General features: G+C 72.9%; 53 protein-coding genes and 6 pseudogenes (2 of these 59 cut by a window edge). 27 read left to right on the top strand and 32 right to left on the bottom strand.

Translation table 11 applies throughout. From position 1 onward, the window contains the following. Together ABZ565_RS05220 and ABZ565_RS05215 are read left to right on the top strand one after the other, a co-directional pair. Nucleotides 1-386, top strand: the 3' portion of a protein-coding gene (locus ABZ565_RS05220; RefSeq protein ID WP_361020601.1) for a response regulator transcription factor. The gene continues 331 nt to the left of window position 1, outside the view; only the last 386 of its 717 coding nucleotides appear in the window; its start codon lies off the left edge, out of view; its stop codon occupies nt 384-386. Between the two features lie 185 nt (nt 387-571). Then, nucleotides 572-1,795 carry a cytochrome P450 gene (locus ABZ565_RS05215; protein ID WP_361020599.1) on the top strand — a complete coding sequence of 408 codons (1,224 nt, stop codon included), beginning with the start codon at nt 572-574 and terminating at the stop codon, nt 1,793-1,795. Nucleotides 1,796-1,861: 66 nt separating this feature from the next. Here the strand turns inward: ABZ565_RS05215 and ABZ565_RS05210 are convergent, their stop codons facing one another. The 13 genes from ABZ565_RS05210 to ABZ565_RS05150 all read right to left on the bottom strand — a co-directional run bounded on the left by ABZ565_RS05210 (nt 1,862) and on the right by ABZ565_RS05150 (nt 14,081). Further along, on the bottom strand, nt 1,862-2,701 hold the full coding sequence (locus ABZ565_RS05210; protein ID WP_361020597.1) for an NAD(P)H-binding protein: 840 nt from the start codon (nt 2,699-2,701) through the stop codon (nt 1,862-1,864). After that, the gene (locus tag ABZ565_RS05205; protein WP_361020595.1) at nt 2,698-3,366 is read right to left on the bottom strand and encodes an antibiotic biosynthesis monooxygenase; all 669 of its coding nucleotides are present in this window, start codon (nt 3,364-3,366) and stop codon (nt 2,698-2,700) included. The genes ABZ565_RS05210 and ABZ565_RS05205 overlap by 4 nt, the downstream gene beginning before the upstream one ends. Nucleotides 3,367-3,417: 51 nt before the next feature. After that, nucleotides 3,418-4,656, bottom strand: coding sequence for an MFS transporter (locus ABZ565_RS05200; RefSeq protein WP_361020593.1), 1,239 nt, complete (start codon nt 4,654-4,656; stop codon nt 3,418-3,420). After that, nucleotides 4,653-5,618 (bottom strand): LLM class flavin-dependent oxidoreductase, encoded by a 966-nt coding sequence (locus tag ABZ565_RS05195; RefSeq protein ID WP_361020591.1) that lies wholly within the window; start codon nt 5,616-5,618, stop codon nt 4,653-4,655. The genes ABZ565_RS05200 and ABZ565_RS05195 overlap by 4 nt, the downstream gene beginning before the upstream one ends. A gap of 37 nt (nt 5,619-5,655) precedes the next feature. Continuing rightward, nucleotides 5,656-6,426, bottom strand: coding sequence for an SDR family oxidoreductase (locus ABZ565_RS05190; protein ID WP_361020589.1), 771 nt, complete (start codon nt 6,424-6,426; stop codon nt 5,656-5,658). A gap of 4 nt (nt 6,427-6,430) precedes the next feature. Next, nucleotides 6,431-7,615, bottom strand: a complete 1,185-nt coding sequence (locus ABZ565_RS05185) for an FAD-dependent monooxygenase (protein ID WP_361020587.1) — start codon at nt 7,613-7,615, stop codon at nt 6,431-6,433. Then, nucleotides 7,612-8,550 carry an aromatase/cyclase gene (locus tag ABZ565_RS05180; protein WP_361020585.1) on the bottom strand — a complete coding sequence of 313 codons (939 nt, stop codon included), beginning with the start codon at nt 8,548-8,550 and terminating at the stop codon, nt 7,612-7,614. Before ABZ565_RS05180 ends, ABZ565_RS05185 begins: the two co-directional genes overlap by 4 nt. 37 nt (nt 8,551-8,587) lie before the next feature. Further along, nucleotides 8,588-9,373 (bottom strand): 3-oxoacyl-ACP reductase FabG, encoded by a 786-nt coding sequence (fabG, locus tag ABZ565_RS05175; protein ID WP_361020583.1) that lies wholly within the window; start codon nt 9,371-9,373, stop codon nt 8,588-8,590. Nucleotides 9,374-9,382: 9 nt separating this feature from the next. After that, nucleotides 9,383-9,664 (bottom strand): acyl carrier protein, encoded by a 282-nt coding sequence (locus ABZ565_RS05170; RefSeq protein WP_361020581.1) that lies wholly within the window; start codon nt 9,662-9,664, stop codon nt 9,383-9,385. Between the two features lie 91 nt (nt 9,665-9,755). Further along, complete coding sequence (locus ABZ565_RS05165; protein WP_361020579.1) at nt 9,756-10,982, bottom strand: ketosynthase chain-length factor; 1,227 nt, start codon at nt 10,980-10,982, stop codon at nt 9,756-9,758. Continuing rightward, a complete protein-coding gene (locus ABZ565_RS05160) occupies nt 10,979-12,268 on the bottom strand; it encodes a beta-ketoacyl-[acyl-carrier-protein] synthase family protein (protein ID WP_361020577.1) in 1,290 nt (429 codons plus the stop codon). Before ABZ565_RS05160 ends, ABZ565_RS05165 begins: the two co-directional genes overlap by 4 nt. Continuing rightward, nucleotides 12,265-12,591 carry a TcmI family type II polyketide cyclase gene (locus ABZ565_RS05155; protein WP_361020576.1) on the bottom strand — a complete coding sequence of 109 codons (327 nt, stop codon included), beginning with the start codon at nt 12,589-12,591 and terminating at the stop codon, nt 12,265-12,267. The genes ABZ565_RS05160 and ABZ565_RS05155 overlap by 4 nt, the downstream gene beginning before the upstream one ends. 26 nt (nt 12,592-12,617) lie before the next feature. Next, nucleotides 12,618-14,081: an FAD-dependent monooxygenase gene (locus ABZ565_RS05150; RefSeq protein WP_361020574.1), complete on the bottom strand. Its 1,464-nt coding sequence runs from the start codon at nt 14,079-14,081 to the stop codon at nt 12,618-12,620. A 359-nt stretch (nt 14,082-14,440) separates the two neighbouring features. Between ABZ565_RS05150 and ABZ565_RS05145 the strand changes: the two genes are divergently transcribed. The 6 genes from ABZ565_RS05145 to ABZ565_RS05120 all read left to right on the top strand — a co-directional run bounded on the left by ABZ565_RS05145 (nt 14,441) and on the right by ABZ565_RS05120 (nt 20,580). Next, entirely contained in the window at nt 14,441-15,124 is a 684-nt protein-coding gene (locus tag ABZ565_RS05145) for a response regulator transcription factor (RefSeq protein WP_361020572.1), read from the top strand. Then, complete coding sequence (locus ABZ565_RS05140; RefSeq protein ID WP_361020570.1) at nt 15,096-15,197, top strand: putative leader peptide; 102 nt, start codon at nt 15,096-15,098, stop codon at nt 15,195-15,197. Before ABZ565_RS05145 ends, ABZ565_RS05140 begins: the two co-directional genes overlap by 29 nt. 205 nt (nt 15,198-15,402) lie before the next feature. Further along, nucleotides 15,403-17,034, top strand: coding sequence for an ABC transporter substrate-binding protein (locus ABZ565_RS05135; protein WP_361020568.1), 1,632 nt, complete (start codon nt 15,403-15,405; stop codon nt 17,032-17,034). Between the two features lie 2 nt (nt 17,035-17,036). Further along, a complete protein-coding gene (locus ABZ565_RS05130; protein ID WP_361020645.1) occupies nt 17,037-17,993 on the top strand; it encodes an ABC transporter permease in 957 nt (318 codons plus the stop codon). After that, nucleotides 17,990-18,910 (top strand): ABC transporter permease, encoded by a 921-nt coding sequence (locus ABZ565_RS05125; protein ID WP_361020566.1) that lies wholly within the window; start codon nt 17,990-17,992, stop codon nt 18,908-18,910. Before ABZ565_RS05130 ends, ABZ565_RS05125 begins: the two co-directional genes overlap by 4 nt. Next, nucleotides 18,907-20,580, top strand: coding sequence for an ABC transporter ATP-binding protein (locus ABZ565_RS05120; protein WP_361020564.1), 1,674 nt, complete (start codon nt 18,907-18,909; stop codon nt 20,578-20,580). The genes ABZ565_RS05125 and ABZ565_RS05120 overlap by 4 nt, the downstream gene beginning before the upstream one ends. Here the strand turns inward: ABZ565_RS05120 and ABZ565_RS05115 are convergent. The 4 genes from ABZ565_RS05115 to ABZ565_RS05100 all read right to left on the bottom strand — a co-directional run bounded on the left by ABZ565_RS05115 (nt 20,548) and on the right by ABZ565_RS05100 (nt 22,731). Further along, complete coding sequence (locus ABZ565_RS05115) at nt 20,548-21,243, bottom strand: 4'-phosphopantetheinyl transferase superfamily protein (RefSeq protein WP_361020562.1); 696 nt, start codon at nt 21,241-21,243, stop codon at nt 20,548-20,550. The two genes, ABZ565_RS05120 and ABZ565_RS05115, sit on opposite strands and share 33 nt — an antisense overlap. A 29-nt stretch (nt 21,244-21,272) precedes the next feature. Continuing rightward, nucleotides 21,273-22,193 carry an alpha/beta fold hydrolase gene (locus tag ABZ565_RS05110; RefSeq protein ID WP_361020643.1) on the bottom strand — a complete coding sequence of 307 codons (921 nt, stop codon included), beginning with the start codon at nt 22,191-22,193 and terminating at the stop codon, nt 21,273-21,275. A 124-nt stretch (nt 22,194-22,317) separates the two neighbouring features. Next, entirely contained in the window at nt 22,318-22,449 is a 132-nt protein-coding gene (locus ABZ565_RS05105) for a hypothetical protein (RefSeq protein ID WP_361020560.1), read from the bottom strand. Between the two features lie 72 nt (nt 22,450-22,521). Next, entirely contained in the window at nt 22,522-22,731 is a 210-nt protein-coding gene (locus ABZ565_RS05100) for a hypothetical protein (RefSeq protein ID WP_361020558.1), read from the bottom strand. Between the two features lie 198 nt (nt 22,732-22,929). Here ABZ565_RS05100 and ABZ565_RS05095 point away from each other — a divergent pair, with 198 nt between their 5' ends. The 5 genes from ABZ565_RS05095 to ABZ565_RS05075 all read left to right on the top strand — a co-directional run bounded on the left by ABZ565_RS05095 (nt 22,930) and on the right by ABZ565_RS05075 (nt 29,918). Beyond that, nucleotides 22,930-25,044, top strand: coding sequence for a cellulose binding domain-containing protein (locus ABZ565_RS05095; RefSeq protein WP_361020556.1), 2,115 nt, complete (start codon nt 22,930-22,932; stop codon nt 25,042-25,044). 146 nt (nt 25,045-25,190) lie between these two features. Continuing rightward, on the top strand, nt 25,191-26,441 hold the full coding sequence (locus tag ABZ565_RS05090) for an NAD(P)/FAD-dependent oxidoreductase (protein ID WP_361020554.1): 1,251 nt from the start codon (nt 25,191-25,193) through the stop codon (nt 26,439-26,441). Continuing rightward, nucleotides 26,438-27,637, top strand: coding sequence for a lycopene cyclase family protein (locus ABZ565_RS05085; RefSeq protein WP_361020552.1), 1,200 nt, complete (start codon nt 26,438-26,440; stop codon nt 27,635-27,637). Before ABZ565_RS05090 ends, ABZ565_RS05085 begins: the two co-directional genes overlap by 4 nt. Beyond that, nucleotides 27,634-28,368 carry a methyltransferase domain-containing protein gene (locus ABZ565_RS05080; protein WP_361020550.1) on the top strand — a complete coding sequence of 245 codons (735 nt, stop codon included), beginning with the start codon at nt 27,634-27,636 and terminating at the stop codon, nt 28,366-28,368. Before ABZ565_RS05085 ends, ABZ565_RS05080 begins: the two co-directional genes overlap by 4 nt. After that, entirely contained in the window at nt 28,365-29,918 is a 1,554-nt protein-coding gene (locus ABZ565_RS05075) for an FAD-dependent oxidoreductase (RefSeq protein ID WP_361020548.1), read from the top strand. The genes ABZ565_RS05080 and ABZ565_RS05075 overlap by 4 nt, the downstream gene beginning before the upstream one ends. Before the next feature lie 6 nt (nt 29,919-29,924). Here the strand turns inward: ABZ565_RS05075 and ABZ565_RS05070 are convergent, their stop codons facing one another. The 4 genes from ABZ565_RS05070 to ABZ565_RS05055 all read right to left on the bottom strand — a co-directional run bounded on the left by ABZ565_RS05070 (nt 29,925) and on the right by ABZ565_RS05055 (nt 34,105). After that, on the bottom strand, nt 29,925-30,929 hold the full coding sequence (locus tag ABZ565_RS05070) for a DUF5914 domain-containing protein (protein ID WP_361020546.1): 1,005 nt from the start codon (nt 30,927-30,929) through the stop codon (nt 29,925-29,927). Then, on the bottom strand, nt 30,926-31,918 hold the full coding sequence (locus ABZ565_RS05065) for a phytoene/squalene synthase family protein (protein ID WP_361020544.1): 993 nt from the start codon (nt 31,916-31,918) through the stop codon (nt 30,926-30,928). Before ABZ565_RS05065 ends, ABZ565_RS05070 begins: the two co-directional genes overlap by 4 nt. Then, complete coding sequence (gene crtI, locus ABZ565_RS05060; protein WP_361020542.1) at nt 31,905-33,458, bottom strand: phytoene desaturase family protein; 1,554 nt, start codon at nt 33,456-33,458, stop codon at nt 31,905-31,907. The genes ABZ565_RS05065 and crtI overlap by 14 nt, the downstream gene beginning before the upstream one ends. 194 nt (nt 33,459-33,652) lie before the next feature. After that, entirely contained in the window at nt 33,653-34,105 is a 453-nt protein-coding gene (locus ABZ565_RS05055; RefSeq protein ID WP_361020540.1) for a MarR family transcriptional regulator, read from the bottom strand. A gap of 49 nt (nt 34,106-34,154) precedes the next feature. On the opposite strand from ABZ565_RS05055, the gene ABZ565_RS05050 reads away from it, so the two are divergent. The 4 genes and pseudogenes from ABZ565_RS05050 to ABZ565_RS05035 all read left to right on the top strand — a co-directional run bounded on the left by ABZ565_RS05050 (nt 34,155) and on the right by ABZ565_RS05035 (nt 37,004). Further along, nucleotides 34,155-34,700 carry an isochorismatase family protein gene (locus ABZ565_RS05050; RefSeq protein ID WP_361020538.1) on the top strand — a complete coding sequence of 182 codons (546 nt, stop codon included), beginning with the start codon at nt 34,155-34,157 and terminating at the stop codon, nt 34,698-34,700. A gap of 77 nt (nt 34,701-34,777) precedes the next feature. After that, a pseudogene (locus ABZ565_RS05045) lies at nt 34,778-35,053 on the top strand (iron chelate uptake ABC transporter family permease subunit); the annotation flags it as partial. Then, nucleotides 35,050-36,112: pseudogene (locus ABZ565_RS05040) on the top strand (iron ABC transporter permease). The pseudogenes ABZ565_RS05045 and ABZ565_RS05040, both read left to right, overlap by 4 nt. After that, nucleotides 36,109-37,004: pseudogene (locus ABZ565_RS05035) on the top strand (ABC transporter ATP-binding protein). Before ABZ565_RS05040 ends, ABZ565_RS05035 begins: the two co-directional pseudogenes overlap by 4 nt. Here ABZ565_RS05035 and ABZ565_RS05030 read toward each other — a convergent pair. The 3 genes from ABZ565_RS05030 to ABZ565_RS05020 form a co-directional block, all read right to left on the bottom strand. Further along, nucleotides 36,911-37,927 (bottom strand): right-handed parallel beta-helix repeat-containing protein, encoded by a 1,017-nt coding sequence (locus ABZ565_RS05030; protein ID WP_361020536.1) that lies wholly within the window; start codon nt 37,925-37,927, stop codon nt 36,911-36,913. The pseudogene ABZ565_RS05035 and the gene ABZ565_RS05030 sit on opposite strands and share 94 nt — an antisense overlap. A 103-nt stretch (nt 37,928-38,030) precedes the next feature. Beyond that, nucleotides 38,031-39,143, bottom strand: coding sequence for a PP2C family protein-serine/threonine phosphatase (locus ABZ565_RS05025; RefSeq protein ID WP_361020535.1), 1,113 nt, complete (start codon nt 39,141-39,143; stop codon nt 38,031-38,033). 124 nt (nt 39,144-39,267) lie between these two features. Next, entirely contained in the window at nt 39,268-39,621 is a 354-nt protein-coding gene (locus ABZ565_RS05020) for a hypothetical protein (RefSeq protein WP_361020533.1), read from the bottom strand. A 190-nt stretch (nt 39,622-39,811) separates the two neighbouring features. On the opposite strand from ABZ565_RS05020, the gene ABZ565_RS05015 reads away from it, so the two are divergent. Continuing rightward, nucleotides 39,812-40,927 (top strand): SMI1/KNR4 family protein, encoded by a 1,116-nt coding sequence (locus ABZ565_RS05015; RefSeq protein WP_361020531.1) that lies wholly within the window; start codon nt 39,812-39,814, stop codon nt 40,925-40,927. Here the strand turns inward: ABZ565_RS05015 and ABZ565_RS05010 are convergent. Beyond that, nucleotides 40,922-41,410, bottom strand: a pseudogene (locus ABZ565_RS05010) (IclR family transcriptional regulator C-terminal domain-containing protein); the annotation flags it as partial. The gene ABZ565_RS05015 and the pseudogene ABZ565_RS05010 overlap by 6 nt on opposite strands. A gap of 2 nt (nt 41,411-41,412) precedes the next feature. Here ABZ565_RS05010 and ABZ565_RS05005 point away from each other — a divergent pair. After that, nucleotides 41,413-41,592, top strand: a pseudogene (locus ABZ565_RS05005) (2-keto-4-pentenoate hydratase); the annotation flags it as partial. Nucleotides 41,593-42,603: 1,011 nt separating this feature from the next. Next, nucleotides 42,604-43,878 (top strand): hypothetical protein, encoded by a 1,275-nt coding sequence (locus ABZ565_RS05000; RefSeq protein WP_361020529.1) that lies wholly within the window; start codon nt 42,604-42,606, stop codon nt 43,876-43,878. 75 nt (nt 43,879-43,953) lie between these two features. On the opposite strand, the gene ABZ565_RS04995 is transcribed toward ABZ565_RS05000, so the two are convergent. From ABZ565_RS04995 to ABZ565_RS04985, 3 genes are all read right to left on the bottom strand, one after another. Continuing rightward, a complete protein-coding gene (locus ABZ565_RS04995) occupies nt 43,954-44,622 on the bottom strand; it encodes a hypothetical protein (RefSeq protein ID WP_361020527.1) in 669 nt (222 codons plus the stop codon). 53 nt (nt 44,623-44,675) lie between these two features. Further along, entirely contained in the window at nt 44,676-44,987 is a 312-nt protein-coding gene (locus ABZ565_RS04990) for a DUF6234 family protein (RefSeq protein ID WP_361020525.1), read from the bottom strand. Between the two features lie 105 nt (nt 44,988-45,092). Further along, a complete protein-coding gene (locus ABZ565_RS04985) occupies nt 45,093-46,283 on the bottom strand; it encodes an aromatic ring-hydroxylating dioxygenase subunit alpha (protein WP_361020523.1) in 1,191 nt (396 codons plus the stop codon). A 117-nt stretch (nt 46,284-46,400) separates the two neighbouring features. On the opposite strand from ABZ565_RS04985, the gene ABZ565_RS04980 reads away from it, so the two are divergent. Then, nucleotides 46,401-46,550 carry a hypothetical protein gene (locus ABZ565_RS04980; RefSeq protein WP_361020521.1) on the top strand — a complete coding sequence of 50 codons (150 nt, stop codon included), beginning with the start codon at nt 46,401-46,403 and terminating at the stop codon, nt 46,548-46,550. A gap of 70 nt (nt 46,551-46,620) precedes the next feature. Here the strand turns inward: ABZ565_RS04980 and ABZ565_RS04975 are convergent, their stop codons facing one another. Then, a complete protein-coding gene (locus ABZ565_RS04975; protein WP_361020519.1) occupies nt 46,621-48,213 on the bottom strand; it encodes an MFS transporter in 1,593 nt (530 codons plus the stop codon). A 146-nt stretch (nt 48,214-48,359) separates the two neighbouring features. Further along, nucleotides 48,360-48,830 (bottom strand): MarR family winged helix-turn-helix transcriptional regulator, encoded by a 471-nt coding sequence (locus tag ABZ565_RS04970; protein ID WP_361020517.1) that lies wholly within the window; start codon nt 48,828-48,830, stop codon nt 48,360-48,362. Between the two features lie 164 nt (nt 48,831-48,994). On the opposite strand from ABZ565_RS04970, the gene ABZ565_RS04965 reads away from it, so the two are divergent. After that, a complete protein-coding gene (locus ABZ565_RS04965) occupies nt 48,995-50,125 on the top strand; it encodes an NADAR family protein (protein WP_361020515.1) in 1,131 nt (376 codons plus the stop codon). A 23-nt stretch (nt 50,126-50,148) separates the two neighbouring features. Here the strand turns inward: ABZ565_RS04965 and ABZ565_RS04960 are convergent. After that, nucleotides 50,149-50,482: pseudogene (locus ABZ565_RS04960) on the bottom strand (VOC family protein); the annotation flags it as partial. 56 nt (nt 50,483-50,538) lie between these two features. Here ABZ565_RS04960 and ABZ565_RS04955 point away from each other — a divergent pair. The 5 genes from ABZ565_RS04955 to ABZ565_RS04935 all read left to right on the top strand — a co-directional run bounded on the left by ABZ565_RS04955 (nt 50,539) and on the right by ABZ565_RS04935 (nt 55,301). Continuing rightward, a complete protein-coding gene (locus ABZ565_RS04955; RefSeq protein WP_361020513.1) occupies nt 50,539-52,119 on the top strand; it encodes an amidase family protein in 1,581 nt (526 codons plus the stop codon). Between the two features lie 110 nt (nt 52,120-52,229). Beyond that, entirely contained in the window at nt 52,230-52,595 is a 366-nt protein-coding gene (locus tag ABZ565_RS04950; RefSeq protein ID WP_361020511.1) for a hypothetical protein, read from the top strand. A 152-nt stretch (nt 52,596-52,747) separates the two neighbouring features. Beyond that, complete coding sequence (locus ABZ565_RS04945) at nt 52,748-53,584, top strand: sugar nucleotide-binding protein (protein ID WP_361020509.1); 837 nt, start codon at nt 52,748-52,750, stop codon at nt 53,582-53,584. A 23-nt stretch (nt 53,585-53,607) separates the two neighbouring features. Then, entirely contained in the window at nt 53,608-54,576 is a 969-nt protein-coding gene (locus ABZ565_RS04940; RefSeq protein ID WP_361020641.1) for a hypothetical protein, read from the top strand. Nucleotides 54,577-54,746: 170 nt separating this feature from the next. Beyond that, nucleotides 54,747-55,301 carry a hypothetical protein gene (locus ABZ565_RS04935; RefSeq protein ID WP_361020507.1) on the top strand — a complete coding sequence of 185 codons (555 nt, stop codon included), beginning with the start codon at nt 54,747-54,749 and terminating at the stop codon, nt 55,299-55,301. A gap of 144 nt (nt 55,302-55,445) precedes the next feature. Here ABZ565_RS04935 and ABZ565_RS04930 read toward each other — a convergent pair whose 3' ends face one another. Further along, a protein-coding gene (locus ABZ565_RS04930) for a GFA family protein (RefSeq protein WP_361020505.1) crosses the window boundary here: on the bottom strand, nt 55,446-55,766 show its 3' portion. Its footprint extends 81 nt past the window's final position; 321 of the gene's 402 nt are visible here — the last part of the coding sequence; the start codon falls outside the window, past its right edge; it ends in the stop codon at nt 55,446-55,448.

Here is a 55,766-nt window from a genome sequence, read left to right as displayed (position 1 = left end):
ACGAATTCCGCGAACTGGTGGCGCGCATCGAGGCCGTGACCAGGCGCAGGCATGCCCGGCCGGGATTAAAGGAGTCCCTGACGGTCCTCTCGATCGGAACGCTGCGCATCAATGCCGCGTCCCGCGAGGTCCTGTTGCGCGGAAGTCCCGTCGATCTCACCCGCAAGGAATTCGACCTGCTCTACTATCTCGCCCGGCACTCCGAGAGCGTGGTCAGCCGGCAACGGCTGATGACCGAGATCTGGGAGGACCCGATGCCGCATGTGCTCGGGCCCAGGGCGACCCGCACCGTCGACACCCATGTCAGCTCCCTGCGCAGCAAGTTGGGCCGGAGCAGCTGGATAAGGACCGTACGCGGTGTGGGGTTCAGGGTCGGACACGAGTGAATCCCGCGGTGGGCCGGCGGATTCCTTGACCCGTCGGCCCGCCACCACCCCTGCGCCGCCGGTTTTCCTTTTCCTGACAACGAATTGTCGAGATGTGATGAACCGGCTGACCGGGACGGAAAGCGGCGGAATCTAGAGTCGGCAGGGTTCGCGCACCGGTTCACCTCACAGACGGAGACCATCCGATGACGACGACCGATTCCGGGAATTCCCTCTCCTCCTGCCCTTACCACTCCTCCGCCTTCACCTCCGAACGCCTCGAACTCGATCCGGCCTACGCCAGGTTGCGGAGCGAGGAGCCCGTCACCCGGGTCACGATGCCGCACGGCGGGGACGCCTGGCTGGTGACCCGGTACGCGGACGTGCGCGCCGCGCTCTCCGACACCCGGCTGAGCAGGGCCGCCGCCGTCGGCAAGGACGTCCCCCGGTCCAGCCCGCTGATCCAGCAGGCCGACTCCCTCCTCAGCATGGACCCGCCTGAGCACACGCGCCTGCGCCGGCTCGCCGCGAAGGCGTTCACCGCACGTCAGGTGGCCGCCGTCCGGCCGCGGGTGGAGGCGATCATCGACTCCCTCGTGGACGCCCTGGAGGAGTCGGGTCCCCCCGCCGACCTGGCCACCGGGCTGGCCTGGCCCATGGGCATCACGGTCATCTGCGAGACCTTCGGCATACCGGAGGAGGACCGCGGCCGGTTCCGCGAGTGGACCGACGCCATGATGGCGCTCACGGTCGCCGATCCCGCAACCATCCAGGCAGCGCGGGACAGCCTCGACGGCTACCTGCGGGAGCTGATCGCGCGCCGGATCGCCGCGCCCGGCGACGACCTGCTCAGCCGTCTGGTCACCTCCCGCGAGGGCGGCGACCGGCTGACCGAGGGCGAACTCGGTGTGTTCGCCGTGGATCTGCTCACCGCCGGACACGAGACGACGGCCAACCAGACCGGCAACTTCCTCTACACCCTGCTGTCCCGGCCCCCGCTGTGGGAGTCCCTGGTCAAGGACCCGGCCCTGGTTCCCGCGGCGGTCGAGGAACTGCTGCGGTACACCCCCCTCGCCACCAGCGTGGCGCCGTTCTCGCGGATCGCCGTGGAGGACTTCGAGCTCGCCGGACAACTGGTGCGCGCCGGTGACGCGGTGGTCGCGCAGACCGACTCCGCCAACCGGGACGGGACCGTGTTCGAGAACCCGGAGGAGCTGGACTTCAACCGGGAGACCAACCCGCACGTGGCGTTCGGGCACGGGGCGCACCACTGCCCCGCGGCCCCGCTCGCCCGGCTCGAACTGCAGACGGTCATCGCGACCCTGGCTCGGCGGCTGCCGGGGCTGCGGCTCGCGGTGCCGGCCGACGAGGTGGAGTGGAACACCAACCGGGTGATGCGAGGTGTCACGCGCCTGCCCGTCGAGTGGTAGACCCGGAACGGCCGTGAGCGGCGCCCCCCGCCGGGGGGCGCCGCTCACGCAGGGGAGGAGGCCGGTTCAGCGGAAGGTTTCGGCGTTCTCCTCGGCCCACTGTGCGAAGGGGAGCGCCGGGCGGCCCAGCACGGCAGGCACGTCGTCGTACGTCCTCTGCGGCCGGCCGTCCCGCGCCGCCTGGTACGCGACGAGTGTGGCGGCGACCGGTTCGGGCACGAACGCGGTGAGCTCCTTCCGGTACTCCTCGGGCGTGATGAGCCGCACCAGGACGTCCCGGCCCGCTGCCGCGGCGACGAGCTCCGCCTGCCGCCGCGCCGAGAGGGACTGGGGGCCGGTGATACGCAGAGTGGCACCCCGGTGGGCCTCGTCCAGGAGCGCGCGCACCGCGACGGCGGCGATGTCCGACTCGTGGATCGGCTCGCTGTGGGCCTCGGGATAGGCGAGCCGCAGCGGGCGCCCCTCCCGTATGTCCTGCGCCCACTGGAGGGCATTGGTGGCGAACCCGCCGGCCCGGACGAACGTCCAGCCGATCCCCGAGGCCCGCAGCACGTCCTCGACGAGCCGGTGCTGCTGCGCGATCGGACTTGTGTCCGCCCCGTGGCCGTCGATGGCCAGGGAGGAGAGCAGCACGATGTGCCCGACCCCGGCCGCCGCCGCGGCCTCGGTCAGACGGGCGGCGCCGGCCGGCTGGGCGTACAGGAAGATCTTCCGCACGCCGTGGAGGACCTCGTGCAGGCGCTGCGGTGAGGCCAGGTCGAGCCGCACCCGCTCCACCTCGTCGGGCAGTGCCGTCAGGGACGCCGGGTCGGCGCTCGCGGCCCGCACCTTCTCGCCGGCGGCGAGCAGTTCGCGTACGACGGCGGCGCCGACCCGGCCGCGTGCTCCGGTCACCAGGATGGTCATGTGTCGCTCCTGTCGGGGGTGATGCCGTGGTGGTAGTGGAAGCGGCGGAAGCCGATGGGGCGTACGCCGGGGGTGGCACCGGTGGCCCGGAGGGTGGCCGCGCGGGCCGCGCCCTCCAGGAAGGCCAGGTGCGCCTCGTCGCTGGTCCACTCCGCGTAGTTGAGGACCCGGCTGCCGTCCGTGCTCGCGTGGAAGTGGGCGCTGAGCATGCCTTCGCGCTGCTCCGCCGGCGCGTCGGTGACGGCCCGCGCCACGGACTCGATGATCCGGTCCTGTGCGTCGGCTCCGTCTACGTCGAAGGTGGCGACGACGACGGCTCCGGGGGGTGTCCCGGTACCGTCCAGGACGACGCTGCTGTGCAGCCGGTAGGAGACGGCCGCGGCCGCCGCAGGACCCCGAAGCGTCCGGACGAGGTCCTGGTGGGCGGTGGACCGTGCGGCCTGGACGTAGGTGAGGACCGTGTCGCCGGCCGTATCCAGATAGGCGTGGAACGAGAGCAGGCCGTCGGGCCACACGGCTGCGGCCCACCGGTCGGACACCTCGTCCAGCAGGGCGCGGGCGGCGTCACGTCCGGGGGCGTGCCAGTGGGTGATGTGGACCGAGGTGGCGTCCGGGCGCGTGATGTCGGGGCCGCGCCGGGCGGCGGCCCGGGGGTCAGCGCCCATGGGGCTGCTCGCGGACGGTGGCGGCGAGCGGGAGCGATGGCGCGGAGCAGGTCATGCGGGTTCCTTCCGTGAGGGCGGACCGGGACGTCCGTCGCGGAGTCCTGGGAGGGCGGCTGCCAGGCCCGCGGCCGACACGACGGCCAGCACGGCGAGGGCCGGGCGCCGGTCGTCGAAGGCGGTCAGGAGCCAGGCGGTGAGCGGGAGCAGCAGGACCGCGCCGAGTTGCACGGCCATCTGGTAGAGCGGGATCGCCGTGGCGCGACGCGATGGCGGCACGGACCCGGCGGCCCGCATGTTGAGCGCGGCGAAGGAGAGCACGAACCCCGCGCCGACGAGGAGCAGCACGGGCAGCGTGCGGGTGAGGTACGCGTCCGAAGGGGGCCGCCACACGGCGAGCAGGTATCCCAGCAGGGGCGCCGCGGCCCCCAGCGCGATGAGCCGACCCGTTCCGTGGCGACGGACCAGGGAGCCGGCGAACGGCACGGACACGGCGAGCGGCACGGAGGCGGGCAACAGCGCCAGCGCGCCCGTCCACGGCGACAGACCGAGCTGACCCTGCATCTGGAAGGTGAGCAGGAACAGCAGCCCGTGGTAGGTGCCGTTCAGAGTGGCCGCCCCCAGACCGGTGCGCAGCAGTACGCGGTCGCGCTCCGAGGGCCCCGGTGCGGGGGGCCCGCCGTGGTCGGCGGCCGAAGCCGGCGGCCGGGCGGTCACCTCGTGCGGGACGAGCCGCAGCCCCCACAGCAGGAGGACGAGGGCGACGGGAGCCGGCAGGAGGAAGATCCAGCGCCAGCCCGCCTCCAGGAGCGCTCCGGACACGAGGAGCCCGGCGGTGAACCCCACGGCCCCGAAGGCGGAATACACCGAGACGGCACGGCGCCGCTCCGGCCCCTCGGGGTAGGCCGTGCCGATGATGGCGAGGCCCATCGGCGCCGTGAGGGCGGCGCACGCACCCTTGACCACCCGGGTCGCGATGAGCAGGGCGGGCCCGTCCGCCAGCCCGCCCGCGACCGACGCGAGTGCGAAGCCGAGCATCGCGGCGAAGTAGACGCGCCTTCTGCCGAACCGGGCGGCGAGCCGCGGCCCGCTGGTCAGCAGGGCCGCGAACCCGAGGGCGAAGCCGCTCATGAGCCACTGCACGGTCAGCGGTGACAGACCCAGGTCGTTCCCGATGACCGGCAGGGCGACCAGGACGAGCGACACCTCCGTCGCGTCCAGGACCATGTTGCCGGAGAGGACGAGGAGCAGAGCCCACGCGTGCCCGGCGGAAGCACGTTCGGTCGTGGTCACGGCAGGAGGCGCGGCAGCTGTTCGGTGACCAGCTCCAGGTTCTCGGCCACCAGGTCGTCCGGCATGCCGGCGATGCTCGCCCAGAAGATGAGGTGCTTCACGGGCAGGCCCGCCGTCAGCTCCTTGATGCGGACGGCGGCGTCCTCGGGGGTGAGGATGTCGAGCAGTCCGCGCCGGTCCTCGGCGTCCGGGTCGCGCAGTTCCTCGAGGGTCAGTGGCGGCGGGCCTTCGAAAGCGGTTCCCTGGAGGGCCCCTTGGCGGTAGGAGTTCACCTGGTGGACCAGGTGGGGGCCGATGCGGTGCCAGGCGGCCTCCGGGTCCCGGGAGAGCAGGAGGGGGAGCAGATCGCTCACGCGAGCGGTCTCCGGGTCGTGACCGCCTTCGACCAGTCCCTCGCGGTACTGCCCGAAGCGTTCACGGGAGATGTGCAGCAGTCCGACGCCCAGCCGCCCGGCCAGCCGGGCGCCCCGCGGCCCGTAGAAGCCGCCCCACACCGGCGGCGGGTCCTGGATCGGCAGGGGAGTGATCTCCCGCTCGCGCCAGAGCCGGAGGATCTCCCTCATGCGTTCCTCGGTCCGTGCGAAGCGATGACCGAAGTCGGCGTCGAAGAGCGAGTACTCGGGGACGCGGTAGCCGGCCCCGAGGCCGAGTTCGAGCCGCCCGCCGCTGAGCAGGTCCACGATCGCGGCCTGTTCGGCGATGTCGACGGGGTGGTGCAGCGCCGGCAGGACGACAGAGGTGCCGATGCGCGCGCGGCGGGTGCGTGCGGCGACGGCCGCCGCGAAGGTGAGCGGCTGGGGCAGGTAGCCGTCCTCGAAGCGGTGGTGTTCGGTGAACCACAGACCGCCCGCGCCCCGGCGGTCCGCTTCCTCGCAGAACTCCAGGGTCCGCGCGTAGTGGTCTGCCCAGGGCCGGTGCCACTGGTCGGGGTTGCGCAGGTCGAAGAGGAGTCCGACGTCCATGAGAGATGCCTTTCGAAAGGGGGACGGCCGGTACGGCCTAGCCGAGGAGGGTGCCGCCGGTGGCGTCGACGAAGGAGCCGGTGATCCAGCGGGCCTCGTCGGTGGCGAGGAAGGTGACGACGTCGGCGACGTCCCCGGCCTCTCCCACGCGCTGGAAGGCGGACAGCTTGGCCATCTCCGCCACGGCCTCCGGGATGCCGAAGACGGGACTCCCGTTGTCGGTGATCCCGGGCGCCACGCTGTTGATGGTGATGCCGCGGGGGGCGAGCTGCCGCGCCAGGTGGAGGGTGAGCTGCTCGATGGCTCCCTTGGTCATGGCGTACGCCACCTGCTCGGGGTTGGCGACCCGGGTCAGGCCCGAGGAGATGTTGACGATCCTGCCCCCCTCGGGAATCGACGGCAGGGCCCGCTGCACCAGGAAGTACGGCGCCTTGGCGTTGACGGCGAAGAAGCGGTCGAACTGCTCCGGGGTGACGTCCTCGGGGGCGACGCCGTTCTGGGTGGTCTCACCCGCGTTGTTGACGAGGATGTCGAGGGCGGTCTCGCCGGTCCGCTCCTTCAGCCCGCGTTCCAGGCCGAGGAAGAGTTCGTGGACGTCGCCGGGGACGCCGAGTTCGGCGCGGACGGTGAAGCCGCGGCCGCCCTCTCCCTCGATGGCCGCCAGGGTCGCGTCGGCCGACTTCCGGTCGTGCGCGTAGTGGACGGCGACGAGGGCGCCCTCGCGGGCCAGCCGGATCGCGATGGCGCGTCCGATGCCCCGGCTCGACCCGGTGACGAGTGCGGTCTTTCCTTCGAGCCTGTCGCTCATGTGGTCAGCTCCCTGTGGATGCGGGCGGTCGGGGGGTGTCGAGCCCGGTGACGACCCGGGCGAGATGGCGGCGTACGGTGCCCAGGCGCAGGAGTCCGGCGACGACCTCACGCACGCCGTCCACCTCGGGGCCGCCGAGCAGCAGCCGCGCCTGGGCCCGGATTCCGGTGAGGGCGCGGGCGGTCACCGGGTGCCGTTCGCGGTGGTACGCGTCGAGCTCGTCGTCGTCGGCGCGGCCGGTGACGCGGGCAGCTAGGCGGGGCCCGAGGGCGGCGGCGTCCTGGAGGCCCAGGTTGAGCGCCTGGCCGCCCACCGGCATCTGGACGTGGGCGGCGTCACCGGCGAGCAGGACCCGGCCGCGCCGGTAGGCGGTGACCTGCCGGCTCGTGTTGTCGAACGCGTTCAGCCACAACGGTGTGCCGTGGCCGATGTCCTCGCCGGTCACCTCGGCCCAGGCGGTGGTGACCTCCGCGAAGGACGGCGGACCGGTGCGCCGGGCCGGTGGCGCGCCGAAGAGGTGGACCATCACCCGGGTGGAGCCGTCGGGCCAGCGGTGCGCCGTGGCCAGCCCCTGCGGGTGCCGTTCGAAGCGGCGGTCGGGTACGTCGATGCCGGCCACGTCGGCACGCAGCATCTCCAGCGTCCCGTCCTCGCCGGCGAGTTCGAAGCCGCCGAGCCGCCGTACCGTGCTGTGCTCGCCGTCGCAGCCGACGACGAACGCGGCCGTGGTGCGGTGTGTGGTGCCGTCGGTGCCGGTGTGGGCGACCTCCACGCGGTGGGGACGGACCGTGAGCCCCGTGACCCGGTGTCCGCGCCGCACGTGGGCCCCGAGGCCGGTGGCCCAGAGCTGCAGGACGGCCTCCAGCCGGGTCTGGGGGCACTTCCACTGTCCGGCGTGCGGGTGGCCGGGCTCCGCTTCGGCGAGATCGAGGCGGAGCCCGCCGAAATGGCCGGGCCCGCCGTCCGGCAGGGCGCCCAGGCGCCGGAGCACGCCGCGGTCCTCCAGGATCTCCAGGGTGCGGCTGTGCAGGGTGGACGCCCGGGACTCCGTGGCGGGTTCGACGAGCTGCTCCAGGACGGTCACCCGGGCACCGCCCAGGCGCAGTTCTCCGGCGAGGAGGAGTCCGACGGGCCCGGCGCCGACGACGACCACGTCGGACGCCGGGACCTCGGCCGCCGGCCCGGTCAACGCCGGGCTTCCGCGTACTGCTTGGCGTGGCCCAGCGTGGCGCGGCTGTTGCCGCCGAGGGCGTCGCGGATGTAGGCGCGGGCCTCCGGGACACCCGCGTCCTCGCCGAGGATCTCGGTGATCCTCTCCGCGTTCAGGACGACGGTGTGCTGGGAGGTGGCGGTGGTGACTCCGTCGGCGTCCTCGTCGAGCTGCCAGTAGCCGGTGTGCAGGGTGAGCAGTCCGGGCAGCGTCGTCTGTTTGTACGCGATCCGGCGGTACGGGAAGCAGACCCGGACGGACTCGGTGGTGTGGGTCGACCCGTCCTTGGTGCGGGTGTCGAGCCGCAGGATCTGGAGGCCGGGGGTCTCCTCCGTCAGCCGGACCCCGGCGACGTGCGGAAGCCGCTCGGACCAGAGCGTGGCCTCGTTGAGGAAGTCGTACACGTCCTTGGCGGAGCCCTCGACGCGCACGGAGTCCTCGAACGAGAGGGACAGTTCGGCGTCGGTGGTACCCAGTTCGAGGTTGGTCTTGAGCCCGGGCAGCTCGGCGCGGCTGTTGCGGTCGACGGCCTGGTCGATCCAGACCAGCTTCTCCGGGTCGTCGTCCACGGCCCGGTACTCGTGGAGGAGGCGGACGCGGGTCTCGCCCTCGGCGAGCGGCTCGATGATCCACGTCCCGGTCATCTCGGCGACGGGGTGGGCGGGGATCTCCTGCCAGAAGCGGATCCGCAGGCCCTCGGGGTCGAGGACCCGGATGGAGGTCCAGCTCTTGGCCTCGCCGTTGGCGGTGGCCCAGATCCGTATGCGCTCCTGGTCGCCGTCAACCTCCAGCTGCTCGACGTGGACGGAGGGCGGGAAGAGGCGTGGCCAGTTCTCGACCTCGGCGAGCAGCCGGTAGACCTCGGAGGCGGCGGCCCGGACAGTGATTTCGTGCTCGACCTCGCGGGTCGTCATGGTGAAGTCTCCTGTGCGTGAATGGTGTGATGGGGCGTCAGAAGTTGCCGAGGCCGCCGCAGACGTTGAGGGCCTGCGCGGTGATGGAGGCGGCTGTGTCGGACACCAGATAGCCGACGAGGCCGGCGACCTCCTCGGGGGTGGAGTAGCGTCCGAGCGGGATCTTGGCGTTGAACCTCTCCAGGACCGCGTCCTCGGTGGTGTCGTAGGCGGCGGCGTAGCCCTCGCGTACGCGCTGGGCCATCGGCGTCTCCACATACCCGGGGCAGACGGCGTTGACGGTGATCCCGGTCGGGGCCAGTTCGTTGCCGAGCGCCTTGGTGAAGCCGACCACCCCGTGCTTGGAGGCCGAGTAGGGGGCGCCGAGGACGACACCCTGCTTGCCGGCGGTGGAGGCGATGTTGATGATCCGGCCCCGGTCCTTCTGCCGCAGGCCACCTGTGTTCAGGACTTCCCGGGTGACGCGGAAGACGCTGGTGAGGTTGGTGTCGATGACGTCGTCCCAGAGGTCGTCGGCGATGTCCGCGGTCACCCCTCCGCCGCTGCGGCCGGCGTTGTTGACGAGGACGTCGACCGTGCCGTAGCGGCCCACGGCGGCGCCGACGAACGTGCGCACGTCGTCGGCGGACCGGACGTCAAGGGGGGTGCCGTCGACGTCCAGCCCCTCCGCCCGCAGTTCCTTGACCGTGGCGGCGACGTTGTCGCCGTTACGGGCTCCGATGAAGACCCGGTGGCCCTGGCCGGCGAGCAGCCGGGCGACGGCGAGGCCGATGCCGCTGGTGGCGCCGGTGACGAGGGCCACGGGGCCCGTGTGCTGGCTCATGAGGTCTCCTCAGACGGTCCGGGTCGCGGTCAGCTGCGCGTTGACCACGTCGATCAGCGCGCGGGGGGTGTCGGCGTCGGTCAGGGTGTCGTCGTCCAGCGCGATGCCGTACTCCCGCTCGATCCGGCCGCCCGTCTCCAGCAGGGCGAGCGACTCGTAACCGAGGGCGTCGAAGGTGGTGTCGAGGATGTCGGCGTCGAGATCGACCCCCTCCTCGGCGCCGGCGGCCTCCCGGAGGATGCGGCGCAGGTCGTCCAGGACGAAGACGGTGTGGGTGCCGGGCACGGACATGGCGAAGCCTTTCGTGGCGTGGAGGCGTTACGGACGGTGGCGCGGCGCGCGCCGGTGGTCGGGCGTGGGAGTCGCGGTGTACGGGCGCGCGTCACCCCGGTTCGCCGGCGCGGCGCACGACGAGCGCGGAGTTGAAGCCGCCCTGTCCACGGGCCAGGACCAGTGCGGTGCGCAGCGCGGCGGGGCGGGGGGCGGGCCCGACGAGATCGATCTCGTACCCCTCGGCGAGGGTGGAGCCGACGGTCGGCGGGATGACACCGTCCCGCAGGGAGAGCAGGGCGGTGGCGACGTCGAGCGGCGCCGCCCCGGAGTACAGGCGGCCGGTCATCGTCTTGGGGGCGGTGACCGGCACACCGCGCGGCCCGAAGACCTTGGTGAGTGCCTCGGCCTCCGCCCGGTCGAGTTCCGGCACCGCGGCGGCGTCGGCGAACACGACGTCGATGTCGGCCGGCTCGCTTCCGGCGTCGGCCAGGGCCAGTTCGATCGCACGCTGGAGTCCGGGGGCCCGTCCGCTGCCGGGCCGCGGGTCCATCGTGGCGGCGTGGCCGGTGATCTCTCCGTACACCCGGGGGGCGTCCCGGCGGCGGGCGTGCTCGGCGTCCTCCACGACGAGGATGGCGCCCCCCTCTCCGGGCACGTGTCCGGAGGCTTCGCTGTCGAAGGGGAGGTAGGCGCGCTCGGGGTCGTCGGAGGTGGTGAGCCGGCCGCCGGCGATCTGCGCGACCCATCCCCAGGAGCACAGGGAGGCGTCCACAGCGCCTGCGATGAGGACGGGGGTCCCCTTGCGGACCTGGCGCCGGGCCTGGGCGAGGGCGTCGAGGCCGCCGGCCTGGTCGCTGACGACGACGCTGCTCGGCCCCCGGGCACCGGTGCGGATGGAGATCTGCCCGCTGTTGACCGCGTAGAACCAGGCGAACGACTGGTAGGCGGAGACGTAGGTGCCGCCCTTGCTCCACAGGGCCTTGAGCTCGTTCTGGCCGAATTCGAAGCCGCCCGAGTGACCGGCGGTGATCACGCCGACGTCGTAGTCGGGCAGATCGCCGGGGGTGACGTCCGCGTCCGCCAGGGCCCAGTCGGCCCCGACGAGGGAGATCCGCGTCATCCGGTCGGTCTGCGGCAGGAGCCGTCCCGGCAGCAGTTCGGCCGCTTCGAAGCCGCTGATCTCACCAGCCAGCCGGGAGGGGTAGGGCGTGGGGTCGAACCTGGTCAGCGGGGCGATGGCCCGCCGCCCCGCGAGGGTGGCCCGCCAGTAGGTCTCCAGGCCCAGTCCGTTGGGGGCGGCGACGCCGATTCCGGTGATGACCGTCCGGGCGCTCATCGGGTCCTCCGATCGGGGCGGGCGAGGACGACCGCGCTCTGGAAGCCGCCGAAGCCGCTGCCGACGGACAGCACCGCGTCGGTCCGCCGGTCGCGGGCGGTCAGGGGCACGTAGTCGAGGTCGCATTCGGGGTCGGGGTTGTGGAGGTTGGCCGTGGGCGGGACGACGTGGTGCTCCATCGCGAGCACGGACGCGGCGACCTCGATCGATCCGATGGCACCGAGCGAGTGGCCGACCATGGACTTGATGGAGGAGACGGGGGTCCGGTAGGCGTGCTCGCCGAGGCTCCGCTTGAACGCCGCGGTCTCGTGGCGGTCGTTCTGCTTCGTACCGGAACCGTGGGCGTTGATGTAGTCGATGTCCTCGGCGGCCAGCCGTGCCTCGTCCAGGGCCACCCGGATCGCCTCGGCCATCTCCTTGCCGTCGGGCCGCAGCCCGGTCATGTGGAAGGCGTTGGACCGGGTGGCGTAACCGGCCACCTCGGCATAGATGTGGGCTCCTCGCCGCCGTGCGCCGGTGAGCTCCTCCAGGACGAAGACGGCGGCGCCCTCACCGAGGACGAAACCGTTGCGGCTGGAGTCGAAGGGACGGGAGGCGTGTCCGGGGTCGTCGTTGCGGGGGGTGGTGGCCTTGATGGCATCGAAGCAGGCCACCGTGATGGGGGAGATGGGCGCGTCGGTCGCCCCGGCCACCATCACGTCGGCGAGACCGTCCCTGATGACCCCGGCGGCGTGGCCGACGGCGTCCAGCCCGGAGGTGCATCCGGTGGAGACGACCGTGCCCGGGCCCTCGGCGCCGACGGCCCAGGCGACCTCCGTGGCGAACGAGCTCGGGACCAGGAAGTTGTAGAGGTGCGGCACGGCGTAGCGGTGGTCGACCAGGTCGAGCCTGCCGCCGTCGCTGACCGTGCGGTACTCCTGGTCGAGTCCGGTGGTGGCGCCGACGGCGCTGCCGATGGTGACCCCGGTGCGCACGGGGTCCAGAGCCGTGAAGTCGAGCCCGCTGTCGTGGACGGCTTCGCGGGCGGTGACGACGGCGAACTGGGCGGCCCGGTCCATCCGCCTGATCTCCTGCGGGCCGAGGCCGGCGAGCTCGGGGTCGAAGTCGACCTCCGCGGCGACCTGGGAGCGGAACGGCGAGGGGTCGAAGAGGGAGATCCGTCGCGTCGCGGTCCGGCCGTCGGAGATCAGCCGCCAGAAGTCCTTGGTGCCGAGGGCGCCGGGAGCGGTGACGCCCACCCCGGTGATGACGACACGGCGTTCCCGTCCGGGCGGGGTGGCGGTCACGAGGCGCTCCAATGGTAGAAGCGCTGGGCCAGCGCATCGGCCGGCGAGCGCCAGGTGGCGGGGTCGTAGGCCGCGATGTGGGGCTTGAGGTCGTCGCTGATGCCGATGAACCGGCTGTCCGACTTGGCGGCCTCGATGCGCTCGCCGCCGTCCTCGCCGTCGAAGTCCTGCAGGTGGAAGTAGAGCCCGCGGTACGCGAACAGCTGGCGGCGGCGGGTGCCCATCCGGTGGGGCATGTCTGTGGTGTCGAACTCGCCGAACAGACGGGCGACTTCGTCGGCGCTTCCGATCTCCATCCGGGCGACGATGAGGTTGCTGTGCATGGTGGCCTCTCTGAGAGCGGTCGGGGTCAGGCCGGGCCGAACCAGCGGTCCAGCGCGGTGGGCAGGTCGTGGTGGCTGCCGGGGGCGGCCCAGGCGACGTAGCCGTCCGGGCGGAGCAGGACCGCGGTGGTGCCGGCGAGGCCGGCGGGCACGGAGCCGTGCGGGGCGCCGGTGACCACGTCGATCCGGTCCCGCCAGCGGGCGGCCCTGCGGCGCGGCCAGGGGTTGTCCGTGAGGTCGAGCAACACCCCCCGGCCGGAGCGGAGCAGGGCGGTGGAGCTGGTCCGGCCGGCCCGGGTGGTCAGTTCCAGATGGGGCAGGCGGGCGCCGAGCAACGGGTGGGAGCCCGTGCCGACGTCGTACCGGATGTCGGTCCCGCTGACCTTGGCGGCGAGATGGCGGGCCACCTCGTCGTACGGAAGGAGCTCGGACAGAACGTCCCGCAGCGGCTGCACGTCGTCGCCGCCGAGGATGAGGAGGCTCTGTGCGCGGGTGTTGGCCAGGAGCTGCCGCCCCACCCGGTGACGTTCGGAGTGGTAGGTGTCGAGCAGGGTGGCGGGGGCCGTCCCGCGCAGGACGGCGGCGAGCTTCCAGCCGAGGTTGAACGAGTCCTGGATGGAGGTGTTCATGCCCTGTCCGCCGGCCGGCAGGTGGATGTGGGCGGCGTCCCCGGTCAGCAGGACGCGGCCCCGCCGGTACTCGGACGCCTGACGGGTGGCGTCGGTGAACGCGGACACCCACACGGCCTCGGCCCCCGAGATGTCGCCGCCCGTGAGCCGCTTCCACACGTCGGCGACCTCGTGGAAGGAGGGCGGCCCGGTGCGCCGCCCCGGCAGGGCGCCGTGTTCGCCGACGATGACGCGGTGCAGGCCGTCGCCGAGCGGGGCGGCCATGACCATCCCGCCGGCGAGGCTCTGCCCGGTCGCCCGGGGGTCCACGTCCACGCCCCTGATGTCGGCGAGGAGCAGTTCCGTGGTGGCCTCGGTGCCGGGGAAGTCGAAACCGGCTGCTTTGCGGACCGCGCTGCGTCCACCGTCCGCCGCGACGAGATAGCGGGCGGAGAGCGTGGTTTCCCGGTCGCCCGCCCTGACGCGTACGGAGACCGCTTCGCCGGTGTCCTGGAGCGACAGGAACTCATGGCCGCGCCTGATATCGGCGCCCAGTTCCCGCGCCCAGCCCTCCAACACCGTCTCGGTGACGGACTGGGGGATGCCGCGGGCGGCGGGATGCGCGCCGCCGAGGACGGCCAGGTCCAGCGGGATGCCGCCGAAGTGGCCCCGGGTGCTGGTGTCCAGTCCGCCGAACCGGGACAACAGGCCGCGTTGGTCGAGACTTTCCGTCGTACGGATGGTGAAACCCAGTCCCCGCGATTCCCCGGTACGCCGGGAAAGGCGTTCGACCACGATGACATCGATTCCGGCCAGACGTAATTCACCGGCGAGTACGAGTCCTGCCGGTCCCGCTCCGACAATGATGACCGAAGCATCCATGGAGTCTCCCGACTGAGGGTCCGTTCGATTCCTGCTGACGTGAAACATCCTCGGCCGCCGCACTTTTTGTTTTCAAGGCGGAAACGTCAAGGTCCTGCGCAAAGAGATGTCAAGCGATCGTCAAGTCGCCGGGGCGGATGTCTGACATTCCCGCGGCGGGAAAAGGCCCGGCGCCGGGTCGACTGCGCGGCCGGCGCCAAGGAAATGTCAGGGGAAGTACAAATCCCTGTTGAGGAAGGCGCAGGACGCCCCCTCGGACCGCTTCCTGTGACCCCGCTCACAGTCAGGTGCGTGGCCGGGTGTCTAGCCTGAGGCCCGCAACTTCGGTGCTGCGCCCGCACCATGGAACGGGGGAATTGATGCGCGTCCTGGTCGTTGATTCCGACAGGTCGAACGGAAACACGTTGAGCACCCAGCTGAAGCGTCACGGGTACGACGTGGAGATCTGCACGACGGGCACCGAAGCTCTGGAAGAGCACAAGAATTTCGACCTCTTTCTGATCGATCTCCTCCTGCCCGACATCGATGGCCTGGAGGTCTGCCGGGCCGTCCGGGCGAACAGTGATATTCCCGTCATCGCTTTCACGGATGCCGGGATGAAACTCGACCGGATCCTGTGCCTGCAGGCGGGCTGCGACGACTGCATGGCGAAGCCGTACGGGTTCCGTGAGCTCCTCGCCCGCATCGATGCCGTACTCCGGCGGTCCCGCCCGGTGACGGCACGGAGTACGCGGGCGGCGGCGATCGCGCACGGTTCGCTGTGCATCGATCCGGAGACGCGGGAGGTGCGGCTCAACGGCCGGCTGATCGGCCTCACCCTCAAGGAGTTCGACCTGCTCCACCGGCTCGCCTCGGAGCCGCACACCGTGCACTCCAGGGCCTCGCTGATGGCCGCGGTGTGGGGGTTCCCGGGACGTCATGTCCCCGGCGGCCGGGCCAGCCGCACGATCGACACCCACGTGAGCGCGGTCCGCTCCAAGCTCGGCTCACCCGACTGGATCATCACCGTCCGCGGTGTCGGCTTCAGGATGGGCCGTGTCTGAGCGGGTACCGCTGACGACCCGTCGGCACATCGATCTGCAACGCCTCGCCGGCTTCGTCTGTCCGGGGCACTGACCCCACCTCCCGCACGACGCACGGGCACGCGTGTCCCCACGCAGGCCCGCGACGCCCGTGCCCACAAGCCGGTTCAGCCGTACACGGACCGGCGCGCGGGGCCTTCGCGCCCGCATTCCCGACGCCCGGTCCGGCCTCCCGCCACCCGTACGGGGCCGGCCCGGTCTCCTCATTCCCGCTCTCGCTCACCCGGAGTCGTACCTTCATGTCCAGACGTCCCACGCCCTCGCGCCTCTTCGCGAGCTCCCCGACGGCCGCCCTGGCCGCCGCGCTCGTCCTCCCGCTCACCGCGACGGCCTGCTCCGGAGCATCCGGGGCCCCCGGCAAGGCGGCCTCCACGCCACGGTCCGGCGGCCACCTCAGGTTCGCGATGGCGGCCGACCCCGGCTGCGTCGACCCGCACCAGGCCACGACCACCGACGCCCTGTACGGGGCCCGCGCCTTCGTGGACTCGCTCACCGACCAGAACCCGAGGACCGGCCAGATCGTGCCGTGGATCGCACGCTCGTGGCAGGTCTCGTCCGACGCCTCGCGGTTCACCTTCAGCCTGCGCACGGACGCCACATTCGCCGACGGCACTCCGCTCGACGCCAAGGCGGTCAAAGCCAACCTGGACGCCGTTGCCGCCCTGGGCGCCAAGTCGATGCTGGGCGCCGGCTACCTCCAGGGCTACCGCAGCACCGAGGTCGTCGACCGGTACACGGCCAAGGTGACCTTCAAGGGGCCCAACGAGCAGTTCCTGCAAGCGACTTCGACAGCGACGCTGGGGCTCCTCGCCCCCGCGAGCCTGAAACTCCCCGCAGACCGGCGCTGCACCGCCGAACTGATCGGCTCCGGGCCGTTCACCCTCGACGGCTACACCCCGAACACCTCGGTGGAACTGACCAGGCGCGACGGCTACCAGTGGGGCTCGCCGCTCTGGAAGCACTCCGGAGCCGCCTATCTGGACAAGCTCTCCTTCAGAGTCGTCCCCGAGGCCGGAGTACGCAGCGGGAGCCTGAACTCCGGGCAGGTCGAGGCGATCGCCGGCGTCGCGCCGCAGGACCAGGAGACCCTCGCGGGGCGAGGGCTGAGCATCCTCGACCGGCCCAACCCCGGTGTCCCCGTCGCGCTCAGCGTCAACACCGCACGGCCGCTGACGAAGGACCCGGCCGTGCGGCGCGCCCTCCAGTCGGCCGTGGACCGGGACGAGGTCGTGAAGACCGTCCTCAGCCCCAGCTACCTCCCCGCGACCAGCGCGCTGTCCAGCAGCACGGGCGGGTACGCCGACAACAGCGCGCTGCTCGCCCACGATCCGGAGAGGACCAGACAGACGCTGAACGCGGCCGGCTGGGTACCCGGCCCTGACGGCATCCGCGTGAAGAACGGCAAGAAGCTCAACCTGAAGGTGATCCTGGGCGCGAACTTCGGGCCCAACCAGACCGTTCTGGAACTGATCCAGCAGCAGCTGCGCAAGACCGGGATCGGCCTCACCCTCACGCTGCTCTCCCTGCCCGACTACCAGCAGGCGCGCGGTGCGGGCGACTACGACCTCGCCTGGGGCAACGGCACCCGCAACGACCCCGACATCCTGCGCACCGCGTTCTCCGGCAAACTGCTCAACCTCGGCCGCATCGACGACCCCCGGCTGGAACGCTCACTGGACGCGCAGGCCGCCGCGAGCGACCCGGAGAAGCGGGCCGCCCTGGTCGCGACCGCGCAGCGCCGGGTGCTCGAACAGGGCTACCAGATCCCCGTGTTCGAGATGGCGAGCGTCTACGGAATCGGCGAGAAGGTGCACGGCCTGACCCTGGACTCGACGTCCTACCCGCAGTTCCACGACGCGTGGCTGTCGTGACCATGGCCAACTACGTCGTACGCCGGCTCGCCCAGGCCGTGTTCGTCCTCTGGGCCGCCTACACCCTGTCCTTCGGTGTGCTGTACCTGCTGCCCGGCGACCCCGTGACCGTCATGGCCGCCGGGGGCGGGGACAGCACCTCCGTAACCCCGGAACAACTCGCGTCGGTGCGCACCCGGTACGGTCTCGACCGGCCGGTGGCGGAGCAGTACGCGACGCGGCTCGGGCACGCCCTGCACGGGGACTTCGGCGCCTCCGTCCACACCGGCGAACCGGTCGGGCGGATGATCGCGGACGCGACTCCCGCGACGCTGGAGCTCACGGCGGCCACGCTGGCCCTCGCCCTGCCGCTGGGGTCCGGGGTCGCCCTGGCCGGCACGTACACCCGTCGACGGTGGGCGGCTCAGCTCCTGCTGTCGCTCCCGTCGGCGGGGGTGGCCGCCCCCACCTTCTGGGCCGGCTTGGTGCTCATCCAGTTCTTCTCCTTCCGCTGGGGGCTGTTACCGGCCTTCGGGGACGGGAGCGCCGCCTCGTTGCTGCTGCCGGCGGTGACGCTGGCGCTGCCGGCGGCCGCGCTGATCGCCCAGGTCTTCGCCAAGAGCCTGCGCACCGCACTCGCCGAGCCGTACATCGGCACGGCCGTCGCCAAGGGGGCGAGCCGGCTCCGCGTCCACTTCTCTCACGCGGCCCGCAACGCGGCGCTCGCACCGCTGACCGTCGCGGGGGTGCTGGTCGGCCATGTGCTGGCGGGCTCCGTGGTGGTGGAGACCGTCTTCTCCCGCAACGGGATCGGCCGGCTGACGGCGACCGCCGTGACCGCGCAGGACATTCCCGTCGTCCAGGGGCTCGTGGTGTCCGGGGCCTGCGCGTTCGTCCTGGCGAACCTGGCCGTGGACCTCCTGCACCCGGTGTTCGACCCGCGGCTCACGGCGACGGGCCCGACGGCGGTGGCCACGTGAGCGCACTCGGTACGTCCCCCGACGGCGGGGCCCCGGTCACCGCGCCCGGCACGTCCTTCGACGGCGCGCCGCGAGAGTCGCCCGCGCGGCTGCGCCGGACCGCCGGGTTCTGGCTCGCCCGGCCCGGGCTCGTCCTGTCCGTCGTGTTCATCGCCCTGGTCCTGCTCGCCGCGCTGCACCCCGCCCTGTTCACCGGCCGCGATCCGCTGGCCGGGGTGCCCGCCGACCGGCTCCGGCCGCCCGACGGGGAACACCTCCTCGGCACCGACCAGCTCGGCCGTGATCTGTTCACCCGGTTGGTGCACGGCAGCTCCCTCACCCTGCGGGCCACGGCGCTCGCCGTCTTCGTCGGCCTGGTGGCGGGGTCGCTGACCGGGCTGGTGGCCGGTGCGGCCGGCGGGTGGGCCGACAGTGTGCTGATGCGGCTCACCGACGTACTCCTCGCCGTGCCGGGACTGCTGCTCTCGCTCGCCCTGGTCACCGCCCTCGGCTTCGGAACCGTGCAGGTCGCCGTGGCCGTAGGGGTGACCAGCGTGGCCATGTTCGCCCGGATCATGCGGGCCGAGGTCCTGCGGGTAGCCCGGTCCACGTACGTGGAGGCCGCTCGGGCGAGCGGCACCCGGTGGTACGCGGTTCTGCTGCGGCACGTGCTGCCGAACGCGGCCGGGCCCGTCCTCGTCTACGCGGCGGTGGACTTCGGGGGCGTCGTGCTCCAGGTGTCGTCGTTGTCGTTCCTCGGTTACGGGGCGCGCCCGCCGGCCCCCGAATGGGGGTCGCTGGTCGCCGGCGGCCGTGACTACCTGGCCACCGCCTGGTGGCTGACCACCCTGCCCGGACTCGCCCTGGCGGCGACGGTCCTGGCCGCAAACCGCATCGCCCGTGCCCTCGACGGCGAGGCGAAGGAGAGCACCCCATGACGAAACCCCTGACAGCACCGGCCGGCCGGCCCGGGGAATCCGGCCCCCTGCTCGGCATAGAAGGGCTGAGGATCTCCTACCGCACGCGGGCGGGCCGGGTGGACGCGGTGCGCGGGGTGTCCCTCACCGTCGCACCGGGCGAAGTCGTGGCCCTGGTCGGTGCCTCCGGCTCGGGCAAGTCCACGACGGCCCACGCCGTCGTCGGCCTGCTGCCGCCCGGAGCGACGGTCACGGCGGGCCGCGTCCTCTTCGGCGCGACCGACCTCGCCGCGGCCGCCGAACCGGAGATGCGCCGCCACCGCGGCCGGGACATCGGCTTCGTCCCGCAGGACCCCATGGTGTCGCTGAACCCGGTGCGCCGCATCGGCCCGCAGATCGGCGAAGTGCTCCTGATCCACAAGCTGGCCTCCGGCCGGCGCGAGGCCGCGGAACGCGCCGTCGAACTGCTCGCCGAGGCGGGCCTGCCCCAGCCGCACCTGCGGGCCCGGCAGTACCCCCACGAACTGTCCGGCGGAATGCGACAGCGGGCGCTCATCGCGATCGCGCTCGCCGCCCGGCCGAAGCTGCTGATCGCCGACGAGCCCACCAGCGCGCTCGACGTCACCGTGCAGCGCGCTCTCCTCGACCACGTGGACGAACTCGTCGCCCGCACGGGCACGGCGGTGCTGCTCATCACCCACGATCTGGGTGTCGCCGCCGACCGCGCCCAGCGCGTGGGGGTGATGTCACAGGGCGAGATCATCGAATCGGGGACGGTCGGTGAGGTGCTGGGCGATCCCCGGCACCCGGTCACCCGGCAACTGCTGCGTTCCGCGCCGATTCTCGGCTCGGTACGGGAGCGGACCCCGCCGGTCCGGCCCGCGGGGGCCTCGCGGGACCTGGTGGTGGCCCGGGGGCTGGTGAAGGAGTTCAACCGGGGCCGCCGCGGCCGGGCGCCCGTCCGGGCCGTCGACTCGGTGGACCTGACCATCGGACGGGGGGAGACGCTCGCCCTGGTCGGGGAGTCGGGCTCGGGCAAGTCGACCACCGCCCGGCTGCTGGTCCGCCTCGCCGATCCGACGTCCGGCACGGTCCACTTCGACGGCGAGGACATCACCTCGCTGCGCGGAGAGGCGCTGCGCCGACTGCGGCGCCGCATGCAGATCGTCTATCAGAGCCCCTACGCCTCCCTCGACCCGCGCCTGACGGTGGGGGACATCATCGCCGAGCCGCTGCGGGCGTACCGGGTGGGCGACCGGGCCGGGCGCTCCCGGGAGGCGGCGGCCCTCCTGGACCGCGTGCGGCTCCCGGCCGGTACGCTCCGGCGGCGCCCGCAGGAGCTGTCGGGCGGGCAGCGGCAGCGAGTGGCCATCGCCCGCGCGCTGGCGCTGCGACCCGATCTGGTGGTGTGCGACGAACCGGTCTCCGCGCTCGACGTCGCGGTGCAGGCGCGCATCCTGGAACTGCTCACCGAACTCCAGGACGAGTCGGGGCTGAGCTGCCTGTTCATTTCGCACGACCTCGCCGTGGTCCGGGGCATCGCCCACCACGTCGGTGTGATGCGGGGCGGCCGGCTGGTCGAGTCGGGTTCGGTGGCACAGGTGTTCGCCGAGCCCTCCCACCCGTACACGAGGGAACTGCTCGCTTCGGTGGCCGGTTCACGCCGTGCCGGGGCGGTGGCCGGCGAGTAGCGGGCCGCCCTCGGGGTGGACGGGGTGCGGGACGGCGATCGCCGCCGCGTACCCGGACTGCGCGGCCAGGTCGCGGACGTGCCAGCCGGCCGGCTGCCTCCCGTCCAGGAGGCAGTCGGTGCCCAGACCGCGCGCGAGGCCCGTGCCGAGGCCCTTCAGGTATGCCTCCTTCCTCGTCCACAGCCGGGCGAAGGCGGCTGCTCGCGCGGCCCGGGGGACGCGTGACAGGCCCTCGCGCTCCGCCGGGTGCAGCCGGGGCAGCAGCGCGTCGACCGTGCCGGCCCGCGGCACGCGCTGCACGTCGACGCCCACGGGCACGGCGGCGACGGCGATCACGATCAGGTCGTGGCTGTGCGAGAGGGAGAAGTGCGGCCCCTCCGGGAAACCGAGCAGCACCGGCCGCCCTCCAGGACCGCTGCTCATTCCGCCGGGCCGGTCGCGCCCGAACCGCAGCCGTGCCGCATCCGTACCGGTGTACTCGGCGAGGACCTCGCGCAGCGCGACATGGGCGGTGACGTAACGAAGCCGGGCGCGCGGACCGGCGAAACCGGCGGCACGGGCCAGCTCTCCCGCGTCGAGGCAGTCAGGGATCTGGAACCGGGAAGCTTCGTCCGGGGCGGGCAGTGACAGCGTCCGCAGCCGGACCCGAGGCAGAGCGCTCACTCGGCAGGGACGGGCCGGGGCGGCGGCGGTCACCGTGCGGCGGCCCGGCCGCCGGCGTCGAGGCACTCGTCGAGAAACGCCAGGGCGCGCAGGTGGTACGCCCGGGCGGCGGAACCCAGGCTGACGTTGTGCCCGGCCGCGGGGAGCCGGTCGACCAGCACCCGTGGCGCCGCCGAGAACTGCGCGGCGAGGTCCGCCAGATCGGCGTCGTCGTGACGCCACCACGCCTCGTGCTCGGCGAAGGTGAGGCGCACCGGCACCCGCACCCGGGGCAGCAGACGGGGGGACAGCGTGCCCCACTCCACCGCCGATTCGACCTCCCGCCGGGGCACCGGGGCGACGACCGCCCCGCTCTCGCGGAAGGTCCCGGCCGGATAGAGCCGCAGCGGACCCCAGTTGAGCCGGCGCAGGCCGGCGGCCGTGGTGCGGCCGAGCAACCCGGCGAAGGCGGCCGGCCGGTGCCCGCACCCGGAGACGTCCAGGCCGACGAAGGCGCCGGGCGGGGCGTCGGCGGCGAGAGCGAGGGCGAGCTTGCCGCCGAAGGAGTGGGCGAGCAGGAACAGCGGCGCGGACACATGGCGGTCCCGCGCGTCGGCGAGCGCCGCACGGACCGTCGACGCCTGCTCCAGCAGCGACTGCCCGGCAGGCAGATACGGGGCCGACGCGCCGTATCCGGGCCGGTCGAGTGCGAGCACGGCGCAGCCGAGGCGGGCGCCGAGCGTCAGCAGCGAGACGTCCGGATGGGCCTGCCCGTCGAAGTACCCGGCGCTCATCCCGCCGCCGTGCAGGGCGACGACGGTCGCCCGCGCCGGACGTCCGTCCACGGGTTCGCTCAGCAGCGCGGACAAGGGGGTGCCGGCCGCGTCGAGGGTGATCCTTCGGACCCCCGGCGACAGACGGCCGGGGGCGCTGGTCTCCGGTGAAGGGCGTGCCGTGGTCGTCAGCATCATGCGTTCCCGTTCTGGTCGGTCCACCGCGGGCTCCCCTCCAGGATCGGGCGCGCCCGCCGGACGGGACAAGGCGCGCCGGTTCAGGACTCCCGCAGAACTCCGCCTTCGCCAGGTCAGGGAAACGTCAGGGTTTCGACGCCCCGGGCTGCCGGCTGTACCCGGGGACGACGAGGCGGCTGCCGGCGCAGCGGGCGCCGGACGAGGTGGTCACCGCGGAGGCGGTGCGGGAAGTCCTCGGGCTGTCGTCCGTCGTCATCCCGGATGCCCTCACGGGTCGGGCGCCCCGCGCTGCCATGATCCGCGTACGTGAGGGCCGGAGCGGCCCGGGTCAGGGCACCGGAATGCGGATGACCGGATGGAACGGGCGCTTGACGTACCCGCTGCGGACATTGCGGCACGTCGGTGCCTCGCACATGAAGAACTCGTCCACCTTCGCGCGCCCCGTCTCACCTCTCAGCCATGCCTTCTCGTCGTCCGTGAGAGGCCGGTGCATCTCATCGGAGTCGCACGTATAGCAGAACAAGCTCTGAGGCTTCATGTGATCTCCCAGAAGATCCGGATGAGTCGGTCATCGACAGTAGAGAAGACCGGGGCCGCTCCGGAAGCCCCCATTCGGCTCAGTTTCCTTGCGTGCCGCCGCCGTTGACAGGGCGTCAAATCCCTCCCCATGATGGGAGCGCTCCCACGCTCTTGTTCCACCCCATCCGTGCCGCCGAGATCCCAGGAAGGATCACCCATGGCGCCAACGCACAGACCCCCACACGGCTTCCGCCCCCTCGCACGCGCCGCCGCGGTCCTGGCCGCCTCGCTCGCCGTGCTGGCCTCGCTGACCGGTGCGGCCCCCGCCGCACCGCAGGCCGCCGGCGAAGCGGACGTCGACGTACAGGTGAACGCCCAGGCGGCGCTGGGCACGCTGACCGGCGCCGCCCGCGGGGTCAACACCGCCATCTGGGACTCCCACATGAACGACCCCGAGGTGGCGGACCTGATGTCGGCGGCCGATGTCGGGGTGATGCGCTACCCGGGAGGTTCGTACGCGGACATCTACCACTGGGAGACGCACACGGCACCCGGCGGCTACGTCGCCCCGGGCACCGGCTTCGACGCCTTCATGGGCACCGTCCGCGCCGCCGGGGCGCAGCCGATCCTCATCGCCAACTACGGCTCCGGCACCCCGGAGGAAGCGGCCGGCTGGGTCAGGTACGCGAACGTCACCAAGAAGTACGGCGCGAAGTACTGGGAGATCGGCAACGAGATCTACGGCAACGGCCACTACGGCAGCGGCTGGGAGAACGACGAGCACGAGGACAAGAGCCCGCAGGAGTACGCGCGCGAGGTGCGCGCCTACGCGGCGGCGATGAAGGCCGTCGACCCCACGGTCAAGATCGGCGCGGTCCTCACCAGCCCCGGGGAGTGGCCGGACGGCGTCGTCGGCACCGGCGACGCGGGCGACTGGAACCACACCGTGCTCCCGGCCGTTGCCGACGTCATCGACTTCGTCAGCGTCCATTGGTACGCGGGCGGCTCGGACACCACCGCCGACGCCGCCATGTCCCGGCTGGCCAAACTGCCCGGTGAACTCCGGGAGGTGCGCAACCAGATCGACCGGGTCGCCGGAGCGCACTCACCGGACATCAAGATCGCGCTGACCGAGATCAACACCAACACCGGTGGTGCCCGGCTCACCGCCCGCCCCAACGGACTGTTCGCCGCCGACGCGTTCATGACGGCGCTGGAGAACGGCGTGTTCAACGTCGACTGGTGGAACACCCACAACGGCGCGGGGGAGATCACCACCGTCGACGGGGAGACCGACTACGGCGACATGGGCATGCTGTCCAGCGGAGCCTGCACCGGTGACGTCTGCGAGCCGGCGCCGAACACGCCGTTCCATCCGTACTACGGGATGAAGATGACCGCCGAACTGGGCACCGCGGGCGACACCATGGTCGCCGCCGAGTCCTCCGCGCAGGACGTCTCGGCGCACGCCGTGCTCCGCGACGACGGGCGGCTGAGCGTCATGCTCGTCAACAAGGACCCGGACGCCGCACGGACCGTCGCCCTCGACTACGCGGGCTTCACCCCGTCCGCCACCGCGCCGGAGATCAGCCGCTACGCACCCGGCGACAGCGACATCACCGAGGTCACCGACGGCGACGCGTCCGCGTCCCGGGTCACCGTGCCCCCGTACGCGCTGCTCACCCTGACCCTCGAACCGAAGTCCGGCACCGGTCCGGCCGCTTCGGCCGCGAGCACCCCGGGCACTCCCCGCCTGGACGCGGTCACCGACACCACCGCGCGCCTCAGCTGGGACGGTGCGACGGGCGCGACCCGTTACCTGGTCCAGGAGCGCGACGGCGCCCACACCCACCTGGTCGGCGAGACCACCGGCACCTCGGTCACCCTGCGGAACCTGCCCCCGGGCAGCAGCCACACGGTCAACGTGCTGGCGGCGGACTCGGCGGGGCGGATCTCCGGCCCGTCCTCGCCGCTGACCTTCAGCACCGGAACCCCGGCGGACGCGGTCTGCTCGGTGACGTACCACCGTGACTCCAGCTGGGGCAACGGCTTCGTGACCACCGTGACCGTGCGGAACCTGGCGGGCACGCCGATCACGGGCTGGACGGTGGACTGGGACTGGCCGACCACGGGCCAGTCGGTCTCCTCCGGCTGGAACGCTACGTTCCACCAGACCGGTAGCCATGTGCGGGTCACCGCTCCGGACGGCGCGGGCGCGCTGGCTCCGGACGGCGGGTCGACCGCCTCCTTCGGGTTCGTCGGCGCCAACGACGGCCCCAACCCCGACCCGGCCGTCTTCCGCCTGAACGGCGCGGTCTGCTCGGGCGGCTGACGCGGCGTACGGGAGTACCGGCCCCGGTCCGCTCGCGGACCGGGGCCGGCTGCTGTCTGTCACCCGGTCCGCACATGCGTGGCTCCTCGCATCGGCCCGCGGAACGTGGTCGGCTGGACCGGATGACCGACGGCACGAGGAGCAGCATGACCGACGAGCACCGCCGGCCCACGGACGCCGTCGTCGTCGGAGCGGGCCTGGCCGGACTGGCCTGTGCGCTGGATCTCTGCCGCTCCGGCCTGAAGGTGGCCCTCCTTGAGGCGTCCGACTCGGTGGGCGGCCGGATGCGCACGGACCGCCGGGACGGATTTCTGCTCGACCGCGGCTTCCAGGTGTTCAACACCTCGTATCCGCAGGTGAAACGGCGCCTGGACCTGAGGAGCCTGCGCCTGCGGCCTTTCACCGCGGGCATCATCGCCCACACCCGGACGGGTCCCGTCCGTCTCGCCGACCCGACGCGTGAACAGGGCGCGGTGGGGGCCCTGCTGCCGGGCCGGGTCCTCTCCGCGCGCGACCTGGGCGCACTGGCGGCCCTCACGGCACGGGACGCGGTGCTCCCCGCCTCCTCCGTCAGGCGCCGCCGCGACGAGACCACCTCGGCGGCGCTGTTCCGGGCCGGTCTGTCGGACGACGTCATCACCGGCGTACTCCGGCCGTTCCTGGCAGGGGTGTTCCTGGAGGACGGTCTCGATACCTCCGCCCGGTTCTTCCACCTGGTCTGGCGGAGCATGGTGCGCGGGACGCTGTGCCTGCCCGCGCAGGGCATCGGCGCCGTACCCCACCAGCTCGCCCGGGGCCTGCCCGACGGTGTCCTCCGGCTCGGCGCCCCCGTAGCGGAGATCACCGGGACGGGGGTCGCCCTGGAGGACGGGAGCGAAGTCCCCGCGAGCGTCGTCGTGGTGGCGACGGAACCGGCGGCCGCCGCCCGACTGCTGCCGGACCTGACCGTGCCGGACACGCGCACCGTCACCACGTACTACCACGCCACCGACCGCACACCGCTCGCCGAGCCGACCCTGCTCGTGGACAGCACCGGACCGGTCCTGAACACCTGCGTACTCAGCGAGGTGGCCCCCACGTACGCGCCGCCCGGCACCGCGCTGATCTCCACCTCCGTGCTGGGCGCCGACCTCCCGGGCCGTGCCCAGGCGGTCCTGCGGCGCCTGGCCGACCTGTACGCCACCGATACGAGCGGCTGGACGCGGATCGCCGCCCGCACCGTGGAGGGCGCCCTGCCGGCCATGCGCCCGCCGTGGCAGCTGAGCCGCCCCACTCGCTTCCGCCCGGGCCGGTACGTGTGCGGGGACCACCGGGCCACCGGCTCCGTCCAGGGCGCGCTCGCCTCGGGCACCCGGGCCGCCCGGGAGGTGGCGGCGGACCTGGCGCGCCGGCCATGAGCCGCTGCGACGTGGCCGTCGTCGGGGGCGGCGCGGCCGGGCTGAGCCTCGCGCACCGTCTGACGGAGAGCCGCGCCGCCACCGTGACCGTGATCGAGCCGCCGGACGGGCCGCCGCGCCCGGCGGAGCGGACCTGGTGCTACTGGCACGCGGAGGCGGACGGCCTCGACGAAGCCGTCAGCGCGTCCTGGTCCGTGCTGCGCGTGCACGGCGCCGACGGCAGTCCGGTCACCGTCGAACCGGCCCCCTTCACCTACCGCATGGTGCGCTCCGCCGACTTCGAGCGCCTGGTCCACGGCCGCCTGGCCCGAGCGGACGGCGGACACCTCCTGCGGGCCACGGCGGACGCGGTGCGCGAGGTGCCCGGCGGCGCCGAGGTCCGCTGCACGCTGCCCGACGGGTCCACGGTCGACGTGCGCGCCCGCCGCGTGTTCGACTCCCGGCCCCTGCCCGCCCTGCCGCCCGCGCGCACCCGGCTGCTCCAGCACTTCCGGGGCTGGTTCGTCCGCACCGCCACCGCCCGGTTCGATCCCGGCATCGCCGATCTGATGGACTTCCGCGTCCCCCAGCCCGCCCACGGACTCGCTTTCGGCTATGTGCTGCCCCTGGCCCCGGACCGGGCGCTCGTCGAGTACACCGAGTTCTCCGGCCGTCCGCTGACCACCCAGGCGTACGAGTCGGCGCTCGGCCACTACTGCCGCGACGTCCTCCGGCTCGGCGCGCTCACGGTGGAGCGCACGGAGCAGGGGGCGATTCCGATGACCGACGCCCGCTTCCCGCACCGGGCCGGGCCCTCGGTGTTCCGGATCGGCACCGCGGGCGGTGCCACCCGCCCGGCCACCGGCTACACCTTCGCCGCCGTGCAACGGCAGAGCCGGGCCATCGCCGCCGCCCTGCGCGACGGACGGGGGACCGTCCCCGCGCCCCACGGCCGGCGGGCGCTCGCCATGGACGCCATCGTGCTCCGTGCGCTGGACACCGGCCGGATCGACGGCCCGGACTTCTTCACCGGCCTGTTCCGCCGCGTCCCGGCCGAACGGCTGCTGAGGTTCCTCGACGGCACTGCCTCGTTCCGGGAGGAGTGGGGCATCGGGCTGCGCACCCCCGTACGGCCGATGCTCGCCACCGCCGCCGAACTGCCCTTCCTCCCGCGCCGGACCCGGTCCACCGCCAGAGACGGAGAGAACCACCGATGACCCTTCTGCGGGACCACGACCTGGCCCGCGCCTTCGACCACGCCTCCCGCACCTACGACGGCCTGACCTCCCTCAACCCCGGCTACCGCACCGACCTCCTGCGCTCGGCCCGCCGCCTCCGCCTCCCCGGCGGCGGCGCCGGACTGCACCTCCTCGACCTCGGATGCGGCACCGGCGCGTCCACCCGCGCCCTGCTCACGGCCGCACCCCTGGCCAGGATCACCGCCGTGGACGCGTCGGCGGGCATGCTGCGGCGCGCCCTGGCCAAGCCGTGGCCGGCCCGCGTGCGCTTCCTCCACCTGACCGCCGAGGAGCTGACCACGGCCGGGGAAGGGCCCTTCGACGCGGTGTTCGCCGCCTACCTGTTCCGCAACGTCACCGACCCGGACGCGGTCCTCGGGTCCGTACGGGCCCTGCTGGCGCCGGGCGGACGCTTCGCCGCACACGAGTACAGCCTCAGCGGCTCCCGGGCGCACCGGGCACTGTGGACCGCCGTCTGCCACGGGGTGATCATCCCCGCCGGCGCGCTCACCGGCGACCGGATCCTCTACCGGCACCTCTGGCGCAGCGTCATCTCCTTCGACACCGCACCCGTCTTCGCCGACCGGCTCGCCCTGGCCGGTCTGACCTCGGTGCGGATCGCCCCCGTCGCCGGCTGGCAGACCGGCATCGTGCACACCTTCCTCGCCCGCAACGGCCACCCGGCCACGACACCGGAGCCCGCCCCGTGAACGCCCGACCCCCCACCGCCCGACGAGGCCGCGACCGCAAGGCCGAAGTCCTCCGGCCCGCACCCGGCGCCGCACGCTTCCGGCGAGGTGACGAGCCGTCCGTCGCCGTCGTCGGGGGCGGCATCGCCGGCCTCTCCGCGGCGACCCTGCTGGCCGAGCGCGGCGCCCGGGTGACCCTGTACGAGAAGGACGACGCACTCGGCGGCCGCCTCTCCGGCCACCGCACCGTGCTGGCCGACGGCTCACAGGTGACGATGACCCGCGGCTTCCACGCGTTCTTCCGCCAGTACTACAACCTGCGCGGTCTGCTCCGGCGTACCGACCCCGCCCTCGCCCGACTCGTACCGCTGCCCGACTACCCCCTGCGGCACAGCGGCGGCCTGACCGACAGCTTCACCCGGGTCCCGAGGACGCCGCCGCTCAGCGCACTCGGCTTCGTCGCGCTCAGCCCCACCTTCGGATGGCGGGACCTGGCCGCCATGGACCCCCGGGCCGCGCTTCCGCTCCTCGACGTCCGCGTCCCCGAGGTGTACGCGCGCTTCGACGGCGTCGGCGCGACCGCCTTCCTGGAGCGCGTGCGCTTCCCGGAGGCGGCCCATCACCTGGCGTTCGAGGTGTTCTCCCGCAGCTTCTTCGCCGACCCGCGCCGGCTGTCCGCCGCCGAACTGCTGCTGATGTTCCACATCTACTTCCTCGGCTCGGCCGAGGGCCTGCTCTTCGACGTACCGGCCGAGCCCTTTCCCCAGGCGCTCTGGGAACCGCTCGCCGGGTACGCCGAGGGCCTCGGCGCGGACATCCGCACCGGGACGCCCGTGCACCGGATCGCCCCTCGTGACGGCGGCGGGGCCCACGTGCTCACCGGGGCCGGCACCCACCGGCACGACGCCGTGGTGCTCGCCCTCGACACCGAGGGCCTGCGGCACACCGTCGCCGCGTCTCCCGGCCTCGGTACCGCACGCTGGCGCGACGGCATCGCCGGCCTGCGCACCGCACCGCCCTTCCTCGTGTCCCGGCTCTGGCTCGACCGGCCCGTCCGCGCCGACCGGCCCGGCTTCCTCGGCACCAGCGGCTACGACGGACTCGACAACATCAGCACCCTGGAGCGGTACGAGGGCGAGTCCGCCCGCTGGGCCGCGCGCACCGGGGGCTCCGTCGTGGAACTGCACGCGTACGCCGTCGATCCGGGCGCCGAACACAAGGAGGTGCAGGAACGGCTCGTCGACCGGCTGCACCGGGTGTACCCGGAGACCCGCGACGCGCGCGTGGTCGACGCCCGGCACGAGTGGCGCTCCGACTGCCCGCTCTTCGAGGCCGGCACGTACCACCTGCGCCCCACCGTGCGCACCCCGCACCCCTGGCTGGCCCTCGCGGGGGACGGGATCCGCTGCGACCTGCCCGTCGCCCTCATGGAACGGGCCGCCACCACCGGCTTCCTGGCGGCGAATGCCCTGCTCGCCGACCGGGGTGTGCGGGGCCAGGTGCTGTGGACGGTGCCCCGGAGGGGCCGCTCCCGCGTACTCCGGGCGCTCGCCGCCGCAGGGCGTACCTGAAACGCGTCAGCCCGGGAAGCGCCCGGTGCTGCGCAGCGCCCAGCGCCTCTCCGCGTACGCCAGGTCGTCCACCCACAGCCGCCCGGCCGTCCGGCGCATCAGCGGCCGCAGCACCGGGGCGACGGCCCGGGCGACCGCGAAGCCCGGCCGGTCCGATGCGGCGACCGTCGCCTCGACGACGGCGGTGCGCGGGCGCTCGTGATCCGGACGGGTCAGGGGCGTCGCGTGTGTCTCCACGACGGAGGACACGCCCTCGCCGTCCGTGATGCGCATGACGACGGTACGCGGCCCCGGCGCCGTGAACTCGGCCCGCACCGGGACCACCAGACGCCCCGCCACCCGGAAGGAGACGTCGACCACGAACGCGTCGTCGTCTCCCCGCGGTTCACGCACCACCGAGAGATCGATGAACGAGTACGGGTGGAACCACGAGCCGTGCCACGGGTCGAGCCGGTTGGCCACCACGTCCTGCGGTTCGCACCGCCCGGCCGCCGTGAACACCGCGTCCACCGCGCCACCGCGCGCGGGCCGTACCGGCACCACGGGCCGCTCGGTGGGCTCCTCGCCCCCCACCTCGTCCAGCCGCACCCACACGAGTACGCCGTCGTCGTACACCGGAAAGGGCTCCCAGCCGGCGAACGGGGCGCCGTCCAGGGCGAGTCCGTGCCAGTGGCACACGAGCGTGCCGCACACCACCCGGCTGTCCCGCAGCGGTGCACCCAGGTGCGGGCAGACACCGGACCCGGCGCGCAGCTCACCGCCGTCCGTACGCCACAGCACGACCTCCGTGCCGCCGACCGTCCGGCCGTACGGTCGTTCACCGACGCGCACCTCGCGAGAGGCGCCCACCACGTACCAGTTGCCGGACGGGCGTGTCATGGCCCGCTTCAGCGCCCCGGCGACGAGCGCGGGGCGCGCCTCGCGCCAAGTGGGCTCCTGCGCCGCCCAGCCGGGTCCCGAACGCCGCAGCCGCAGCGGCGGCGACCACCGCTTCCCGTTCCGCCGGCTCACCGCACCGGTTCCTTCCGCTCGGCTTCCGGGCCGTGGCCCACGGCCGGGCCACGGTCGCGCGCCCGCCACCGGGCTCCGGTCACCCGCAGCACCCCGACGGCGGCCGTGGCGGCGCGCCGTCGCCGGGAGACGACCGCGCGGCGGTGCAGGACGCGGTAGTCCTGCTCGGCGACCGCGTCGAGGATTCCGCCGTAGAGGGTGAACGCCGCCCGGATACAAGGTCGCACCCGGGGATCGAGCATGCCGATGCCCGGCTCCGCCGTCCGGTACACACCCCGCGTCAGCTCCGTCGCGGCCACCAGCGCGGCCCGGATGCGCGCGTCGGTGCGCCCGGTGCGCCGGCTCCACTCCAGCAGCGCCCGGTCCACGCCGTGGGAGGACAGCAGATCGCCGGGCAGGTAGACGCGGCCCCGGTCGAGATCCTCACCCACATCACGTACGAAGTTGGTGAGCTGGAACGCCACCCCCAGCGCGGCCGCGTGCGGCTCGGCGTCCTCCCGGGGGACGACCGTACCGAGCACCGGCAGCATCTGGAGGCCGATCACCGCGGCCGAACCGTGCACATATGTCTGCAGGTCGGCATAGGTGGGGTAGTGGGTGACGGTCAGGTCGGCCCGTATCGAGGACAGGAAGTCGGCGAACAGGCCGTGTCCGATGCCGTACCGGGCGGCGGTGTCGGCGACCGCCCGGACCACCGGCTCGTCACCCGTGCCGGTCCTCAGCCCGTGCGCCAGGTCGCTCTCCAGGCGCAGCAGCAGCCGGTCGCGCTCGGCAGGCGTCCTGTGCCGGTCCAGGTCGTCGACGATGTCGTCGGCCCAGCGGGCGAAGCCGTACAGGGCGTGCACGGCGGATCGCCGCTCGCGCGGCAGGAGCCGGGTGGCCAGGAAGTAGGTACGGCCGTGGCGGGCGTTGAGCTGCCGGCACCGGCCGTACGCGGTGCGCAGCCCGGGGTCGGTGATGCCGGCCGCGTCCAGTTCACGACGGGTCATCGGCACCTGCCCGGACCAGGGGGGAAGGGCCGGTGCGCACCCGGCGGGCCCGCGGACCGGCGACGCCGGTGATCCGGGCGGCGGCCAGCTTGCCACTGAGGAGCACCGTCGGCACGCCGACGCCCGGGGTCGTGCCGCACCCCGCCAGGACCGCGTTCTCCGTCCCCCGCACGAGGTTGCGCGGACGGAAGGGACCGGTCTGGGCGAAGGTGTGGGACAGGGAGAACGGACTGCCGGCGGCGTGGCCCCGGGCCGTCCAGTCGAGCGGGGTCACCAGAAGCTCCTCCTCGATGCTGTCCGCGAACCCGTCCAGGCCCCGGCGTTCGAGTTCGCGGACCAGGGTGTCGCGGTAGCGGGGACCGAGGTCCGCCCAGGCGGTGGCCGGGGGACCGGTCGTGGTGTTGGGGCACGGGGCGAGGACGTAGTGCAGGTGGCGGCCCGGGGGCGCCAGCGAAGGGTCGTGCGCCGTGGGCCGTGTGATCAGCAGCGAGGGGTCGCTCATCAGCGCGCCCGCACGGGTCAGCTCCTCGAACGTCCGCTCCCAAGCGGCGCCGAACGAGAGGGTGTGGTGCGCGAGGTGCGGCCAGGTGCGGTCGGTACCGGCGTGCAGGACCACGGCGGACGGTGAGTGGCGCGGCCGGGCCGGCCGCAGCGGGCGGCGCCCCAGCAGCCGGTAGGCGGCCTCCGGTTCACACGTCAGCACCACCGCGTCGCAGGGGACGCGCTCGCCGGACGCCAGGCGCACGGCCCGTACCCGCCCCGCCGACCGCTCCAACGCGCTCACCTCGGCCGACCACCGCAGATCGGCGCCCGAATCCGCCGCCGCGTCGGCCATGGCCCGGGGGAGTGCGTGCATTCCGCCCTTCGGGAACCAGACGCCGGCCACGGTGTCCATGTAGGCGATCACGGCGTAGGCCGCGAGCGCCCTGGCCGGGGCCACACCGGCGTACAGCGCCTGGAAGGAGAAGACGCGCCGCAGGCGTTCGTCGGAGAGGAAGCGGCCGATCCGGCCGTCGAGGCGTCCGAACCCGCCCAGCGCCGCGAGCCGGGCGAGATCCGGGTGCAGCAGCCCGAACGGCGAGTCGAAGTTCGTGTCGATGAAGCGACTCATCTGCGCCCGGTACAGGCGCTCCAGCCACCGCCGCAGGTCGCGGTAGCCCGCCGCCTCCGCCGGTCCGGCGAAGCGCCGCACCTCCGCCTCCATCGCCTCACCGTCGGTGTGCACGTCCAGCGAGGACCCGTCCGCGAAGCAGGCCCGGTACGCCGGATGCAGGGCCGTCAGTTCGACCCGGCGGTACAGGCTGTCACCCACGGCGGCGAACGCCTCGTCGGCCAGGTGCGGCATGGTCAGCACCGTGGGGCCGGTGTCGATCTCGAACCCGCCCAGCCGCGCCCGACCCGCCCGGCCCCCCGGACTCGCGTCCCGTTCGACCAAGGTGACCCGGCGGCCCGCCCCCAGCAGATGCAGGGCACAGGCCAGTCCGGACAAGCCCGCGCCCACCACGACGACATGGCCCGTGGGCCCCGGCACGCCCTTCACGCGCCCTCCCCGTCCGGCGGTCCGGGCATGCGCGGCACCCCTCTTCGCTCTCGCACGCGCGCCTGCCTCCTGCCGGAACGCGTATCGGGCGATCTCACCCCCGGCGGCCGCTGGATGCGGGGTTCACTGCGGCGTGTCGCCCCACGCGTCCTCCGGTCGGCGTACGTCCCGGGAGCCCGGGAGGCGGTTACGTGCTATTCGCGTACCGGAAGGCCGTACGCCTCCGCCAGGCGGCCGAGTGCGTCACGGAGTGCGGCCTGCTGGGGCGGGGTGAGGCCGGCGTCCAGGCGCGCGTCGATCGCGAGCGCCATGGCCGTGCACCGCCCGAGGAGTTCGCGGCCCTCGTCGGTGAGGCTGAGGATCTGGCGGCGCCGGTCGGCCGGATCGCGCAGCCGCTTGATCGCGCCCTTGGACTCCAGGTGATCGGCGAGGGACACGACGAGGCTCGGGGCCACTCGCATCTGCCGGGCGATCTCCAACTGGGAGGCGGCCAGCCCCGCATCGAGGACACCCAGCACGCCGACGTGCTTGGGCTTCAGACCGACCTCGGCCAGAGCCTCCGCGTACTGGTCGAAGATCACCGCACCGAGGGAACCCAGGCGAAAGCTGAGGGTCTCGGTCCACTTGACATCGTTCACGAACCGCATGCTACCTTCCTCAAACCATTCAGGGTATGAATGATTTGAGGTAAGAACAGTGATCGACCCTCGTACCGTGCAGGTGGTCTTCGCGGACCTGCAGGACAGCATCGTGGCGCTGAGCCGGACGAACAGCCCGACGGCCATCAGGCGCTCTGCGGCAGCCCTGGGCCAGATCGCCCAGGTGCTCGACATCCCGTTCAGCGTGTCGGCCGCGCCCCGGCCCGACGGCCCGGGCATCATCGCCGAACTCCCCGAAGCGCCCCCGTACGTGCGCGGCGGACCGTCTTGCTGGGACGACCGGCCCTGGCGCGAAGCGGTGGCGGCCCGGGGCCGCGGCACCCTGGTCCTCTGCGGAGTGACCTCCGAGATCGTGGTGCTGCACACCGCGCTCGACGCCCTGGCCGACGGGTTCGACGTGATCGTCCCGGTCGACGCCTGCGGCGGCATGTCCGAGCGCACGGAGACGGCGGCGCTGCGTCGGATCGAGGCGGCGGGAGCCACCGTGTCCTCGGTGGCGAGCCTGACCACGGGCATGGTCCGCGATTTCACCGATCCCACCGGCCGTCAGGTCATCACCGCACTGCACGCTCTGATGAGCTAGTCGGGCGAGTTGAGCCGGGTCGGGCCCGCGAAGCCCTGCCCGAGTTCCCGGAGCGGGGCCCGGGCGGCGCGGCGGCGGCGACCGTGCTGACCGGCGCGGCGGTCGCCGCCGCCGGCCCGATCGCCTTCACCGGACTGGCCGTTCCGCACATCGCGCGGGCCCTGGTGGGCACGGCGCACCGGTGGGTGCTGCCGGTCGCGGCCGTGCTCGGCCCGGTGATGATCCTGCTCTCCGACGTGCTCGGCCGCATCGTGTTCCCGCCCTCGGAGGTACCGGTCGCCGTGATGACCGCGCTGCTCGGCGTCCCGTTCCTCATCGCCCTCGTGCGGCGCAGGGCGGTGGTCGCCGCATGAACCGCACCGCAGTGGCCGCGCCCCGGGTCAGGCCGGCCGGGCACACCGTGCTGCGCCCCGGACGCGCCAGCTTCCTCGTGCACCGCAGGGCCTCGCTCGTGGCCGTCGCGCTCGCCGCACTGCTGCTGGCCGCCGTGGTGGCGTACCTGTGCGTCGGCGAGTCCTTCGTCCCGCCCGGCTCGGTCGTGGACGTCCTGCTCGGCCGGCCGAGCCCGGACACGTTCGTCGTCGGCACCCTTCGGCTGCCGCGCCTGACCGTCGGACTGCTGGCCCGACTCGCGTTCGGGGTGGCCGGCGCCCTCATCCAGACCGTGGCCCGCAACCCCCTGGCCAGCCCCGACACCATCGGGGTGACGCACGGGGCGGGGGCCGCGACGGTCGCGGCGATGAGTTTCGGCCTGGCCGGCTACACCGCACCGCCCTACGTGTCCGTCGCCGGCGGCCCGGCGGCGGCGCTGCTGGTGTACGCCTTCGCCTGGCGCCGCGGCATGCACGCCTCGCGGTTCGTGCTCATCGGCATCGGGGTCTCCGTCGCGCTCGGCTCGCTGACCCAGCTGTTCCTCACGAAGGGCGATTTCCTCGTCGCCCAGCAGGCGAAGGTCTGGCTCACCGGTTCGCTCATTACGAGGACGCCGCACCGCTCGCGACGGTCCTGCTCCTCGCGATCCCCGCGATGCTGTGGGCGGCCAGGGCCCAGCGCGGGGCGTCCCTGGACGACGCACGGCGGCGTCGCTGGGCATCCGGCTCGACCGGGTGCGGCTCGGCCTGACCGCCCTCGGCATCGTGCTGGCCTCCGTGGCCACGGGAGCGTGCGGCCCCGTCGACTTCGTGGCCCTGCTCGCACCGCAGATCGCCCGCCGGCTCTCCCGTACGCCGCAGACCCCGCTGCTGTCCTCGGCGCTCACCGGCGCCCTGGTGGTCGTGGTCGCGGATCTGCTGGCCCGGCGCCTGTTCTCACCCGTCGAACTTCCCGGCGGCGTCCCGACCGCAGCGGTGGGCGCCCCTTACCTGATGTGGCTGATCGCGCGCGGACGCAGCCGTTCCGGAGGCACCTCATGACCCGCAGCCGACTCGCCGCCCGGTCCCTCACGCTGGCGTACGAGGACCGTACCGTCGTCGACGGACTGGACCTCGAGAATCCCGACGGGCAGGTCATGGTCATCGTCGGCCCCAACGCGTGCGGCAAGTCCACGCTGCTGCGCGCCCTGGGCCGGCTGCTCAAGCCGAGCGGCGGCTCCGTACTGCTCGACGGCGCGGAGCTGGCCGGGCTGCCCGGACGCCGGATCGCCCGGACGGTGGGCGTGCTTCCGCAGAGCCCGTCCCACCCGACGGCATCACGGTCGCGGACCTCGTAGCGCGCGGCCGCCAGCCGTACCAGAAGTGGTGGCAGCAGTGGTCCGAGGCCGATGAGCGCGCCGTTACGGAGGCCCTGGAGCACACCGGCACCACCGCGCTCGCCGACCGGTCGGTGGACGAGCTCTCGGGAGGCCAGCGGCAACGTGTGTGGATCGCGATGGCCCTGGCGCAGGAGACCGAGATCCTGCTGCTGGACGAGCCGACCACGTACCTCGACATCGCCCACCAGGTGGAGGTGCTGGACCTGGTGCGCCGCCTCAACCACGAGCGCGGCCGCACCGTCGTCGCCGTGCTCCACGACCTCAACCAGGCCGCGCGCTACGCCGACCACCTCATCGCCATGCGCGACGGGCGGGTCGTCGCCGAGGGGCCGCCGTCCGCCATCGTCACCGCCGACCTGGTCCGCGCGGTCTTCGGCCCAGACGCGACCGTCGTCCCCGACCCGGTCACGGGCAGCCCCCTCGTGGTGCCCGGCGCGCCGTGGCAGCCCGCCGGCGACGGTCAGGTGACGGGAACGCCCGGGTTGACCAGTCCGGCGCCGCCGGTCACCCGGTTGTCCGAGGTCACCGTGGCGGGGCAGTCCGACGAGGCGTAGTTGGTGACGTCGATGGCGAAGCGGGTGGGGCCCGTGGCGCCGGTCAGGTCGGCGGTGTTGTTGCGGAAGACCGTGCCGCAGCCCCAGCCCGGGTCCTGCGTGTGGGTCTGGAAGCCGTCGTTGGTCGTGCCGGTGCCCCGGTTGTTCTCGACCGTGTATCCGTTGCCCTTGATGTCGACCCACGAGTCGTCGTAGTTGGCCCCGGTGAGGCCGTCGCCGTCGAAGGTGTTCCCGGAGATCAGGCCGCCCGTGGTGCCTTCCTTGACGTCGATGTTCTCGCCGCCGATGCCGGGGCCGATGACGTTGTCGACGATGCGTACGTGGTCGCTGGCGTCCGTGGGGGTGTTCGCCGTGCCGACGTACACCCCTTCGCCCATGCCGTTGCCGGACAATCCGGTGTCGTGGATGAAGGAGTTCCGGACCGTCCCGTAGCTGCTCGACGTCCGGAAGTGGATGCCCTCCATGGTCGTGTGGTGGATCTCCACCGAGTCGGCCACGACATGGCCGGACGAGTCGATCATGATGCCCTTCTGGCCGCCGGTGACGGTCATGCCCTGGATCACCCAGTACGGCGCGCTCGTGAGCTGGATGCCGTTCCCGCCGCCCGTGGGGGTGGTGAGGACCGCGGCCCGCGAGCCGGCCAGGGTGATCGGTGCGCTCGCGGTGCCACCCCGCGTGATCTTGAAGTTGCCCGAGTAGGAGCCGTCCGCCAGCTCGATCCTCTGCCCCGGTACGGCGGCGGCCAGCGCGGCCTTGAGCTCCTTGCCGTTCGTCACCCGCACCACCGTCGCGTCGGTGGCCCCGGACAGGGCCGAGGCGGCACCGGGTGTGCCGAGCAGGCCGGCGCCGACGAGCAACGCGGCGACAGCGGTGCGCCGCACCGGACGCCTGGACCGGCCGGCGGGGGAAGGACTGCGGAACATGGCGGACCTCATCGTCTTGGCAGGGGCACAACAACTCATGCGGTGCCAAGGCTGGACTGGACCAACGGAGTCGTCAAGGGGGAGCCGGCCCGAGTCCGCGAAGTCAGGCCCCAGGGGCGGCGGCGTACCCGATCGCGATCATGGCCGCGTCGTCGTCCAGTCGCCCGCCGACGTACCGCAGCAGATCGTCGCGGAACCGCTCGATGAAGGAGTCGGGGTCGCCCCCGGGCCACCCGGTGACGCGTTCCGCGAGCGGGTAGAAGGCGCGGGAGGCGTCACGGGCCTCGGTGACACCGTCGGTGTACAGCAGCAGAAGGTCGCCGGGAACGAACCGGAAGCTGTCGACGTGATAGCGCGGTTGCGACAGGCCGCCCAGCCCCAGCGGGGGAGCGGGCGAGGCCGCGTCCATGGTCAGCGGCCGTCCGTCGCGCAGGACGACGGGCGGGGGATGGCCGCAGGAGACCATGTGCACGCGGTCGTGCCGGTCGGGGATGTCCAGAACGGTGGCGGTGATGAACGACTCCCCGGGGCCGCTTCCGTCCGACCCCGGCAGCCCCCAGGACACGCTCTCGTCCAGATAGGCGACCAGCTCGGCCAGGCTCGCCCGGTGACGGGCCGCGGCGTGGAACGCGCCGAGGAGCAGCGCCGCGTCGCTGACCGCGCTCACCCCCTTGCCCCGTACGTCACCGATGATCAGCCGCGTCCCGGTGCCGGTGCGCGCCGCCGCGTACAGGTCCCCGCCGATCTGCGCCTCCGCCTCCGCCGCGAGGTAGAGCGAGGCCGCGCGCAACGGCCCGAGACGCCGGGGCAGCGGGGGCAGGACCACCCGCTGGACCGCCTCGGAGACGTACCGCACCTGCTCCAGCTCCCGGGCGCGGCGCTCCCGCAGGACGCAGAGGACGACGAGGCAGATCCCGACCAGCGCCAGCGCGACGATCTGCGCCTCGTGGTTGGCCGAGAGCAGTTCGTCCGGGTCGCGCAGCACCCCGACCGCCGTCTGCGCGATCACCGCCAGCGCGGCCACGAACCCGACCGCCCGGGGGCCGCCGATCGAGGGAGTGACCGCCGGGGCCGCCACGAGCAGCGGGCCCAGATGGATGTCGGGCGGTGCGAGGACATCGACCAGGAAGACCGCGATGATCCAGCCGATGGGGACGGCGAGGAGTGCCCGGCCTGCTCGCAGCGGCCGGCGGCGTCTTTCGGCGTGCTGCGGCATGACTCCTCTCTACACCGCACCCGCCCGGCCCGCACCGGCAGACGCGCGGGCCACGCCCTGGGGGGGCCACGCCCGAGGGGGCCGCGTCCGGGGCATCCGGACGGGGCCCCCTCGGGCGGATGGCTCAGGAGAAGACGACGGACCGCAGGAGCAGCCGGTCGGACGCGCCCTTGCCGGGCGGCAGGACGTAGTAGGTGTCGCCCTCGCAGTCGGCGTCCAGGAAGACGATGGCGGTGGCGTCCGTGAGGTTCTTGGGCGCCCGCGAGGGGGCACCGGGCACGGACGCGGGGGCGTCCAGGTTGACGCACCGGCCGCTCTCGGGGTTGTTGAGGAAGCCGACGGCCTCGTACCCGTCCGCGGTGGTGTACGAGTACCGGAACTGGCCGGTCGCGGCCGACGCCGAGCCGGGCACGGCCACGAGAAGCACGGCCGCGCCGGCGGCCGCGCCGAAAGCCCTGGTGAGAGAGCGAAGGGACACTGGGGATCGACCTCTTTCTTGTTGTCCTTCGGGTCGGTCCCAGAGATGCCCCCGCCGCCGGGGAGCCAACACGCTCTCCCTCGATCGAGGGCCGTCGAATCGATTCTTCAAGGGCGAATGGCCCATCGCTCGACGGGTGTTGGCCCGCCCCGCCGCACGACGCCCCGGGGGGCGGTGCGAGCGTAGGGCCATGACTACTGACGCACCGTCGATCCGGGTCACCCGGGCATGGGCGCACATCCTGGAATGGCTTGCCGACTACACCCCGCTCTCCTACGCGGCCCTCCGGCCAGGCGCATCCGACGACGAAATAGCCGCGCTGGAAGCGACCCTGGGCGCGGACATCCCGGAAGAGCTGACAGCGCTGTGGCGGCTCTCCGCCGGTGAGGACGGCGGGAACGGCTCGGGGCTCATGCTGGGAGACTGGGCCCTGATGCCACTCGACGCCGTGGCCGAGGTCCACCGGCGGCAGATGGAGGTCCAGGAGGAGGTCGGTTCAGGCGAGGGCCTCCCGGCGTTCTGGGAGCCCTCGTGGATCCCGTTCTGCTCCTACCGCCCCGACGACACCGCCTCCGGCCTCTACCTCGACGGCCGCACCGGCGAGGTGTACCGCTGGAACAGGTACGGGGAACGCGACGGGGAGTACAGGTCGCTGCCCGCCTATCTCGAACTCATGGCCATCAGCCTGGAAGCCCCCTTGACGGCGGCGGGCCCGGAGAAACCCGGCATGCTGAACGGCGCCCTGGTGTGGGGACCCCCGGACGGCGAGGGCGGCGACCAGTGGGTGCGCCACCTCGGCCAGGCCCCGCCGCGCCATCCCGCGAAGACCCTCGGCGCGATCCGGGACGCCCTGCCCCACGACGAGCGCGACGCGTTCGACGAGCGGCGCGACGCGCTCGACCTGGCCGACCCGGAAGCCGTCGCCACCTTCCTGGACCACTGGTGGGGGCGCGCCGTCGAGGCCCAGGAGGAACTGGAGAACGACATCGCCTCCGCGCTGCGCGGGAACATCATGGCGCAGCCCGGCCGCGAGCCGGCGCCGGAGTACGAGGCCGCGTTGCCGCCCGCGATACGCCACAGGCCGCCGTCCTTCGACGACATCCGGATCGCCCTGCGCCACGAGAGCGTCCGCGCACGGTTCGAGCAGGACCGCCTGAACGCGATCCCGCCGCATTTCCCGGCGCTGCTGCTGCGCTGGTGGGACATCGCCCGCCTGATGGCCGACCCCCGCGGCGACCGGGCCGTGCGCGCAGTCGTGACCGGCCGCCACGATGCGGGGAAGAACCGGCAGCCGCGGCCCTCATGAGCGGTCGCGCGCCGCGCCCGTGCCGCGCATCACCCGGGAGAGCCCGAGGGCGGCCGTGCGCACGGCCGGTGCCGGCTGGGCGGGCCGGAACCGGGCGCGCGGCACGGCCACCGACAGGGCCGCCACCGCGGTCGGGCCGTCTAACACCGGTGAGGCGATGCAGCTGACGCCGAGGGGCGCCTCCTGCTCCTCGTAGGCCGGCCCGGAGACCTGGACCTGCTCGATCACCGTCCGCAGCCGCGCCGGGTCGGTGATCGAGTGGGGGCTCAGCCGCGGCAGCGGCCGGTCCAGCACCTCCTCGACCAGGGCACCGTCCGAGAACGCCAGCAGGGCCTTCCCGACCCCGGTGCACGTCAGCGGCAGCCGGCCGCCGATGCGTGACGGCAGGGCCAGTGCGTCATGGCCGTGGATGCGTTCCACGTACACCACCTCGAAGCCCTCGCGCACGCCCAGGTGCACGGTCTCGTGCGTCGCTTCGAAGAGGCACGCTCCTCCCCGAGGAGGACGTCGCGGCCGCGTACGCCGTACAGCGGCTGTACGTCGAACGCTCGCTCGCCGAGGGCCGGCGGCCGGCCGGCCGCAAGATCGGCCTGACCTCGCCCGCCGTGCAGCGCAAGCTCGGGGTCGGACAGGCCGACTTCGGCGCCCTGTTCGCCGACATGGCCCCCGAAACGGCAGGCAAGGCATGAACACCCCCCGGACGGTCCGCACCGGCCCCATCCGTTACACCACAGCGCTCCGCTTCGCCCGGCCGCGCCCCGTGACGGCCGAGGAGCCCGCACCGCGGTCCGGCGCGGTCTGCCCCCAGCCCCCGTGTGCTCCGCATCCCCGAGGCCTGCGGGCTCTTCGGCCGGGTGATCCTGCAGAGCCCGCCGCTGTCCATCGCCACCCGCACCCCGGCCGAGGCGAGGGAGATTGGAAGGCTCTTCGCCGCCCACCTCGGCGCCGACCCCCGCTCCGCCCCGGCGGCGGACCTGCTCGCCGCCCAGGCGCGCACCGCGGCCGACCACCAGCGGCGGACCGGCGACTTCCTGGCCCCGCCGTTCGGCCCGGTCGGCGGCGTCGCGCCCCTGCCCGCGGAAACCGGGGCAGCACCCTTCACCGGACCCGCCCCGGACGTGCTGTACGGGTGGAACGCCGACGACATGTCGGCCTTCCCCGAGGGCCCGTCCGACACGGGAAGCGTCGCCGAACGCACCCGGCGGCTCTATGAGGAACCCTGCGGGACCTGCGCGAGCGGCTGGAACGCCACGGCGCCCGCGCCTACGGCTACCGGCTGGACTGGCGGCCCGCCGGTTCGCCTCACGGCGCCACGCACTGCGTCGAGATCCAGCTGCTCCTCGGGTCGGAGCACGTCTGGCGGCGCACGCCGATGCTGGGTGACGTCAGCTGGGCGGAGGTGGACGCGGTGGGGCGGGGGACGCGCGCCGCCTGGGCCTCCTTCGCCCGCACCGGGGACCCGGGGCCGCTGCCCGCGCCCCTTGGCGCTGCCGCGCTGAGGGGAGGCACGCCCCGCAGCTCCGCCGCCACATTCCGGGACCCCTGCGGCGGTCCGACCCGGGGGTTCCGGCCGCTCACGGCACATCTCTGGCCAGTTCGGCCCTCACGCCGCAACTCCCGTGGCCGATACATTCACCCCGATCCGGACCCGTACACCTGAGGGGGAACACGTCACGATGCGACCCATACGCTTACGCTCCGGCAGCCGCTCCGCCGGTCTGCTCATCGCGGTGACGGCCACGGCGACGGCCCTGGCGGTCACCGCGATCGGCCCCGCCGCCGCACCCGCCGCCGCGGCACCCACCGAGACGGCCTCGCCCCAGCCCGGAGACGCCTGCACGACGGCCGACCTCGGCACCCGCCACCCGTACATCACGAGCACCGAAGTGTCCCCGACGATCACCCACTTCAAGGGCTGGTACGTCACCGAGGGCACCACCGGCGAACAAGCCGTCACCACCACCACGGAGACCACCATCACGGTCTCCGTCGGCCTCGACGACAAGATCGACGCGAGCTTCGCCGTCGACGCCCTCAACAAGGCCGGCGTGAGCGTGGGCCTGAGCGTGAAGATGGAGTCCTCCACCACGAACACCGAGTCGAACGCGGTGACCTGGAACTTCAACCGGCCCGGCTACTACGGTGTCTACAAGGGCACCAAGAAGGTGACCGGCACCTACGGAAGCCTCAACTGCAACCGGGCCCAGCAGACCGACGGCAGCTGGGCACTGCGGTGGACCGAGGGCCCCGGCAGCGGCAGCTTCACCACGTACACCACCCTGGAGGAAGGCGCCGTGCGCTGCCAGGACCAGGTGCCCGCGGGGAGCGTCATGGCCAAGGCGCAGACTCTCCTCGACTGCGGGTCACCCACTGCGAAGGCCGCACACCCGGCGGGCGCGGTGGCACCGACGGCGAAGCAGCGCCAGGACCGCCTCGCGCAGCCCACGGCTCCTGCCCCCGGCACGTCCGCCGAGCGGCCCAGGGCCCTCGGGCAAGCGGCTCTCGCCTGCCAGTCCACCGCGTACAAGATCGCCGTGCCCGGTAAACCCCTGTCCTGGGGCGCGCCGCTCCTCGCCAACGACGGCGTCCGTCTGCGGCCGTCCACGATCTTCAGTGCCCACCTGGACAACTGGCGGCTGTGCGACGTGACGGAGAACAACGGGGTCCTCGAAGCGACCCTGTGGAACTGGGGCAACGGCGGCTGCGCGACCATCGCCGAACAGGACGCGTCCACTGAACGCGCGATCCTGACGACGGCCTCCTGCGCGGAGGACGACCTCCAGCGGTTCTACATCTACCGCGACGTACCCGGCAGCACGTCGATCGGCGTGCAGAACAAGTACACCGGCTCCATGATGGGCCACGACCGCTACGTGGACGGCGAGTTCATCCGCCAGTACTCCAGCGGCAGGCAGGACGGAACGGGCACGTACAACCTGACCGGGGTCTGAGGATCCCGTCGCTCCGCGCGGCCCCGCACGCGAACGCCTCGGTTGGGTGCGGGGCCGTCGGCGACCCCCGACGGTTCAGCTCAAGGTCCTGCCGCACACCTGGTCGGGCCCGAAGTAGCGGGCGGTCACGGCGGCGAGCGCGGGCAGGGGTTCGTCCTCCAGGAAACCTCTGGCGTGCTTGAAGGTATGAACCACGCAGGTACGCACCGGGTGCAGCGGCCTGTTGTCCATGTCTGCGAGGGCGTTGGCGCGGAACGGCCGGTTCTGCGGGCGCGCCAGGGCGAAGCAGGCCAGCGTCGTGCGTCTGTCCTCGAACCAGAAGTAGTCGGTGATGGCCCGGTTGCCGAAGTCCATGTGCGCGAAGACGACGGCGACGTCCTCGTCCCCGTACGGAGCGTCCCGCAGCGCCACCGGCAGATCGAGCAGCTTCTCACCGGAGGCGAGCAGCCGCGCCTCCTCGTGCGAGGGGCCCCACGGCGGAGGTTCGTCGTCCGGCTCCGCCGTATCCCACGGAAACCCCTCGGTCCGCAGCACGGTACCCACGGGCGGCTTGTCCCACCTGGCCCGCCCGCTGACGCCGCCCCAGTTGAGGCTCGCGTTGACGCAGAGCCGCCCGGCGACCAGTGTCCACGGCGTCCGCACCACACGCTCACGCGCCAACGCGACCGCCAGCTGTCCGAACGCCTCCGGCCGGAGGAGCGTCGGCTCGGGGGGTGCGACGAAGGCATCGGTCCAGATTCCCATGCCCCACTTGTAGCAACGGGCGTCCGGCGGGCGCGACCGTGTTTCCGCCGTGCCTATCCGCGCTCGGCGAAGACGACGAACATCCCTGCTCCGGCACCGAGAAGGAGAAGCTGCAGGACGCCGGTCACCCAGTAGTGCCGGACGAGGAGGAACCCGCCGCTCACGACCGCGGTGCCCAGCAGTATCCACGCCGCGCGCCGCGCCTCCGCGGGAGCGGCGGGAGCGTTGACGGGATCGTCGTAGGCATCCGCCCACCCCGACATCCCGTAGCGGAACAGCAGACAGGCCGTCAGGACCGCATCAACGAGGAGCCAGACACAACCGGCCGCGATCTGAAAGCCCTTTGACGGTTCGCCATATCTCACCCCGCGCCCCCTCCCGCGCCGCCGGCACCCTCGCGGGCCCTCCGGCCCAGAGTGCCCGTACCACGGCACGACGTACATGAGTACGCCTACTCAGGCGAGCGGCCCTCAGTGCGCGGGCGCCGCGTCCGTTCGCAGGGGTTCCGGGTCACCGCCCCCACAGATCCCGGCCCCACCACCGCAGGACCCCGCCCCACGCGGGCCCGCGGAGACGGCCAGCGGGACCCCGTTGGACCGCAGCGTTTCGCGTACGTCCAGGATCAGGGAGAACACCTCGTGGTTACGGTCCTCGCCCTGCTCGTCCCACGCCCGCTGTTCCGCCTGCACCGCCATGCGGTCCTGCGCGAAGATGCGTTCGGTGAAGCGCCTGATCAGGGGCGCGGCCACGGTGAGCACGGCCGGCACGCGGGGCTTTCTGATCATGAGCAGCCCATAGACGTGGCAGGCGCGCTGGTCGGCGCCCACGGGCACGTAGACCGCCCAGAGGCTGAACACCGGCTGGTCGGCACCCTCCGGCACCAGGTCGAGGGTCTGGTACGGGTACTCCGTGCGGATGGTCATCACGTCGCGGGAGCCGCCCGCGATGCCCTCGGCCGCCAGCACGCTCGCGCCGGCGTTGCGCTTGCCTCCGGCGTGCGTGAACAGGTATCTGGCCTCCACCGACCGGGCGTCGCTCCGCTGACCGATGAGCTCGGGACGGAGCCGGCCGACGACACCCTGGTGCAGGAACTGGTGGTTCATGTCCAGCAGGTTCTCGTGCATGAACGAGTAGTGGCAGCGCACGGCCCGGGAGTACGTCAGCGTCTTGTACCGCGGTGAGGCGAAGGCGGGCAACTCCGGCAGCGCGGTCGCCCGCGCCTTGTCCGGATCGCCGGGAAAGACGAACACGAGGCCGTATGCCTCGCGCACGGGATAGCTGCGCACACCCCGGGGCGGCCTGCGGTCCTCCTTCGTCAGATACGGGATCTGCGAGATGCGCCCGTCACCGCGGTAGGCCCACGCGTGATATCGGCACCGGAGTACGTCACCCTCCACGACGCCCATGCTCAACGGAACCTGCCGATGCGCGCACCGGTCCTCGAGCGCGTGGACGGCCCCGCTCTTCCCCCGGTAGAGGGCGAGACGCTCACCGGCGAACACGGCGGCGACCACCTTCCCGACACGCACGTCCCGGGTCAGCGCCACCGGGTACCAGTGATCCGGATCAGCACCGACGCGCCGCAGATCCACCGCACCGGAGAGCTCCGCCCCCGGCGCCACCCGCTCGGCCCGCACCACGTCCGCGTCGGTCTCCTTCATGCCTCTCCCTCACAGATGGGGGCACACCGCCCACCTCATGATGGCCGCGCGGGCTCCGGCTGCCCCGTCGAGCGCGTCCGGACCGGTGACGCCGCCCCTCACGCGCCGAGGATGAGGATGACTGAGACGGCGGCGGATACCGGGACGGGCACGGCCGCCCGGACCCGGGACCGCATCCGCCTGTCCGTACGGGGTGACGGCCCCGGCGGCGCCATGCCCGGTGCCGGGACGGGCCTGACGGGCTTGGCCGGGCGGCTTACCCCCTAGGGCATGTCCGCAAGTCCCGTCTGGCCCGCGACGCCCTGCGGGCGTACGACGGGACCTTCGCGGACACCCCCTACGGCCGGCCCGCCTCGGGCGCGCGCCGGACGCCGGTGACCGCCAGGAGCATGCCGGTGACGGCCAGCACGGCGGAGACGAGTGCGGCGGTGTGCACTCCGTTCATGAACGCCTGGTGGCTGCCCTCGGCCACCGCGTCCTTCAGCTGGTCCGGCATGCGCGCCGCGACCGGGGCGACGCCCATCGAGACCGCGTCCTCGGCCGCGGCGAAGCCCTGTGCCTCGGGCCCGGGGACGCCGGCCGCGGTGAGTTCCCCGGTGAGGGTGGAGCCGACGCGGCTGCTGATGAGCGAGACCAGTACGGAGGTCCCCAGGGCGCCGCCGATCTGCAGGGCGGTGGCTTGCAGGCCGCCCGCGACGCCGCCGTCCTCGACCGGCGCGTTGCCGACGATGGCGTCCGAGGAGGAGGCCATGACCATACCGACGCCCAGACCCAGCGCGACGAACGGCGGCCACAGCGCGGAGTACGGGGATGTGGCGGTCCAGCCGAGCATCACGAAGCAGGCGGCGGCCTGCAACGCCATACCGAGCGGCATCGTCAGACGCGGGCCGAACCGCTGGGTGAGCACGGCGCCCAGCGGAGAGGCGACGACCGAGGCGAGGCTGAGCGGCAGGGTCCGTACACCCGCCTGGACCGGCGTGAAGCCCCGCACGTTCTGCAGGTAGAGCATGACGAAGAAGATCACGCCGAGCAGGATGAAGAAGTTCAGCGCGGTGATGACGGTCCCGATGGACAGGGCTGGGTTACGGAACAGACGCATCGGAAGCAGCGGGCGTGCCACCCGCGTCTCGTACCAGCCGAAGAGCAGCAGCACCGCGACCCCGGCCCCGATGGTCCCGAGCGTGCTGCCCGACGTCCACCCCCACGTCTCGCCCTTGACGACACCGAACACCATCGCGAGCAGGCCGATGGCCAGCAGCACGACGCCCGGCAGGTCGAACTTCTCGCGCGCGGCGGCGGTGTTACGGGTCTGCGGCAGGACGACGACGCTGAACACGAGGGCCACGACGCCGATGGGGGCGTTGATGTAGAAGACCGACTCCCAGTTCACGTGCTCGACCAACAGGCCGCCCACGATGGGCCCGAGAGCCGTGGAGACGGACGAGACCATGGCCCAGATGCCGACCGCGATGCCGAACTTCCGGGGCGGGAAGACGGCGCGCAGCATCCCGAGTGTGTTGGGCATCAGCAGGGCGCCGAAGAACCCCTGCACCGCGCGGAAGGCGATGACCCCTCCGATGGAGCCCGACAGGCCGATGGCGACGGACGCGGCGGTGAAGCCCGCGACGCCGATCAGGTAGAAGGTGCGGCGTCCGAACCGGTCGCCCAGCTTGCCGCCGAGAATCAGCGCGGCGGCCAGGGCCAGCAGGTAGGAGTTGGTGACCCACTGCAGATCGGCGGTGGTGGCACCGAGGTCCCGGCCGATCTCGGGGTTGGCGATGGAGACCACCGAGCCGTCGAGACCGACCATGAACAGCCCGAAGGCGACGGCGATCAACGTCAGCCACGGGTTGGCGCGCACGCCACCCGGACGGGGCTCGGCGGGGGACCCGGCCAGGGGCGCGGGGGAGCTGAGAACTTCGGAGGGCAAGACGGTTCAGTCCTTCGGAGGGGCGCGTGCCGGTACGCACGCGCAGGGAAACGGGCGCAGCCGTCGCCCTGAGGGACGGCAGCGCGAAAGAAAGGAGGTGTGCACGAGCAGCACACCCCTGCGAAAAATCGGGCCGTACGGACGGCCTACTGGTCGGAGTGCAGCCGCTCGACGAGTGAGTTCAACGTCCCGAGCGCCGCGCCGAGGGCCTTCAGATCGCCGTCGGTCATGGTCCGCAGCGCGCCCGCGATGTGCGCGCTCATCAGCCGGTGCACCTCGGCCAGTTCCCGCCGCGCCTTCGCGGTGAGATGCAGATGCGCCACCCGTTTGTCGGCGGCGTCCTGTCGTCGCTCCAGGAGCCCTTGCTCGGTGAGTTGCGTGACGAGCGCGCTGACGTTGTTGGGCTTCATGAGCAACGACTCGGCGGCCTTGCGCACCGTGACGCCCTCGTGCGCCTCGACATGCCGCAACAGGGCGAGCTGGGCCTCCGGCGGCTTCGGGGCGGAGAATTCCTGCCCGACGCGCCGTTCCAGGGCACGGGACAGCGCGGGCAGGCACGCCACGAGGCCGGAGGCCACCTGGCTGACGCTCTGCGCGGACGCGCTGTTTGCACTCACGCAGGGGACCATAGGTATGGAGAGATACCTATGTCAAAGTGGCTAAGTAGTGCGGCGGCGGGCACTCGCCCGGCCTGCGGCCGAGCGCATCGCCGTGCGGTGAACGCTGCCCCGGCGCCCCGGCGCCGACTCCATGCTCGCGCCGGAGGCGATAGCGTGCGCGCATGACATGGCGGGGACCGGCGTATCGGATGGTGGACGGGGAAAGGATCGATGGGGCCTGGTGCCACATCTGGCGGCGGAACCAGACCGGCGGCGAGTACTACCTCGACGACCTGATCGTCTTCGCCGACGGAAGGATCACCTGCGGCGAGCGTACGGACCTGGCCGGCCTCGCGAAGAAGCTGGCAGCGGGCCGATGGGCGGTGACCGACCCGGACGCCCCACCGTTCCCCGACCCGCCGTCGAAGTGGCAGTCCCGCTCCGGCGAACCGCTGACGCCGGAGGGCTTCCTCCTGGACGTCGCCGACCGCATCGAAGCGCTCAATCAGCGGCCGACTGCCCGGCAGCGCTGCTGGGACGCGATCCGGCAGTACGAGCAGCAGCCGACCGAGGCGAACCGGGAACTTCTCCGCGCGGCCTACCTGGCGGTTCCCGCGCACCTCCGCGTGTACGTCCTCGGCGACATGGACCGCCAGGACCGCCCCCTGCGCATCCTGCTCACGGACATCGGCGAGGCCGTCGACGGCGACGGCCCAGTGGTGACGGCGGAGATGCACCGGGGCGTCCTGGACTACTTCGCCCGGGCGGACAAGGCTGTCCGGGACGAGCAGGAGCGACGAGCCGTCCAGCATGCCGACGACCCCGTAGAAGCCGGCCGGCCGGCGCTCGTCTCCCACGAAACCGTCTATCCGCAGGGGTGGCCGGACGAGCCGGGGCTGTTCGTGCTCCGCAACGACTTTCCCGCCGCCATCGAGTTCGCCGGCGACGCCTACGCCTCCGTGCAGCACGCGTACTGGGCCCTGGCGGCGGCCGACGCCGCCGACAGAAGCGGCATCCGGGGCGCGGCCTCCGGCAAGGATGCGCAGGACCTGGGCGGGCGGGTGAGCCGCCGGAGCGACTGGCCGGACGTCCGGCTCGCGGTCATGGCGGGGCTCCTTCGCGCGAAATTCACCCAGCACCCCGACCTCGCCGAGGTCCTCCTCTCCACCGGGGATGCCAGGATCAGCTACACCGGCTTCGCCGACTCACCCTTCTGGAGAGACGTCCCGGACGACCGGGGACGGAACTGGATGGGCCGGTTGCTGGAACTGACCCGCTCCGAACTGCTCGCCCGGCAGCTGCTCCGGACCTGATCCGCCCCGCGTCGGGCCGCGGCTCAGTCCCGTAGCTCCCGAAGACGTTCCAGGTCGTCGTGCGCAGTCTCGCGCTCCTGTGCGGTGAGCGGAAGCGCGGCGGCCCGGGCGAGCGTGGCCGCCGCGGTCGCGTCGTCTCCGAGGCGCCCGGCGGTGTCCGCGCGCGGCACCAGAAGCCCGGGCGAAGGTCTCCTCGGGGGCGGGCCGGTGGTGCTGCTCCCGGCTGGTCTGCTGCCCGATGCGCAGGCAGTTGCCGGCCGGATCGGTGACGAGGAACTGCCTCGCGCCGTACGAGGTGTCCTTCAGCGGCCCCACGCGGGGCAGCCCGCGCGTCGGGATTCTGCCGTACGCGGCCCTGTGGCTGCTCGAGGGCCTCTTGTGCCGTATCACCCCCGTGTAGTGGGGTGTCGGCCATGAAGATGAGAAGCATGGCGGCCCTGACCGCGATCCTGGTCGTGGCCCCGTTGACCGCGGTGGCGCCAGGTCCGCGGGCAGCCGCTCAGTCCCGCCCCGGCGGCTCGGCGCGATCCGCCGAATCCACGCTGGTCGGCGGCATCGACCTCGACACGGTCACCATCCCCGAACTGCAGGCCCGCATGGCCCGCGGATCACTGTCCTCGGTCCGGCTCACCCTCGCCTACCTGCGGCGGATCAAGGCCGTCGACCCGAGGATCAACGCGGTCCTGCGCACCAGCCCCACGGCCCTGGGGCAGGCGGCGGCCAGTGACATCAGGCACCGCCTCGGCCGGACGCGCGGCCCGCTCGACGGCATCCCCGTCCTGCTCAAGGACAACGTCAACACCCGTGACATGCCGACGACCGCCGGGTCCCTCGCGCTCGCCGGGAAGCCACCGGCGGCCGACGCGGAGCTGGTCGCGAAGCTGCGGGCGGGCGGCGCGGTGATCCTCGGCAAGGCCAATCTGTCCGAGTGGGCCAACTTCCGTGCGGCGAGGCCCACATCAGGCTGGTCGGCGGTGGGCGGCCAGACCCACAACCCGTACGTCCTGGACCGCAACCCCTGCGGCTCGTCCGCCGGATCGGCCGCCGCGCTCGCCGCGTCGCTGGCACAGGTGGCGATCGGCACCGAGACGGACGGCTCCATCGTCTGCCCCGCCGGGATGAACGCCGTCGTCGGTCTCAAGCCGAGCCTCGGCGTCGTCAGCCAGTCGGGCGTCGTCCCGATCTCCGCCGAACAGGACACCGCCGGCCCCATGGCCCGGAACGTGATCGACACCGCGCTCACCCTGTCGGTCCTCAGCGGCGGTGACACCGCCCCCGGCCTCGCGGAAGCAGCGGCCCGCCCCGGCGCACTGCGCGGCAAGCGGATCGGCCTGTGGCGGTTGCCGGTGCTCGGCACCGAGGTCGACGCCCTCATGACACGCACCGCCGAGCGGCTGCGGGCGGCGGGCGCCGAGATCGTGGAGGTGGACCTGCCGTACCAAGGACGCCTTGCCGAGCTCGAATTCCCGGCCCTGCTCAGCGAGTTCCACCGGGACATCGACGCGTACCTCGCGACCAGGAAGGGGCCGCGCGACCTGGCCGAGCTCATCGAGTTCAACCGGGCGCACCCGCAGGAGCGGACCTGCTTCGCCGGACAGGAACTCTTCGAGCAGGCGCTCACCGCACCGCCCACCACCGATCCGGAATACCTGGCGATGCGGGCCGAGTTGGCGGATCTGTCCCGCCGCTCCATCGACGAGGTCATGACCGAGCACGGCCTGGACGCGATCGCCTCCCCGGCGAACCCGCCCGCGTGGACCACCGATTGCGGCCGGGGCGACAACGACGTGATCCCGTCGTCGACTCCTGCCGCCGTCGCCGGATATCCCTCCCTGTCGGTTCCGGCCGGCTTCGTGGGCGAGCTGCCGGTCGGACTGCTTCTCATGGCGGGCAACCACCAGGACACCGACCTGCTGTCCCTGGGCGCGGCGGTGGAGCACCGGCTGGACGGCCGGCGCGCGCCCCGGTACCTGCCCACGCTGCCGACCGGCTGAACCAGCCGGTGGCGCGGTGCGCGGGGCGGGGCGGGCCTGAGTATGCACATGCGTTTGTCCGAGTAGCAGGGCTCATGAAGGGCCCGGCGGCTACGGGAGACCCTCGCCCCATGAATACTCGGACCCAGGCCAAGCCCGCCGCCCTGTGGGCGCCTGCCCCGCCGACTGCCGCTGTGCGTCCCGGAGTTGCCGTGGCGACCGCCCTGCTGGGCGCCGCCACGGCCGTGTCGGTGGCGTGGCTGACCTTCCTGGTCTGGATGATCTCCGTCTGGGGTGCGGCTTCCGGGGTGGCGGCCGGTGGGATTCCGGCGACGTACGCGGCCTGCCTGGCCGGCGGGGCCGCGCTGTTGACCGCCCTCGCCTTCGCACCACCGGTGCGTCGCATGGCTCCGCCCCGGCGTGCGCTGTTGCTGTGTGCGGTGGCGTGCCCCGTTCCGTTCACGCTGGCTGTCGCGACCTGGGTGGGCGTCGGCTGACCGCGTGGCGCGTGCCCCGCGGCGGTCGGCGTTTCACGGCCCGGAGACCGGGCGGGGGCGGCCGCAGGCAGCGGCCGTGGCGGGGCTGCCGAACACCGGGGCCGGAGCGGGGTGTGGACGGCTGTGCGCGAGGGGCCCGTAGCGTGAGGCGCATGACTGTGCTGATCATCGGCGGCAGCGGCCTGCTGGGTACCGAGCTGGTACACCGGGCGGCATCCTCGGACGGGCCCCCGGCCGCCACGTACCATTCCCGCCCCGGCGACCCGGGCCGGGCGGCCTGGCACCACCTGGATCTACGGGCCCCGCGCCGCCTGGAAGAGCTCCTCGACACGGTGGCCCCGGCCGCGGTGATCAACGCGACGAGCGGTGGGGCGGACTGGGCGGTCACCGCCGAAGGCGGCGTCCGGATCGCGGTGGCCGCGGCCGAGCGTGGCATACGCCTGGTGCACGTCTCCAGCGACGCGGTCTTCTCCGGCGCGGGCCGCGACCGGTACGACGAGTCATGTCTTCCGGACCCGCTCACCCCGTACGGGGCCGCGAAGGCCGCCGCCGAGACGGCCGTACGTATCGTCAGCCCCGACGGGGTTGTCGCCCGTACCTCGCTGATCATCGGCAACGGCCTCTCCGCACACGAGCAGTTGGTGCACGCCCTGGCCGACGGAAGCCGCGAGGGCGCCCTGTTCACCGACGACATCCGGTGTCCCGTACACGTGGCCGATCTGGCCGCCGCCCTGTGGGAGATCACCCGCTCCGACGCCGCCGGGGTCTTCCACCTCGCCGGTCCGGACGCCCTCAGCCGCTACCAGCTGGGCGAGCTCATCGCCCGCCGCGACGGCCTCGACCCCGCACGGCTGCCGTCCGCGCGCCGCTGCGACACGGGACCGCCCGGCGGGATCGACGTACGACTGGACTGCCGTGCCACGCAGCGGAAGCTGAACACCCGGCTCCGGGGCGCCCGCGCATTCCTGCGCGGAGTGGACCGGACATGACGAGGACCACGCCGGCCAGACCGGTGTCCGTGGAGGCCGTGTTCCCGGAGCTGGCCCCCTACCGGTCCCGGACGACACGGTTGCACCCCAGGCCGGGCCGGCCCGGTATGCGCGACAGCCATATCGGCGGGCCGATGCTGTGGCCGGCGGACGAACCGTGGCCGCTCTGCCATGAGCCGCACCGGCGTGACACCGAGGGGTACGCACCGGAGGAGATTCGCGGCGCCCGGGCCGCAGGGGCGTGGCCGCCGAGCCGGCCGTGGCCCCGCGCGGAATCTGCCGGGGAGGACGGGCCGGGGCCCTTCATGGGGCTGGCCCAGTTCTTCCGCCGCGACATCCCGGGCCTCGCCTGCGGGCCCGACGGCGCGGACCTGGTGCAGCTCTTCCGCTGCCCGTTCACCCACGGCCCGCTCCTGGAGCGCCGCTACCACCTGCGTTGGAGACAGGCCGCACGGTCCGGGCAGGCGGAGCACTTCCTCACCGCGCCGCCCCGGGTGCCCCTGCTGCGGTGGGAGCATGAACTCCCCGCACCATGCGTCCTGCACCCGGAGGGAGTGGACACGTACCCCTGGGCGGAGAACGACACGCTGCCCGAGTCCCTGATCGCACGCATCGACGCATGGGACGACGCGCAGGAAGCAGAACACGGACCCGACGCCCCGAACTACCAGTACGACCTGTCGATTCCTCCCGGCTGGCGTGTCGGCGGCTACCCCAGTTGGGCGTCGACGGGCCCGATGGTCATCGATTGCGCGTCCTGCGACACGCCTATGGAGCTGCTGCTGACGGCTGATGGCTGCGAAATGGACGGCGGCTCGCACAGCTGGCCCCCGCTGGAGGACCGGGACCCGCTGCTGAAGGGCAAGGCGTCGATCCGGGGCGGCGTCTCAGTCACGCAACCCACGCGGCTCCGCTTCGGCCGGGACCGTGATCTGCATGTCTTCGTCTGTTCGGAAGAGCCCGGTCACGCGCCCCGATGGGTGCTCGCGTAGGCCGTCGGCCGGGAATGCCACAGACGCTCGGTGGATTCTTGCGCGTGCGAAAAAAGGCATCTGCACCACTTAACGGTGAACATCGCCCCTATGTCCCTTGAAGCGGCGCCCAGTTGGAAAGGCTGGCCGTGCACCTCAAAGAGGCGCACGGCCAACCCGAGGAGAAGACCTTGAAGCGTGTCTCGTTCCGCCGTTCCGCCGGACTGATGGCCGCCGCCGCGGCCCTGATCGCCGGTCCCGCCCTGTCCGCTCACGCCATGACCCCCGCCGCCCCGAGCAGTCAGCAGAGCTACGCCGCGCAGGCGCGGGCGGCCGGCCTCACCGACGAGCAGGCCGGGGAGCTCCAGCGACAGGTCGACGCGGTACGTGCCCAGGAGCCCCAGGCCCGCCAGACCTCCGCGAACACCCTCGCCATCCCCGGCGGGACCGTCACCCTCCCCACCCCCGGACAGACCGAAACCCGCAGCCTGGCCTCACCCGGCACGGCCCTGGCCTGCGCCAACGGGCACCTGTGCATCACGGACGGGCGCGGCGTCAACTACGACTACTACCGCTGCGGCTACTACGACTTCAACGGCGTCGGCGACGGCACCTTCAACAACAACCAGACCTCGGGCACCCGTGCCCGCTTCTACAACAGCGATGGCAGCGAACGCTGGTCCCACGTCGCCAAGGGCACCGGCACCGCCTCCTGGACCCCGGTCTTCCACATCCGCCCCTGCTGAGCCTCGCACCTTCCCCCGCCCCCGGCTTCCGGGGGCGGGGGCGGGGGAGTGCCGGCCGGCGAATCGGCGGGAACGGTACTCGGAACGCCGTACGGACCTCACCGTGCGGGTCCCCGCGGGCGTCCGTTCGTACCCAGCGCGGTATCAGGCGAGGGCGATGGTCATCCAGGGAACGGCCTCCTGCCGGTACGAGTGTCCGACGGGATCGGTGCCGCTGCGGTCGGTGAGGCTGAAACCGGTGACCATGATCGTGTCGGAGTCGTCGGCGACGGAGACGAGATGTGTCCCGCACCGCGGGCAGAAGCCGCGGCGGAGCGTGGGCCAGGTCGCGTACCACGTCGGCTCGCCACCCGGACCGGTCCACGTCAGTCCGGCCCTGTCGAAGCCGACCCACAGGACCGCGGGCGCGCCGGAGATGCGCGTCTCGTGCGGGCATGAGCACAAGTGCGGGTCGATCGGGTCGCC

Source organism: Streptomyces sp. NPDC016469, from assembly GCF_040632905.1.
GTDB lineage: Bacteria > Actinomycetota > Actinomycetes > Streptomycetales > Streptomycetaceae > Streptomyces.
The sequence above is the reverse complement of the archived record's forward strand: the minus strand, read 5'-3'. Positions and strand labels throughout refer to the sequence as shown.

Bases quoted from the DNA above. Each gene is read 5' to 3' on its own strand.
- ABZ565_RS05215 (WP_361020599.1), top strand. From the start codon at position 572: ATGACGACGACCGATTCCGGGAATTCCCTCTCCTCCTGCCCTTACCAC.
- ABZ565_RS05210 (WP_361020597.1), bottom strand. From the start codon at position 2,701: ATGACCATCCTGGTGACCGGAGCACGCGGCCGGGTCGGCGCCGCCGTC.
- ABZ565_RS05205 (WP_361020595.1), bottom strand. From the start codon at position 3,366: ATGGGCGCTGACCCCCGGGCCGCCGCCCGGCGCGGCCCCGACATCACG.
- ABZ565_RS05195 (WP_361020591.1), bottom strand. From the start codon at position 5,618: ATGGACGTCGGACTCCTCTTCGACCTGCGCAACCCCGACCAGTGGCAC.
- ABZ565_RS05190 (WP_361020589.1), bottom strand. From the start codon at position 6,426: ATGAGCGACAGGCTCGAAGGAAAGACCGCACTCGTCACCGGGTCGAGC.
- ABZ565_RS05180 (WP_361020585.1), bottom strand. From the start codon at position 8,550: ATGACGACCCGCGAGGTCGAGCACGAAATCACTGTCCGGGCCGCCGCC.
- fabG (WP_361020583.1), bottom strand. From the start codon at position 9,373: ATGAGCCAGCACACGGGCCCCGTGGCCCTCGTCACCGGCGCCACCAGC.
- ABZ565_RS05170 (WP_361020581.1), bottom strand. From the start codon at position 9,664: ATGTCCGTGCCCGGCACCCACACCGTCTTCGTCCTGGACGACCTGCGC.
- ABZ565_RS05165 (WP_361020579.1), bottom strand. From the start codon at position 10,982: ATGAGCGCCCGGACGGTCATCACCGGAATCGGCGTCGCCGCCCCCAAC.
- ABZ565_RS05155 (WP_361020576.1), bottom strand. From the start codon at position 12,591: ATGCACAGCAACCTCATCGTCGCCCGGATGGAGATCGGAAGCGCCGAC.
- ABZ565_RS05150 (WP_361020574.1), bottom strand. From the start codon at position 14,081: ATGGATGCTTCGGTCATCATTGTCGGAGCGGGACCGGCAGGACTCGTA.
- ABZ565_RS05145 (WP_361020572.1), top strand. From the start codon at position 14,441: ATGCGCGTCCTGGTCGTTGATTCCGACAGGTCGAACGGAAACACGTTG.
- ABZ565_RS05135 (WP_361020568.1), top strand. From the start codon at position 15,403: ATGTCCAGACGTCCCACGCCCTCGCGCCTCTTCGCGAGCTCCCCGACG.
- ABZ565_RS05130 (WP_361020645.1), top strand. From the start codon at position 17,037: ATGGCCAACTACGTCGTACGCCGGCTCGCCCAGGCCGTGTTCGTCCTC.
- ABZ565_RS05120 (WP_361020564.1), top strand. From the start codon at position 18,907: ATGACGAAACCCCTGACAGCACCGGCCGGCCGGCCCGGGGAATCCGGC.
- ABZ565_RS05110 (WP_361020643.1), bottom strand. From the start codon at position 22,193: ATGATGCTGACGACCACGGCACGCCCTTCACCGGAGACCAGCGCCCCC.
- ABZ565_RS05105 (WP_361020560.1), bottom strand. From the start codon at position 22,449: ATGACGACGGACGACAGCCCGAGGACTTCCCGCACCGCCTCCGCGGTG.
- ABZ565_RS05100 (WP_361020558.1), bottom strand. From the start codon at position 22,731: ATGAAGCCTCAGAGCTTGTTCTGCTATACGTGCGACTCCGATGAGATG.
- ABZ565_RS05095 (WP_361020556.1), top strand. From the start codon at position 22,930: ATGGCGCCAACGCACAGACCCCCACACGGCTTCCGCCCCCTCGCACGC.
- ABZ565_RS05090 (WP_361020554.1), top strand. From the start codon at position 25,191: ATGACCGACGAGCACCGCCGGCCCACGGACGCCGTCGTCGTCGGAGCG.
- ABZ565_RS05085 (WP_361020552.1), top strand. From the start codon at position 26,438: ATGAGCCGCTGCGACGTGGCCGTCGTCGGGGGCGGCGCGGCCGGGCTG.
- ABZ565_RS05080 (WP_361020550.1), top strand. From the start codon at position 27,634: ATGACCCTTCTGCGGGACCACGACCTGGCCCGCGCCTTCGACCACGCC.
- ABZ565_RS05065 (WP_361020544.1), bottom strand. From the start codon at position 31,918: ATGACCCGTCGTGAACTGGACGCGGCCGGCATCACCGACCCCGGGCTG.
- ABZ565_RS05055 (WP_361020540.1), bottom strand. From the start codon at position 34,105: ATGCGGTTCGTGAACGATGTCAAGTGGACCGAGACCCTCAGCTTTCGC.
- ABZ565_RS05030 (WP_361020536.1), bottom strand. From the start codon at position 37,927: ATGTTCCGCAGTCCTTCCCCCGCCGGCCGGTCCAGGCGTCCGGTGCGG.
- ABZ565_RS05025 (WP_361020535.1), bottom strand. From the start codon at position 39,143: ATGCCGCAGCACGCCGAAAGACGCCGCCGGCCGCTGCGAGCAGGCCGG.
- ABZ565_RS05015 (WP_361020531.1), top strand. From the start codon at position 39,812: ATGACTACTGACGCACCGTCGATCCGGGTCACCCGGGCATGGGCGCAC.
- ABZ565_RS05000 (WP_361020529.1), top strand. From the start codon at position 42,604: ATGCGACCCATACGCTTACGCTCCGGCAGCCGCTCCGCCGGTCTGCTC.
- ABZ565_RS04995 (WP_361020527.1), bottom strand. From the start codon at position 44,622: ATGGGAATCTGGACCGATGCCTTCGTCGCACCCCCCGAGCCGACGCTC.
- ABZ565_RS04985 (WP_361020523.1), bottom strand. From the start codon at position 46,283: ATGAAGGAGACCGACGCGGACGTGGTGCGGGCCGAGCGGGTGGCGCCG.
- ABZ565_RS04980 (WP_361020521.1), top strand. From the start codon at position 46,401: ATGACTGAGACGGCGGCGGATACCGGGACGGGCACGGCCGCCCGGACC.
- ABZ565_RS04965 (WP_361020515.1), top strand. From the start codon at position 48,995: ATGACATGGCGGGGACCGGCGTATCGGATGGTGGACGGGGAAAGGATC.
- ABZ565_RS04955 (WP_361020513.1), top strand. From the start codon at position 50,539: ATGAAGATGAGAAGCATGGCGGCCCTGACCGCGATCCTGGTCGTGGCC.
- ABZ565_RS04950 (WP_361020511.1), top strand. From the start codon at position 52,230: ATGAATACTCGGACCCAGGCCAAGCCCGCCGCCCTGTGGGCGCCTGCC.
- ABZ565_RS04945 (WP_361020509.1), top strand. From the start codon at position 52,748: ATGACTGTGCTGATCATCGGCGGCAGCGGCCTGCTGGGTACCGAGCTG.